This window comes from Micromonospora sp. NPDC049044, assembly GCF_040649215.1.
Lineage (GTDB): Bacteria > Actinomycetota > Actinomycetes > Mycobacteriales > Micromonosporaceae > Micromonospora.
Genome location: NZ_JBEZFA010000001.1, coordinates 302,358 through 358,710 on the forward strand (window position 1 = coordinate 302,358; position 56,353 = coordinate 358,710).

The following is a 56,353-nucleotide window of genomic DNA, read 5'->3' on the forward strand; positions in this document are numbered from 1 at the left end:
GAACGCGATCCGCTACCTCGCCGACATGCCCGACGTGCACCGGGTCACGGTGGTCACCGACCACACCATGACCAAGCTGGGGTACGTGGACCGTGTGCTGTCCGTGCTGCACCGCCGGCGTGAGCAGGTGGCTCTGCAGATCATCGACGACGTCGAACCGGAGCCCAGCGTACGCACCGTCGACCGGGGCGCCGAGGTCATGCGTTCGTTCCGCCCGGACACCATCATCGCGCTCGGCGGAGGTTCGGCGATGGACGCCGCCAAGGTCATGTGGCTGCGCTACGAGCACCCGGAGGTGGTCTTCGCCGATCTGCGGGAGAAGTTCTTCGACATCCGCAAACGCGCCTTCAAGTTCCCCACCCTCGGTGCCCTGGCCCAACTCGTGTGCATCCCGACCACCTCCGGCACCGGGGCCGAGGTCACCCCGTTCGCCGTCATCACCGATACCGCGTCCGGAAAGAAGTACCCGCTCGCCGACTACGCCCTCACGCCGAGCGTGGCGATCGTCGACCCGGTCCTGGCCGCCGACCTGCCGGCGGTGGTCACGGCGGACAGCGGCTTCGACGCGCTCACCCACGCGATCGAGTCGTACGTGTCCGTCTACGCCAGCGACTTCACCGACGGTCTGGCTCTGCACGCCATCCGGCTCATCTTCGGCAACCTCGCGCGGGCCGTACATCAGGGTGCCGCGGACCCGGTGGCCCGCGAGAAGATGCACAACGCCGGGACGATCGCCGGCATGGCGTTCGGCAGCGCCTTCCTCGGCATCGTGCACGCCATGTCGCACACCCTGGGGGCGACCTTCCACGTCGCACACGGGCGCACCAACGCGATCCTGCTCCCGCACGTGATCCGCTACAACGGCACCGTGCCGAGCAAGCTCACCGGCTGGCCGAAGTACGAGGCCTACCGGGCGCCGCAACGCTTCGCCGACATCGCCCGCACCCTCGGGCTGCCCGCGGCGACCGACGCCGAAGCGGTCGAAGCTCTGGCGACGGCGATCGAGCGCCTGCGCGACGAGGTCGGCATCGAACCGTCGTTCGCGGCCATCGGCGTGGACGAGCGGGCCTTCCTCGCGGCGCTGCCGCAGCAGGCACTGAACGCCTACGAGGACCAGTGCGCGCCGGCCAATCCCCGGATGCCGATGCTCGACGACATGCAGCAACTGATGCGCGCCGCGTACTTCGGACCGGCGACCGCCGGCTGACCCGGCCGGGAGGGCCACTTCGCTCAGGAAGGAGAAGGCCATGAAGGGAACAGTGCTCCACCGGTCGCTCACGTGGGGAGCCACCGCAGCCGAGGTGCGGGCCACGCTGCCCGGCGACGAGTTCCTCCCCGAGCCGGACATCGTCTCCACCCGGGCAGTCACCATCGACGCGCCACCCGAGGCGGTCTGGCCCTGGCTCGTGCAGATGGGCAGCGGTCGCGGTGGCGCCTACACCTACGACTGGATCGAGAACCTGTTCGGGCTCGACATGCACAGCGCCGACGAGATTCTCCCGCAGTTCCAGCACCTCGCCGGCGGCGACGAACTACCGCTCGGCAGGAACGGGCCGGCCATGCGGGTCGAGGTCCTCGACCCGGAGCGGACGCTGGTGTTCCGGTCCGTCGACGGCACCTGGGTGTGGGGTTTCCACCTGCGGCCAGACGGGGCGGGCACCCGGCTGATCAGCCGTAACCGGATCGCCCTGGCGCTCCGCGCGGGGCCAGGTCGGACCGCGTACCGCCTGGTGATGGAACCGGGCAGTCTGATCATGGAGCGTCGGATGCTGTTGGGTGTCAAGCAGCGCGCGGAAGGCGCGTCATGAACGTGCTCGCCCGGTGCGTGGCGGCGGCAACGCTCGCGCCTTCGCTGCACAACAGCCAGCCCTGGCGCTTCCGGGTCACCGGCCGGGACGTGCGGGTGTACGCGGACCGCAGCCGCCAACTCGACGCACTGGACGCGTCCGGGCGCGAACTCCTGATCAGTGTCGGTGCGGCCCTGTTCACCCTGCGGCTGGCTCTGCGGGCGCAGGGATGGCGGACGACGTACGTCGTCTTCCCGGAACCGGACTCGCCCGACCTGGTGGCCCGGGTGCTGCTCGACCGTGAGGAACCGCCGCCGGAAACCGTGACGACGCTGGCCGAAGCGATCGCACGGCGGCACACCAACCGCTGGCCGTTCGCGGACTCGGTGGTGTCCGCCGACGCGATCGAGGAGCTGAGACTGGCCGCCGCGGACCAGGGCGCGGCACTCACGATCGCCGGCCCGGTCACCCGCGGCGCAATCCTCGGGCTCGGGCAACAGGCCGAGCGCCAGCAGCGCGAGAGGGGCCGCTACCGGGCCGAGCTGAGCCGTTGGACGAGGCCCACGCCGGGCCGCCACGATGGCGTCCCACCGGCCGCCATCGGGCCGTGGGACGCCCTCGAACGGATGCCGATCCGGGACTTCGGCCTCGTCCACCCGCAACCCTGGCGGACGAATGAGCTCTTCGAGGCGCACCCGACAATCGCCGTGCTCGCGACGCTCGGTGACGACCCGGATGACTGGGTCCGCGCTGGCCAGGCGTTGCAGCACGTCCTGCTGGTGGCCACCCGGCTGCGGTTGGCCACCACACCCATCAGCCAACCGGTCGAGGTTCCGGCAATCCGCGAACTGCTCACCGACACCGCCGCCGGCCGTTGGGCACAGATGATCATCCGGATCGGATACGGACCGCAGGCCGCTGTCACACCACGCCGCCCACTGTCCGAGGTCCTGAAGGAGGGCCAGCAATGATCAACCCACGATCCTGGCGGACCCGGATGTACCGGGACGGTCGGCCCGGCCGCCTGGCCCGGGTGCTCAACCGGATCGCCGCGGCCCTGCACAGCAGCGGATTCCTGGCCCCGTCGGCCTGGGTGACTCTGGAGGTGGTGGGCCGCAGGAGCGGACGGACGGTGGCCCTCCCGTTGGTGCTGGCCACTCATGACGGGCGGCGCTACCTGGTCTCGATGCTCGGACGCCGAGCCAACTGGGTGGCCAATGTCCGGGCCGCCGACGGTGCGGCCACCCTGCGGCACGGCCGGCGGGAGGCGGTCCGGCTGGTCGAGGTCGACGTGGCGGAACGTGCGCCCATCCTGCGCGGATATCTCGCCAAGGCACCGGGTGCCCGGGCGCACTTCCCGATCGATCGGCATTCCTCACTCGATCAGTTCGCGGCGATAGCGCCGCAGTACCCGGTATTCCTGATCACACCGGCAGCGCCCTGAGGTCCCGGCTCCGCGGGTCGAAGGTCCTCCGGCTTGCGGCTTGCGGCCCCGGGTGGCCGACCTCGGCTGCACCTAACGTGGGTCCTGACAACGACGAGATCTGTGAAAGGACAATCGTGACCGCGGTCGTATCCGAACTCCGTACGCTCGCCGAGCTCGACGACACCGAACTCGCTCGTCTGGACGCGTGGTGGCGGGCGAACAACTACCTGACCATCGGACAGATCTATCTGCAGGGCAACCCGCTGCTGCGCGAACCCCTGTCGGCTGAGCACATCAAGCCGCGCCTGCTCGGTCACTGGGGCACCAGCCCGGGCCTGTCGCTGATCTACGCGCACGTCTCCCGGTTGATCCGGCACACCGGTCAGCAGGCGATCTACCTGGCCGGTCCGGGTCACGGCGGTCCGGCGCTGGTGGCCGCCGGCTACCTGGAAGGCACCTACAGCGAGGTCTACCCGGACGTCAGCCAGGACGAGGCCGGGATGCTACGGCTGTTCCGGCAGTTCTCCAGCCCGGGCGGTATCCCGTCGCACGTGTCGGTGACCACCCCCGGCTCCATCCACGAGGGCGGCGAGCTGGGCTACGTCCTGGTCCACGCGTTCGGCGCGGTCATGGACAACCCGGACCTTCTGGCCATCGCGGTCGTCGGCGACGGTGAGGCCGAGACCGGGCCCCTCGAGGGCTCCTGGAAGGGCGTGTCCTTCCTCAACCCCGAACGCGACGGCGCGGTCCTGCCGATCCTGCACCTCAACGACGCGAAGATCTCCGGTCCCACCGTGCTGGGGCGCAAGGACCCCGAGGAGGTACGCGCCCTGCTGCGCGGCCACGGTTACGACGTCATCGAGGTCGAGGGCTCCGACCTGCCCGGCATGCACCACCGCTTCGCCGCCGCCCTCGCCACCGCCTGGACGAGGATCCGCGACATCCAGACCGCCGCCCGTGAAGGCTCCTGGGACGGCGCCCGCCCGACCTGGCCGCTGATCGTCCTGCGCTCGCCGAAGGGCTGGACCGGGCCGGACTCCGTCGACGGGATCACCGTCACCGGCACGTGGCGGTCCCACCAGGTGCCGCTGTCCGGCGTCAAGGACAACCCGGAACATCTCGCGCTGCTCGAGCGCTGGCTCAAGTCGTACCGTCCGGAAGAGCTGTTCGATTCCGCCGGCGCGCCCGTGGCGGCCGTGCGGGACCAGGCTCCTGACGGCGACCTGCGGATGAGTGCCAGCCCGCACGCCAACGGCGGGGTGCTGACCCGGGATCTGGACCTGCCGGACTTCCGGGCCTACGCGATCGACGTGCCCCGGCCCGCGCAGCAGCGGGCCGAGTCGACGCGCAAGCTGGGCGAGATGATGCGCGACATCTACACCCGCAACGCCGACCGGTTCCGGTTGTTCTGCCCGGACGAGACCAACAGCAACCGGCTCGGCGGCGTCTTCGAGGTCTCCGACCGCGCCTTCATGGAGCGGGTGACGCCGGACGACGTCGCGATCAGCCGCGACGGCCGGGTCATGGAGGTGCTCAGCGAGCACAACTGCCACGGTTGGCTGGAGGGTTACAACCTGACCGGCCGGCACGGCATGTTCGCCACCTACGAGGCGTTCGCCATGGTCAGCGCCTCGCAGACAGTGCAGCACGGCAAGTGGTTGCAGGAGGCCAAGAACCTGCCGTGGCGCGAGAAGGTGCCCAGCCTCAACGTGCTGCTCACCTCGACGGCGTGGCGCAACGACCACAACGGCTTCTCCCACCAGGGGCCGGGCCTGATCCAGGTGGTGCTCACCCAGCGCGGCGACGTCGCCCGGGTCTACCTGCCGCCGGACGCCAACACTCTGCTGTCCGTGGCCGACCACTGCTTCCGGTCGCGGTCGTACATCAACCTGATCGTGATCGACAAGCAGCCGCAGCTGCAGTACCTCTCCATGGACGAGGCGATCGAGCACTGCGCCCGCGGCGCGGGCGTCTGGGACTGGGCCGGCACCGACGACGGCACCAGCGACCCCGACATCGTCCTCGCCTGCGCCGGCGACGTGGTCACCATGGAGACGGTCGCGGCGGCGCAGATCCTGCGCGACCGGCTGCCCGGCCTCAAGGTCCGCGTGGTCAACGTGGTCGACCTGATGGCCCTGGTTCGGCCCAAGGACCACCCGCACGGCATGAGCGAGACCCTGTTCACCGAGCTGTTCACCGACGACGTCGACGTGGTGTTCTCCTTCCACGGCTACCCCGGCGCGATCCACCAGCTCGTCCACGGCCGCCCGGACGCCGACCGGTTCCGCGTCCGCGGCTTCATCGAGCAGGGCACGACCACCACCCCGTTCGACATGACAGTGCGCAACAAGGCATCGCGGTACCACCTCGTGATGGACGCCATCAACAACGCCAAGCGCCTCCCGCGCGGCGCCGCGGACCTCAAGGCGTGGTGCCAGAGCCAGCTCGACCGCCACGAGACGTACGTGGTGGAACACCTGGAGGACATGCCCGAGGTCCGCGACTGGGCCCTCGGCGACTGGGCCGCCCGCGGCTGAGATCGACGGCCCTGATGGGCACACCCGCACCTGGAGGTCCCGGACGGTCCCGACCCGTCCGGGACCTCCGGCCCTTAACCGCTGGTTGTCACTCGGCGAGGCTGGGAGGAGATTAAGGAGGGGCCATGGCCACCACATCCCACGAAGCCTGGCGCGGGTTCCGCGGCACCGGCTGGCGCGAGACGATCGACGTCGGCGGGTTCGTCCACGACAACATCGAGCCGTACACCGGCGGGTCGGAGTTCCTGACCGGGCCGACGCCCCGTACCGAGCGGATCTGGCGGCAGCTGCGGCACATGTTCGTCGAGGAGAGTCGTCGCGGGGTCTACGACGTGGACAACCACACCCCGTCCACGATCACCTCACACGAGCCCGGCTACCTCGACCAGGGTCACGAGCTCATCGTGGGTCTGCAGACCAGCGCCCCGCTGCGCCGCGCGATCATGCCGAACGGCGGGCTGCGGATGGTGGAGGCCGGTCTCCAGGCGTACGGCTTCACCCTCGACCCGACCGTGCACACGATCTTCAGCCGGTACCGCAAGACACACAACGACGGTGTCTTCGACGCCTACCCGGCCGACGTGAAGGCCGCCCGCCGCTCACACATCATCACCGGGCTGCCGGACGCGTACGGCCGTGGTCGGATCATCGGCGACTACCGGCGCGTCGCGCTGTACGGGGTCGACCGGCTGATCGCCGAGCGCCGGGCCGTCAAGGCGTCGCTCGACGCCCAACTGTCGTCGGAGGACGTGATCCGCGACCGTGAGGAACTTGCCGAGCAGATCCGGGCACTGGGCGAGCTACGAGTCATGGCCAGCCGGTACGGCTGCGACATCTCCGGTCCGGCGAGCACCGGCCGCGAGGCGATCCAGTGGCTGTACTTCGCCTACCTGGCGGCCACCAAGGAGCAGAACGGCGCGGCCATGTCGCTGGGCCGGACCGCCACCTTCGTCGACGTCTACCTGCAACGCGACATCGCCGAGGGCCGGCTCACCGAGCGGGACGCGCAGGAACTCGTCGACGACTTCGTCATCAAGCTGCGGATCATCCGGTTCCTGCGCACACCGGAGTACGACCAGTTGTTCTCCGGCGACCCGACCTGGGTCACCGAGGCGCTCGGGGGGATCGGCTGCGACGGCCGCCCGCTTGTCACCCGCACGAGCTTCCGCTACCTGCAGACCCTCTACAACCTGGGTCCGGCGCCGGAGCCGAACCTGACAGTGCTGTGGTCGCCGGCGCTGCCCGAGGGGTTCAAGCGGTTCTGCGCCCAGGTCTCGATCGACACGAGCGCCATCCAGTACGAGAACGACGACCTGATCCGGCCCGCGTACAGCGACGACACCGCCATCGCCTGCTGCGTGTCGGCGATGCGGGTGGGCAAGGACATGCAGTTCTTCGGCGCCCGCGCCAACCTCGCCAAGGCCCTGTTGTACGCGATCAACGGCGGCCGCGACGAGATGACCGGCGAGCAGATCTTCGTCGCCGAACCGATCGCCGACGACGTGCTCGACTACGACACGGTCATGACCGCGTACGACCAGACGCTCGACTGGCTGGCCGAGACGTACGTCGAAGCGCTCAACGTCATCCACTACATGCACGACAAGTACGCCTACGAGCGCATCGAGATGGCCCTGCACGACTACCCCGTGCACCGATTCCTCGCCACCGGCGTCGCCGGCCTGTCGGTCGCCGTGGACAGTCTGAGCGCCATCAAGCACGCGCACGTCAAGGTACTGCGCGACGAGAACGGCCTGGCCGTCGACTACACCGTGGACGGCGACTTCCCGGCCTTCGGCAACAACGACGACCGCGCCGACGCGATCGCCGTCGACCTGGTCGAACGATTCATGGCCAAGATCCGGCGGCAGCCCACCTACCGGGGCGCCGAGCCTTCGCTCTCGGTGCTCACCATCACGTCGAACGTGGTCTACGGCAAACACACCGGCAACACGCCGGACGGGCGGCGCGCGGGTGAGCCGTTCGCGCCGGGCGCGAACCCGATGAACGGCCGCGACACGCACGGCATGGTCGCCGCCGCGCTGTCGGTCGCCAAGCTGCCGTACCGCAGCGCACGCGACGGGATCTCGCTGACGATCACCGTCACCCCGGACGGCCTCGGCCACGCCCGCGACGAACGGATCACCAACCTCGCCGGAGTGCTCGACGGCTACACCGACAGCGGCGGCTTCCACATGAACGTCAACGTGCTGAACAGGGCGACTCTCGAGGACGCCATGGCCCACCCGGAGAACTACCCGCAGCTGACCGTCCGGGTCTCCGGGTACGCGGTGAACTTCGTCAAACTCACCGCCGAGCAGCAGCGCGACGTCATCTCCCGAACCTTTCACGGATCGCTGTGATGACAGACGTCGGCACGGCGCCGGTGACCGGCTCGCTCCACTCCTTCGACATCTCCATCGGAGTGGACGGGCCGGGCACCCGGTTCGTCGCGTTCCTGGCCGGCTGCCCGCTGCGCTGCCTCTACTGCCACAGCCCCGACACCCAGTACCGCCGTTACGGCCGGCCCACCTCCGTCGACGACCTCGTCACCGAGATCCGCCGCTACGAACGCTTCCTGAAGGTCGCGCACGGCGGCGTCACAGTCAGCGGCGGCGAGCCGCTGCAACAGCCCGCCTTCACCCGGGAGGTGCTGCGCCGCTGCAAGGAGATGGGGCTGCACACCGCCCTGGACACCAGCGGCCTGCTCGGCGACCGCGCCGACGACACGCTGCTCGACGCCACCGACCTGGTACTTCTCGACATCAAGTCCGGCGACCCGGCCACGTACCGGGCCGTCACCCGCACCGGGCGGCTGACGCCGACAGTGCGGTTCGCGCACCGCCTGGCCGACCGTGGCACGCCGATCTGGGTCCGTTTCGTCCTCGTACCCGGCCTCACCGACGATCCGGGCAACGTCGACGCCGTCGCGTCCATCGCGGCCGACCTGCCCACCGTCGAACGCGTCGAGGTGCTGCCCTTTCACCGGCTCGGCGCGCAGAAGTACGCCGCCCTCGGCCTGCCGTTCCCGCTGGCGGACACGACGCCGCCGGATGAGGCGCTGCTGCGTCGGGTCCGTGACCAGTTCGAGGCGCACGGGCTGACGGTGTACTGACCGCCCACCGCCTCGGGCGACTCGGACGGAAGGCTCGGGCGAGCGTGGGGCGGGCCACTCAGTCGGACGGGCGCGGCAACTAGCGACCCCGGTCCCGGCCGAGGAAACATGACAGCAGTTGCCGGAACTCGTCCGGGTGCTCGATCGCCGGCACGTGCCCGCATCGACCGAACACGTGCAGCCGGACGTCGGCCAGGTGGTCGAGCAGGGGCAGGGCTGCCGTCTCGAGCGGAGTGACGCGGTCCTCGGCGCCGTGCACGAGCAGCACGGGCGCGCGGATCGCGGCCAACGTCTGCGTCGAGAGGGTGAGGTCGTCCACCCATCGTGCCCTGGGTGGCGGGAACAACGACGCGAACGCCTCCGCCCCCGCACGCATCGCGGCGGCCCGGGCCTCGACTGCCGCATCGGTGACGAGCGCCTGGTCGAGCACGAGGCGACTCAGCATGTCCCGTGCCCCGAGCGGGCCGGCGGGGGCGGCCCACAACGCGTCGAGGTCGGCGGAGAGCGGCGCCCCGGGCGCGCCCATCGTCGAGACCGCCACGACCTGGGTGACCTGCTCGGGGCGCGCGGCCGCCAACGCCAGCGCCACGGCACCGCCCATGGAGTGACCCAGCACTGCGTAGCGCCCGATACCGAGCGCATCCATCAGGCCCGCGGCCTGCTCCGTCCACAGTCGAAGCCCACCCCTGGCACCCGGCGGGACCGGTGTGCGGCCGAACCCGGCCTGGTCCGGAGCCACCAGGTGCCAGGACGCGCCAAGCGCCTGCGCCGTCGGTGCCCAGGCGCCGGACCCGGTGGTGCCGGGTCCGGAGCCGTGCAGCATCAGCACCGCTGGCCCGGTGCCGCTCGCCAGGACGTGAACGGGTGAGCCGTCGACAGTGACGGTCCGAAGTGGGGTCACCGGGGCAGCTCGGTAGTGCTCATGCCGAGGCGGAGTCGACGGACTTCGAGAAGAGCTCCATCATCGCCCTGCCGAACTGCGGCATGTCGGGCCACCCCCGGCAGGAGACGAGGTTGCCGTCGACCACGTCGGGGGCGTCGATGACCGTCGCGCCCGCGTTCTCCATGTCACCGGTGATGGGCGGGAAGCACGCCGTCTTTCGACCCTTCAGCAACCCGTACACCGCCGGTACCTGGGCGCCGTGGCAGACAAGCGCGATGGGGAGGTTACGCGCGAAGAAGTGCTCGGTGATGCGCCGGACGTCGGCGTCGACCCGGATCCACTCGGGGGCGCGTCCACCGGGGATGATGAGGGCGTCGTAGCGCTCGACGTCGACCTCGGCCCAGGGCACGTCGACCGGCAACTTCCGGCCGTTCTTCTCCACGTAGGCGTCGGAGTTGGGGTCGAACTCGTGGATGACCAGTTGCACGTCACGCGTCGTCCGTGACGAGACGTCGACGTCCCAGCCGCCCTCCTGCACGCGGTAGTAGGGATACATGGTGTCGAGTTCCTCGGCGGCGTCGCCGGTCAGGAGCAGCGCTCTAGGCACCTGCTTCTCCTCGCATCTGGTGGCGGGTGAGGTGGATCCAATCGGATCCGATCCGGTCGAGTTAGCATTCCTCGGCCCAACCCGCCCGTCAAGCCTCTACCGCCACCGCGTCCGCGCTCTCGAACTCGTCGAACAACCGGCGAAAACGCTCGCCGGACCGCAGGATGTGCCGACGCATCGCGTAGGCGGCGGCGTCGGGGTCACGCGCGGCGATCGCCGCCACCACCTCCTCGTGTTCGGCCATCGCCAGGTGGGTGACCTGGGTGTCGTGGTGCAGCCGGAAGAGGTGTACGTGGCTGTGCAGGCGAGCGAGCGCCTCACGGATGACCTGGTTCTCCGCGCTCAGGGCGACGAGATCGTGGAACGCGGCGTCGCGGAGCCCGAAGGCGCCGTACGCCGTCAGCCCGTCGCCCCCCTGCAACTCCGCCATCTCCTCAAGCATTCGGCGCAGCCCGGCCACCTGCTCGACGGACGCGCGTTCGGCGGACCTGCGCGCCGCCGCCGGCTCCAGGAGCAGGCGGACCTCGAGCATGTCCTCGAAGCGGTGCCTGGTGATCTGGGGCGGAATGCGGTAGCCGGCATGGGGCACCCGCACGACCAGCCCCTCGGCCTCCATCCGGTTCAGAGCGTCTCGGATCGGCGTCTGGGAGACCCCCAGCTCTCGCGCCAGGACGTCGATCGTGACGCGGGAGCCAGGCTCGATCCGCAGCGACATCAGCTGTCCGAGCAGCGTGTCGTACACCTCGTCGGCGAGCCGGCCGCGAGATCTCCCCGGCGCCAATCCGCCAGTCATGGCCCTACGGCCCCGCACGATCATCGCTTCGTCGTCCATTGTGACCTGAGGTCCTCTCTTGCGCCTTCGCGAACCTGTTGACATCAGTCACAACGCTGCGGCATGCTGACGCCCCAACTCGATCGTATAGGAAAAGTGGCGGATGATCTTCATCCGCCACCGCCGCGGAGCCGCCCACCAACTCCGCGTCGATCACCTGGAGGGCGTCTCGACGGCACGGCGACCCGGTACGTCGCGGCGCACTCCGGACGCCGGTCCACGGGTCGGCCCCCCGGCGACGGTCCGGCAACACGCCTGGACAACCCAGCAACTGCTCGGCGAAGCACATAGCGAGGCTCTAGAAGTCCCCATCCAGAAAGCAGGCAGGAATATGCGGTATCCGAAGCGAATAGGACGAACGTCCACTCCCGGGCGGAAGGTGCGGCTGGCGACGGCGGCCATGCTGCTGGTGGCCACGACCGTGACGGCCTGCGGCGACGGCAAGGACGACGCGAAGACGAGCGCCCCGAAGGCACCGGCGACCATCCCGGAGCTCACCACGGACCCGCTGACCCTCAGCTTCATCTGGTTCGACTGGCCCCCCGCGAAGGCACTTGAGGACTTCGCGAACACCGAGTACAAGAAGGTACGGCCGAACGCGACCATCAAGGTCAACACCGTACCGAACGCGAACTGGCACGACGCGATGTTCACCCAGTTCGCCGCGCACAAGACCGACTTCGACATCGCGATCCTGGACTCGCAACACATCGGCGAGGCGGTGACGAACGGCAACATCCTCGACCTCACCGACTACGTCAAGGCGAACATCGACGTCACGGCCTACGACCCGTACCTCCTGGCGGCCTACGGTCAGTTCCCCCAGGCGGAGACCGGCAAGCGCGACGAGAACGCCAGCCTGTACGGCCTGCCGCTGCTCGGCGACACCTGGACGATGATCTACCGCAAGGACCTGATCGGCGACAAGCCACCGCAGACCTGGGACCAGATGATCGCAGCCGCCGAGAAGTGCCAGGCGGACAACCCAGGCGTCAGCGGGCTGGCTTTCCACCAGGCCAACGGCTCGGACGCCGCGGCCGTCACGTACAACACGGTGAACGGCGTCTACGGCGGCAACCTCTGGGACGCGAAGGCGCGCAAGATCGACGGTGTCCTCAACGACGCCGCCGGCCAGGAGGCGATGGACGTCCTGGTCAACAAGATGAAGCCACTGACCGCCAAGGGCTCCGGCAACTGGTTCATCGACGAGGTGAACGCCGCCGTCGCCCAGGGCAAGGCCTGCATCGCGTTCAACTGGATCGCCGCGAGCGGCGGCCTGCTCGACCCGAAGCAGTCGACGCTCGGCACCAGTCGGGAGCAGATTCTCGACAAGCTGGGCTTCGCCACCCTGCCGACCCAGAAGACGAACCTGGTCCCGCTCGGCGGCATGGGGATGCACGTGTCGGCCTACTCCGCCAAGGCGAACCAGGCCGAGGCCCTGAACTTCATGAAGTGGTTCGAGCAGGCTGACGTCCAGAAGAAGTGGGCCGCGGCCGGTGGCGTGCCATCGCGTACGGACGCCATCCAGTCACCCGAGTTCCTCAACGCCGGGCCGTTCAACAAGGTGTACGCCGACTCGGTGCCGCGGATGCGGGACATGTGGAACGTGCCCGAGTACGCGCGTCTCGTCGACATCGAGAACACGAACGTCAACGCGGCCCTCAACGGCGCGAAGAAGCCGAAGGACGCGCTCGACGACATCGCCAAGGAGCAGCAGAGCGTGCTCGACTCCAGCAACCGCAAGGGCGGCGGCGGACTGTGAGTGGCCCCACCCCTGTGAAAACCGACAACCCCGGGCAGGTGGCGTCCGCGACGCCACCTGCACCGGGGCGGTCCCGGCGGCTGAGCGACCGCTGGCTCGCCGTCACGTTCATCTCCCCCGCGATGCTGCTGTTGCTCGCCATGTCGGTGTTCCCGTTGCTGTGGTCGTTGTACCTGTCCTTCACCGACTACTCGGCCACCCGCGGCGGCCCGGCCAATTTCATCGGGTTCGGCAACTACACGGCCATCCTGACCTCGGCGCAGGTCCACACCAGGGCGCTGACGACGTTGATCTACGTGGTCGGCGCGGTCGGCCTGCAGACAGTGCTCGGCTTCGGCATCGCCTACCTGATCTCCCGGCGCACGCACGGGCGAGGAGTGCTGACCACGCTGTTCCTGGTGCCGATGATGCTGTCGCCGGTCGTGGTCGGGCTGTTCTGGCGGTTCATGCTCGACGCGCAGTTCGGCGTGGTCAACAGCATGCTCGGCTCGGTCGGCCTGGGGCAGGTGGAATGGCTCACCCGGCAGCGGACGGCACTGATCTCCCTGATCGTTGTCGACACCTGGCAGTGGACGCCGTTCATCATGCTCATCGCGCTCGCGGGCCTCAGCGCGGTGCCCAAGTACCTGTACGAGGCCGCCTCGATCGACCGGGCGTCCGAGTGGTTCCGGTTCCGCACCATCACTCTTCCGCTTGTGTGGCCACTCCTTCTCATCGCCGTGATGTTCCGGGCCATCGAGGCCTTCCGGCTGTTCGACCTCGTCTACATCCTCACCAACGGAGGCCCCGGCGTCTCCACCGAGACGTTGTCGTTCCACATCTACAAGGTCGCGTTCCTGGGCTTCAACACGGGGACCGCCTCGGCGTACGGGATCCTCATGGTCCTCGTCGTCATCGTCCTCACGCAGCTCTACCTGCGCTACCTGAACAAGCTCAAGGAGGACTGATGGCCGTCTCCGTCGACGAGGCCGTCTCCACAGGTCCGGGCCGGGATCACACTCCCCCCGCGCGCCGCCTTGGCGGCCGGGGCCGCTCCCTGCTGGAGGTCGTGCTGCTGACCGTGCTGGCCGTGGTGATGCTCTTTCCCGTGCTGTGGATGCTCGAGACGTCGATCAAGGAGAACCGGGACGTCTACGCCATCCCGGCGAAGTTCTTCACCTTCGACGTCACCATGGATCACTTCAAGGACGTGTTCGTCGCCCCCGACGGCGGGCGCACCGCCCTGTCCGTCTCGTTCTTCAACTCGGTGGTGGTCGCCGGAGTCTCCACGCTGCTGGCCACCGTGCTGGGGGTCCCGGCGGCCTGGGCCTACTCACGCTTCGCGGTGAGAGCCAAGAAGGACCAGCTGTTCTTCATCCTGTCCACCCGCTTCATGCCGCCCGTGGTGGTCGTGATCCCGATCTTCCTCATGTACCGCGAGTTCGGACTCATCGACAACAAGCTCGGCCTGATCTTCATCTACGCCGCCTTCAACGTCCCGTTCACGATCTGGATGATGAAGGGATTCGTCGACGAGGTGCCCGCGGAGTACGAGGATGCCGCCATGCTCGACGGCTACACCCGTCTGCAGGCGTTCCGGAAGTACACCCTTCCCCTGCTCCTGCCCGGCATCGCCGCGACGGCGGTCTTCGCCCTCATCTTCTCCTGGAACGAGTTCGTGTTCGCCACCTTCCTCACCTCCAGCGACAGCGTGCGCACGGCCCCACCGGCCATCGCCGGCCTGATCGGCGGCACCACCACGGACTGGGGTCTGGTTGCCGCCTCCTCTGTGGTATTCGCCCTACCGGTGCTCGTCTTCGCGTACCTGGTGCGCAAGCACCTCATCGCCGGTGTGACGCTCGGGGCGGTGCGACGCTGATGGCGGGCATCGAGGTGACGGCGCTACACAAGCGCTACCCGGACGGGACGGTAGCGGTCGAGCACGTCGACCTGTCCATCGGCGACGGTGAACTGTTCGTGATGCTCGGTCCCTCGGGCTGCGGCAAGACGACCACACTGCGCGCCATCGCCGGCCTGGAGAGGCAGACGACCGGCGACATCCGCATCGGCGACACGCTCGTCAACGACCTGCCGCCCGCCGAGCGCGACATCGCCATGGTGTTCCAGTTCTACGCCCTCTACCCGCATCTGAGAATCCGCGACAACCTGGCGTTTCCACTGCGCGCCGAGGGGCTGCCCAAACCTGAGGTGCACGCGCGGGTCGACGAGGCCGCCCGGCTGATGCGGCTCGGTCCGCTCCTGGACCGGCGACCGCGCCAACTGTCCGGCGGGGAGCAGCAGCGTGTCGCGCTCGCTCGCGCCCTGGTGCGCCGACCGCGCGCCTTCCTCATGGACGAACCGCTCACCAACCTGGACGCGGAGCTGCGGGCGGACATGCGCACGGAGATCAAGCACCTGCAGGGGGAACTGGGCGCGACGATGGTCTACGTCACCCACGACCAGGTCGAGGCGATGTCGCTCGGTCATCGGATCGCCATCCTCAACAAGGGCCGGGTGGAGCAGATCGGCACACCGCTGGAGGTCTACGACCGCCCGGCGAGCCTCTTCTGCGCCGCGTTCATCGGCTCTCCACCGATGAACCTGATCGAGGTGGAGGTGGCCGACGGGGAGCTGCGCGGCCAGGGCGGACTGGTTCTTCCGCCGCCGTCCGGCCTGCCACGCGACAGCGCCCTGGTCGCCGGCGTCCGGCCGGAGGCGCTGGAAGTCACAGCACCCGAGGCGGACGGCTCCATCCCGGCCCGGGTGGTCTCGGTGGAGTGGTTGGGCGACGAGATCATCTACGTGGTCGACCACGGCGGCCAACGTGACGTCCGGGTCCGGATGCCACCGACTGTCCGTTTCGCCGCTGAAGCAAAGGTCGGCCTGCGGCACACCGGCGGAACCCCGGCGGTCTACGACGTGCGCACGGAAGAACTGGTGGCCTGATGGGAACCGTTGCAGCAGACGGGCTACGCAAATCCTTCGGCAAGGTCCAGGCGCTGGACGGGGTGACGCTCGACGTGCCGGACGGCTCGTTCTTCGTCGTGCTCGGGCCCTCCGGGGCAGGCAAGACGACGACCCTGCGAGCAATCGCCGGCCTGGACAAGCTCGACGCCGGGTCGGTGCACCTGGACGGCCGGGACGCGACCCGCGACGCCCCGGCCGATCGCGACCTGGCCATGGTCTTCCAGAGCTACGCCCTCTACCCGCGGCACACGGTGTACGAGAACATCGCCTCGCCGCTGCGGGCCCGCCGTCGTTCCTCGAGCGAGATCGCCACTGCCATCGAGCAGATGTCGAGCCTGCTGCACATCGAACGGCTGCTGCAGCGTCGTCCCGCGCAGTTGTCGGGCGGTGAGATGCAGCGGGTCGCCCTGGCCCGGGCGCTGGTCCGTCGTCCGCGCGCGTTTCTCATGGACGAGCCGCTCACCAACCTCGACCTCAAGCTCCGCGTCGAGATGCGCACCGAGCTCACCCGCATCCACCGCAGCCTCGGAGCGACATTCATCTACGTGACGAACGACCAGGTCGAGGCCCTGTCCATGGCCGACCAGGTCGCGGTCCTCAAGGAGGGGAAGGTGCAACAGGTCGGCACGCCGACCGAGGTGTACGAGCGTCCCGCCAACCAGTGGGTCGCCGGATTCGTCGGGAGCCCACCGATCAGTCTGCTCGCCTGCCGTGCCGAGGGAGATCGTCTGGTCGGTGCGGCAGGCTGGACGCTGCCCCGGCCGCACTGGACCACGGCTGAGGACGGTCGTGCGCTGCTGCTGGGTCTGCGCTCGGAGGACCTGTCGGTCGAGCAACGTGGGGACGCGTCGTTGTCGGGCGAGCTCTACGGGCTCGAGCCCCTCGGTGACCGGACGGTGGTCGACGTCCGCGTGGGGACCGAGATGCTCAAGGTCAAGGCACGACCCACTGTCACCGGTACGCCGGGCGAGCAGCTGCACGTCACTGTCGACCTGGACCGTGCGCACCTGTTCGATGCGAGCACCGGGCTGTCGCTGTCCGAGGCGGGCCGGTAACCGAGCCGGGCGGCGACGACACCATGCGCCGGCGGGTGGCAACCGAGCCTCGGCGGACCGTCACCGGTCAGCACGGCCTGCCGAGGGCCGTGGCCCGCGAGGGTGACCGGTGGCGGCGCCGCCCCGCGGATCGGGCCGGAGCCACCTTCGACCCGCTCGGCAACCTCGACCCGAAGAGGGCGGGTGACCCGTCCGGCTACGCCCACCGCGCGATCGCCGCGGCACGCCGGACAGCACCAACAAGATCACAGGAGGTGACGCTATGAGTGACCCGACGGACGTCCTGGCCCCCGAGCACCGGCGGCTCCGGATCGGCGACGCCTGGCGCGACGCCGCGAGCGGAGCCACCTTTGCCGTCGAGGACCCGGCCACCGGCAAGACCATCGCCGAGGTGGCGGACGCCGACGTCGTCGACGGGCTCGCCGCTCTGGACGCGGCGAGCAAGGCGATGGCGGGGTGGGCGGCGACCCCGCCGCGGAAGCGGTCGGAGTTGTTGACCGCGACGTACCGGGCACTGACCGAGCGATCCGAGGAGGTCGCCCGGCTGATAACGCTCGAGATGGGCAAGCCGCTCGCCGAGGCTCGGGCCGAGGTGGCCTACGGCGCCGAGTTCTTCCGCTGGTTCGCCGAGGAGGCGGTGCGCGTCGAGGGCCGCTACAGCACCGCTCCGCTAGGTGGCTATCGCATCCTCACCGTGCCGAAGCCGGTCGGACCATGCGTCTTCGTGACGCCCTGGAACTTCCCGTTGGCCATGGGGGCCCGCAAGATAGCTCCCGCGCTGGCTGCGGGCTGCACAACGATCACCAAGCCGGCCGGTCAGACGCCACTCACCATGCTGTTCCTGGCCCGCATCATGGAGCAGGTCGGCGTTCCGCCGGGCGTCGTCAACGTGGTGACCACCAAGCGTTCCGGCGACGTGGTCTCCGCGCTGCTGGCCGACGGTCGGACCCGCAAGCTCTCGTTCACCGGCTCGACCGAGGTCGGGCGCGTGCTGCTCCGGCAGGCTGCGGACAACGTGCTGCGCACCTCCATGGAGCTGGGTGGCAACGCCGCCTTGATCGTGTGTGCCGACGCTGACCTGGACGTCGCGATCGACGGTGCCATGGTGGCCAAGATGCGCAACATCGGGGAATCCTGCATCGCGGCCAACCGGATCTACGTCGAGGAGTCGGTGCGCGAGGAGTTCACCGCCCGCTTCGCCGAACGGATGGGCGCGCTGTCGGTGGGCCATGGTCTCGACGACGGGGTGGACGTCGGGGCGTTGATCGACGAGCCCTCGGTCACCAAGATCGACGAGCTCGTCGCCGACGCGGTCGAACGCGGCGCCCGGGTCCTGGTGGGCGGTGAACGTCCGGATGGGCCCGGCCACTTCTACCCGCCCACGGTCCTCGTCGACGTGCCCGACGATGCGCGGATGCTGGCGACGGAGATCTTCGGCCCGGTGGCGCCGATCATCTCGTTCACCTCCGACGACGAGGTGCTGACGAAGGCGAACGACACCGAGTACGGCCTGGTCGCATACGTCTTCACCAGTGACCTCCAGCGGGCGCTGCGGTTCGCCGAAGGGTTGGACACGGGAATGCTCGGCATCAACCGTGGCCTGATATCGGACCCGTCAGCGCCGTTCGGTGGCGTGAAGCAGTCCGGGATCGGCAAGGAGGGGTCGCACGAGGGCATCCTCGAGTACCTCGACCTCACCTACGCGGCGATCGACCTGCCGTGACCGACCGGCTGCGCCGGGCGCCGGCGCAGCCCGCCCGCGCCACCCGGGCGGCCAACCCTGCCGACGGCGCCCCGGTCGCGCAGGTGACCTGGACGCCCGCCCAGCACATCGCCGCCGACCTTCCGGAGAGGCACTGACATGCTTGAGACCGTCCGTGGACCACGCCAGCTGATAGTGGGTGAAGGGGTCGCGCAGAACATCCCACGAGTGGTGGCCGAAAGTGGCTCGCGAGTGCTCATCGTGACCGACCGGGTGCTTCTGGGGCAGCCGGGCGTGGCCGAGATCGTGGCCGCCGTGCGGGAGAAGGTCGCGGCCGTCGAGGTGTTCGCCGACGCGACTCCCGACGTGCCACTGACCGATGTCGCCCTGGCCGTCGCGGTCGCCGCCAAGGTGGACGCCGACGTGATCCTCGCCATCGGCGGTGGCACGGTGATCGACCTCGCCAAAATCGTCGGCGTCATCCGGCGCCACGGTGGGACGCCGCACGACTTCTACGGCGAGTCGAAGGTGCCGGGGCCGACGATTCCGCTCGTCGCGGTCCCGACGACGTCAGGCACCGGCTCCGAACTGACCCCCGTCTCGGTGTTGACCGACCCGGACCGGGCACTGAAGGTGGGGGTCTCCAGCGTCCACATCGTGCCCGACTTCGCCATCGTCGACCCCGAACTCACCTACACCTGCCCGGCGACAGTCACCGCCCACTCCGGCATCGACGCGTTCTGCCACGCGGTGGAGAGCTACACCGCACGACCCCGGGCCCACGGACCGCGCGACCCGGTGGAGCAGGTCTTCCTCGGCCGCAACCCGGTCACCGACCACTACGCGCTGCTGGCCGCGGAGCGGATCGCCCGCAGCCTGCGTCGTGCGGTCCGGGACGGCGGCGACACGGAAGCGCGCGCGGACATGTCCTACGGGTCCATGCTTGCCGGGCTCGCGTTCTCCCACGCGGGCAACGCCGCCCCGCACGCTCTCCAGTACCCCATCGGCGCGGCCACGCACACGCCGCACGGCCTGGGCGTCGGGCTGCTCCTGCCCTACGCGCTGGACGCGGCAAGGGATGCCATCGGTGACCGGTTGGCCATCCTCGCCGGGGTGTGCGGGCTCGACGTGACAGACGCCTCGGAGACCGAGGCCGCTGATACGTTCCTCAGCTGGCTCGACGAACTCCTTGCCGACATCGGCATCCCTTCCACCCTGGCGGACATCGGCGTGGCACGCGCCGACCTCCCGCGCTTCGCGGAGATGGCAAGTGGCGTCACCCGCTTGATCCAGAACCATCCAGGGCCGACCGACACCGCGAGCCTGACCGCGATCCTCGAAGCGGCCTGGACCGGGGACCGGGCCCGACACGTCCTGACACCGAGCAGAGATGGTGACCGGCCCACCGGCTGACGACGAGACACCCGGGGCCATCGCACCCGTGCGGCCGGGCACCGACCATCGGCTTGCCGAGCACGGCCCGTTGCCGCGCGGGGCGTCGGCGCGACAAACGGTGAACCCGGTGGCGATGGCGATCATCGCCACCACGTTTACCGCTGGTGGGGAGCCGGCGGACGAGCCGCTGCACGCCCGCCGCGCTACCGGGCCCGCGCGTGCGCTTTCAGGGCCGAGTGCACCCACGTGGAGATCGGCGGGTCACCAGGTAGGTCCCTGAGGTCGACGGCTGCCCACCGGGCCTCGGCGATCTCCCCATTCGGAGAGACCTCGCCCGAGATCGCGTGTAGGCGGACGATCTTCAGGTGGCCCTGTTTGCCCCCGCTGGTGGTCAGGTGCTCCTCCAGGACGAGCGCGACCGGTTCCACCTCAAGGCCCAGTTCCTCGATGCACTCACGCCGAGCCGCTTGCTCCGGGGTCTCCCGGGTTGGCTGGTATCCGCCTCCAGGCAGGCTCCACAGGGACCGGTCGCCGTAGCTGTGCCGGACGAGGAGCACTCGGTCGGAGTCGGCCGGGTGAATGATCAGCGCTTTCACGCCGTGGGTGGTCGGCTTCGCGATCCGCCAGTACGCCTTACGGATGCGGTAGAGCAGTCTGAACGCAAGCGGCGAGATCCTCATCGGGAGGCTCTGGGGGTCACTCGGTCGCACGGGGTCAGGAACATGCGCGCTCCACCGCGTCGGCGAGGGCCTCGTCGTCGGCGGATCCGACGCAGCGCAGGTCGAGCAGGAGGTATCCGTCGCGGACGCGGCCCACCACGCAGGGGTGTGACTGGCGCAGTACCCCGGCGAGCCCCGCCGGCAGCCGGACGGCCCAGCCCGGCAGTCGCAGACCCGGCGCCGATCCACCGCCGACGACTCCGTCGCTGGGGACGACGGTCGCGGCGATGCCCTGTCGAGCGAGCCGGGCGGCCAGCTTGGTGGCGCGTTCGCGCAGTTCCCACCCGTCGGCGTGCAGCGCGGCGACGGTGGGGTTGGTCGGCCGGCGCAGAGTGGCCTCCAACGCGGCAAGCGTCAGCTTGTCGACCCGCAGGGCCCGCGCGATCGGGTGGTGGCGCAGCCGCTCGATCACGTCATGGGCGCCGAGCAGAAGCCCGGCCTGCGGCCCGCCGAGCAGCTTGTCACCGCTGGCGGTGACGACAGTGGCACCCTCGCGCAGCCAGGTGGCAGCGTCCGGCTCGCCGGGGATCAGGGGTTCCGGACGCAGCAGCCCGGACCCGATGTCGGCGACCACCGGGGTGGGCAGGCCGGCCAGGGCGGCGACGCCCACGCTTGAGGTGAAGCCCTCGATCCGGAAGTTTGACGGGTGGACCTTGAGGATGAACCCGGTGTCCGGCGTGACCGCATCGGCGTAGTCGCGCAGGTGCACGCGGTTGGTGGCGCCGACTTCGCGCACCACCGCACCGGTGGCGGCCAGCAGCTCGTGCAGCCGGAAGCCGTCGCCGATCTCCACCATCTCCGACCGAGCCACGATGATCTCCCGGCCGGCCGCGAGCGCCGTGGCGACCAGCACGAGGGCGGCCGCGCCGTTGTTGACGACGTGCACGTCGCCAGCCCCGGGGACGGCCGCCCGCAGGGCCTCCATGGTGCTGCGGCCACGGCGGGCCCGGGCGCCTGTGGTCACGTCGTACTCGATGTCGACGTATCCGGCGGCCTCGGTGATCGCCTCGACGGCCGCCTCGGACAGCGGCGCTCGGCCGAGGTTGGTATGCAGCACCACGCCTGTCGCGTTGATCACCCGGCGCAGCCGGGTGGGCGCCTGCGGCAGCGCGGCGAGCGCCGCCGGCAGGACGTCGGCCGGTTCGATCCGGCCGGCCCTGGCCAGCTGCTGCGCGTCCCGAACCGCCCGCTTCACCATGTCGGCGCCGAACAACCGGGACGCCTCGGACAACCGGGAGTCGGCGAGCAGAGTGTCGGTACGAGGGATACGCCGGCGCGGGTCGCCGGTCACCTGACCCCCACTGTGTGCTCGCCGTCGACTCGAACCGGCTCGCCGGTCAGCCGTATCGATTCAATGATCAGGTCCATCGACGATCCCCCGTTGATCTCTGCACAGGTGGACAGGAATCGATGAAGCCTAGTTCGGTGGCCGGCCGGCGGGGAACCGCTCGCGGCGGACATCGAGACGTTCGCGCAAATCGCGGATCACCCTTGCATTCGGTACCGACCTACAGGCTTACCGTCAGATCGACGGACGTGCCCGCAGGGAGGCCGGCAGTGATGTTCGTGGTTGCCACGGCAGGGCACGTCGACCACGGCAAGTCGACGCTCGTTCGCGCGCTGACCGGCACCGAGCCCGACCGCCTGGCCGAGGAACGTCGGCGCGGCATGACAATCGACCTCGGGTACGCGTGGACCACCCTGCCGTCCGGCGCGCACCTGGCGTTCGTCGACGTACCGGGGCACGAGCGGTTCGCCACCAACATGCTCGCCGGCGTCGGTCCGGTCCCCGCCGTCCTGTTCGTGGTCGCCGCCGACGAAGGCTGGCGCACCCAGTCCAGTGAGCACCTGGCCGCGCTCGACCTGCTCGGCGTCCGGCACGGGGTGCTCGCGGTGACCCGGGCCGATCTGGCCGACCCCGGCCCGGCGATGGCACAGGCCCGGGAACGCCTGGCCGCTTCCCGCGTCGGGGAGGTCGAGGCGGTTGCCGTGGACAGCGTCCACGGCACCGGCCTGCCCGAACTGCGCGCCGCGCTGGACCGGCTCACCGCGCGGCTACCGGCGCCGGACCGGGCCGCCGACGTACGGCTCTGGATCGACAGGGTGTTCACGATCGCCGGGGCCGGCACCGTGGTGACCGGGACACTGCCCGCCGGCACGCTGCGCGTCGGCGACGACATGCGGCTCGTGCCGACCGGTGGCCGGGTGCAGATCCGTGGGATCGAGGTGATGAAGCGGGGGTGCGACGAGATCGGCGGGGTGGCCCGCGTCGCGGTGAATCTGCGGCGGATCGGCCGGGACGCCGTCCGTCGCGGTCACGCCCTGGTCACCCCGGACCGGTGGCCGGCGGCCCGGGTGATCGACGGCCGGGTCAGCGGCGGGTTCGCCGCCAACGAGTTTCCACGGGAACTGATCCTGCACGTCGGCACGGCGGCCGTGCCGGTGCGGGTCCGCCCGTTCGACGACGACCACGTACGCCTGCAACTGGCCCTTCCACTGCCGCTGCGGATCGGCGACGTCGCGCTGCTACGCGACCCCGGCCAGAAGCTGCTGGTGGCCCGGTTCCTCGTGCTGGACGTGCTCCCGCCGCAGCTCGGGCGACGGCGGGGCGCTGCGGACCGAGCCGCCGAACTGGTCCACTACCGTGGTGTGCCGGACGCGGCCGAGGAGGTGGGGCGCCGGCACCTGGTGCGCCGTACCACGCTTCGCGCCATGGGGGTCACCGCGCTGCCGGAGCCCACAGTGGCCGACTGGGTGGCCGACCCGCAGTGGTGGGCGCAGGCGGGGCAGCGGCTGCGGGCCGCCGTGGAACGCCACGCCGACGAGCATCCGGCCGACCCCGGGATGCCGCTGGAGACGGCCCGCCAGGCGATCGGCCTGCCCGCCCGCGAGCTGGTACGGGCGCTGGTCGCGCCGCCGCTCCGGCAGCACGCCGGCAAGCTGTACGGCAGCCGGGTGGCGCCCACCCTGCCGGAACCGTTGCGCGACGCGGTTCGGCACATTCACGAGGACCTCGGCCGGGATCCGTTCCACGCACCGGACGCCGACCGGATCAGTGCGCTCGGCGTCGACAGGGGGCAGCTCGACGTGGCGGCCGGCGCGGGGCAACTACTGCGCGTCTGTGAGGGGATCTTCCTGCTGCCCGGGGCCGACCGGGAGGCCGTACGCCGCCTGGCGAGTCTGCCGCAGCCGTTCACCGCAAGCGCCGCCCGCGTCGCCCTCGGCACCACTCGCCGGGTCCTCGTGCCGCTGCTGGAGTTGCTGGAACACCGCGGCTTGACCGAGCGCGTCACCGCCACCGAACATCGGGTCCGCCCGGGCAGGGAGAGCACATGACCGACCCGACAGTCGTGGTGACCGGCGTGGGCGCGGTCACCCCGCTCGGCCCCGACGCCGCCACCTGCTGGCAGCGACTCGGCGCCGGGCACTCAGGTGTCGTGGCGCTTGCGGACGACTGGGCCCGGGAGCTGCCCAGCCGGCTCGCCGCACCGGCCGACGTGGACCTGGCGGAGCATTTCGATCCGGTGGCCCGGCGCCGGCTGAGCCGGGTCGTCGAGCTTGCTGTGGTGGCCGCCCGCGAGGCCTGGCGGTCGGCCGGGTCGCCCGACGTCGACCCGGAACGGCTGGTCGTGGTCATCGGCACCGGGATGGGCGGGCTGCGGGCCACCGTCGAGCAGCACCACGTGCAGAAGGAGCGGGGTGCCCGGCGGGTGTCGCCGCACACCATCCCGATGCTCATGCCGAACAGCGCCGCCGCCCGGGTGTCCCTGGAGTTGGGGGCGAGCGGTGGCGCCATGGCACCGATGAGCGCCGGGGCCTCCGGCGCCGAGGCGCTGGCGCTCGGACGTGACCTGCTCCGGGCCGGGCGCGCCGACGTGGTGATCTGCGGCGGCACCGAGGCCGCCGTCCACCCGGTCATGTTGGCCGGGTTCGCCCAGCTGGGCGTGCTGTCACTGCGCAACGACGAACCGCGGCGCGCCTGCCGACCGTACGACACCGACCGGGACGGTTTCGTCCTGGCCGAGGGCGCCGGAATGCTCGTGTTGCAGCGCGCCGCGGACGCGACGACGCCGCTCGCCGTCCTGGCGGGTGCGGCGACCACCTCCGACGGGTACGACATCACCGAGGGCGACCCGGTCGGTAGGGGTGCCGCCCGCGCGATGCTGGCGGCGTTGCGCGACGCCGGTCTGGGCCCGGCCGACCTGGCTCACCTGAACGCGCACGCCACCGGCACGTCCGGCGGTGACCTCGCCGAGGCACGGGCGGTCCGGGCGGCCCTCGGCCCGGGCGCCGACCGGGTGGCGGTCTCGGCCACCAAGAGCCAGACCGGTCACCTGCTCGGGGCGGCCGGAGCCGTCGAGGCCGTCTTCACGGTGCTCGCCCTGCGGCAGCGCAGCGCCCCGCCGATCGTCAACCTCGCACATCCGGACGAGGCGGTCGACCTCGACCTGGTACGCGGTGCGGCGCGCGAGTTGCCGGCGTCGGCGTCGGCCATGTCGAACGCCTTCGGCTACGGCGGGCACAACGTGAGCCTGGTCTTTCAGACGGTCTGATCGGCCGGCATGCGGGGGCGTACGCGTACCTGGGCACCGTGACGCGGCACGAGGGTGATGTGGAACAGCCGCGGGTCGTCGGGCTTCGCGCGCACCGCGGTGACCTCCATGGTGCGCAGCAGCCGTTCCAGGACGATGGTCAGCTCCATCGTCGCCAGGTGCATCCCGAGGCAACGACGCGCGCCCGCGGCGAACGGAACGTACCCGAAGCGCGGCGGACGCTCGCCGAGGAATCGCTCCGGCCGGAACTCGTCGGGTGCCGGGTAGAGGCCCGGCTGGCGGTGCACCAGCAGGATGGCCACCATGACTGTGGTGCCTGCGCTCAGTTCGTATCCGCCGACTGTCATCGGGCGGCTGATCCGCCGGGCCACGTGGAACAGCGGCGGCCGCAGGCGCAGCGTCTCGTCGATCACCGCGGACAGGTAGTCGCGATCGTCGCGTGCCCTGGCCATGGCGTCGGGGTGGTGGGCCATCAGGTCGATCGCCCAGGCCATGCCCAGCGCGGTGGTCTCCTGCCCGGCGAACAGCATGCTCATCAACTGGTCGCGGATCTCGTCGTCGGTGAGCGCCGCACCGTCGGAGTGCCGGGCCCGCACCATGGTGGCCAGGAAGTCGTCGCGCTCGGGGTCGGGCTCCGCGCGGAAGGCCGCGATCTCGGAGTAGATGATCTCGTCGACCGCGGCGCGTCGACGCCGGTAGACCGACCACGGGCTGAGTGGGCCGAGCTCGCGCCGCAGCGCCGGCATCATGATCACCGCGTGCATGGGCTTGCGGAGCGCGACGAGCCGGTCGCGGATGGCGGCGACACGCACGTCGTCCCTGATCCCGAAGATGATCCGAATGATCACTTCCATGGCGATGTCCTGGGCGCGCGAGCGCATGTCGAGCGGCTCGTTCTTCGGCCAGCTCGCGATGTGCCGCTCGGCGACCCGGTCGATCTCCTGCGCGTACCGCCGCACGGCCTGGCGGTGGAACGGCGGCAGCATGATCCGCCGCTTGCGGGTGTGCTCCTCCTCGTCGGACAGGAAGATCGAGTGTGGGCCGACGGCCGGTTCGATCATCTCCTGGCCGGCACCGCCCTGAACGACATCCTCCGGACCGGTGAAAACCTGTTCCATCATCTCCGGCGTGGTGATCACCACGACGTCGCCGACGGCCATCACCTTTATCGAGAAAATCTCACCGAATTGCTTCATCGCACTACCGAGAAAGCCCAGGGGATCCGACTGCATACGCAGCGTCTGCACCATCGCGGGAATACGGGGGCCGGGCGGCATCACCATGTCAACGTCCTCTGTTCGTCGATTTCAATCGTGGTACCGTTCGTCGCATGGCAGCCGAAAACCTCCACTTCGTCCCCATCACCAGCAGCGGCGCGTCGTGCTCGCTCGAGGCCGAGGGCAAAGCGGAACGGTTCCGAATGTTGCGGTCATTCGCCGGTGATCTCGTCTCCCACGAAACGGGACCGGGTCGACTGGAATTGACGTACGCGATCGGTGGCACGCGTCTCGAACAGTTCCGTGAACTGATCGAGGGTGAGCGCCGGTGCTGCTCGTTCGCCACGTTCGCCATCACCGCCGACGCCGACCGGGCAACGCTGCTCATCACCGGTCCAGAAGCTGACGAGTTCTTCCGCTTCCTGTGGGACGCCGATCCCGCCATCGGGTGAAATAGATCAGCGGCACGATCAGGGCCAGTGCCACCACCGCGGTCGCGATCACGCGGAAACCCCACTGCGGCGCGCCCAGCAGGAGCAGGATCACGTTCACCACGGTCAGGCCGCCGGCCAACGCCGTCATCGGCCAGGCGGATCTGGACCCGCGCAGCAACCGGCGGTCGCGGCGGCTCAGGATCAGAAACGAGACCGGCAGCAGCACGAACACCAGCACGTAGCCGACGTTCGCCGAGGCCACGACGTCGACCACGTCACCCCGGAAGACCAGCAGCAACCCACTGATCACCAAGAAATCCCAGGTCATCGAGCCGATCGGGACGCCATACCGGTTGACCTTGCCGAACACCGGCGGCAGATAGCCGTCCCGGGACATCTGGTAGATGGTCCGCGACGAGCCGACGACGAACGCCTGCGCGCCCAGCAGCAGCGCGGCCACCAGCATCACCGCCACCACCCGGGCGCCGGGCTCGCCGAAGAGGCTGCGGGCGGGTTGCAGCAGGACCACCGCCGGGTCCGCGGTCAGGCTTTCCGTGCCACCCAGCGCCAACAGCAGAATCGGCACACCGGTGAACGCGACAACGCCGGTGATCGCGGCGGTTGCCATCGCCCGGCCGGTACGCGAGGCGGCGTCGCGCATCTCGGCCACGATGGTCGAGGCGATCTCCGCGCCGTAGGACGACCACGCCGCGACGAACGCCCACTTCACGATCAGCAACAGCGTGGCGCCGGAGAACGCCTCGCCGCCGGGCACCGAGAGCGGCACCAGGCCGTCGGCGCTGAGCAGTTCGGGCTGCAGCAGCGCGCCCACCACGATCACCAGTAGCGGCAGCGTGGCCACCACGCCGACGACCGCGTACACCCGGGTGGTGACCGACAGCGAGAAGTAGTTGGCCACGTAGATCGCCGCGATGAAGCCGAACGCCAGGGGCACCTCGAACCTTTCCAGCTGGAAGGCGTCGCCCAGATAACCGGCCGCCAGCACCAGGTTGACAGCGATCCCCGGCGTCCAGGCGAACCAGTACGCCCAACTGGACAGCCCGCCCAGCAGCGGCGAGACGCGGCCCAGCGCCAGGTGTGCGTACGTCGCGGTGCCGCCCGCCCGGTCGTGGTAGCAGTGCGCCAGCCTGGTGATCAGCACGCACTGGAGTGCGCCGATGACCGCTGTACCGGCCCAGACCAGCACCGACATGTTTCCCAGTTGCACGGCCATCGGGCCGAGCGAGACGGTGACCAGCAGTGCGGTGCCGACCGCGAGCAGGGCCGCCGACCGCCACGTCACCGTCCGCCTCAGTCCTGCGCCGCTTTCCTCCGTTCGGGTGCTGTCGAGAAGAGCGGACACCGAATCCCCCGTTTCATCGGTTGTGACGGCTCAACAGCCACGCCGCCGCCGCGTACAGGACGAGCAACATGGCGGCCACCGACACCAGCCCGGGCCAGGTGCTCGACCAGGTGGCGCCGTGCAGGAACGGCGCGCGTGCCGCCTCCAACAGGCGGCTGACCGGGTTGACCGCCGCGATCGGCTGCAACCAGCCAGCCAGAAGCTCGCGCGGCGCGTACGCCGGCCCCAGCACCAGCAGGAGGATGATCGGCGCCTGCATGATGGGAGCCGCCGCGGACGTCCCGGTCCGCAACGCCACGAAGAGGCCCCACCCGGCGGCCACCGCGCCGAACGCGACAGCCAGCCCGACCGACAGCAGCAGGTTGCCCGGGCCGGTCGGCCGGGCGCCGAGCGCGAGGCCGAGCAGCAGCAGGAACACCACAGCGATGGCCGCGCGCACAGTGGCGGCGATGCCGGCCGAGATCAGCAGGGCCGCGCGGCGTACCGGCATGAGCAGCAACCTGTCGAACAGCCCGGTGCGGATGTCCTGGCCGAAGTTCACTCCGGCACCGGAGCCGACCAACCCGGCCGCCTGCACCATGCCGAACGGCACGACGAACGAGGTGAAGTCGTTGGTGCTGAAGTTGTTGAGATCGGCGAGCCGGCCGAAGATGCCGAGCGCGGCCAGGAACAGGAAGGTCGGCGCGATCAGGTCGGGAATGACGCCGGCCGGCGAGGTACGCAGGTCCGCCATGCCGCGGCGGGTGAGGGCGAGCACCGACATGGCCGTCACCCCTCGACCCGGTGCCGCAGGGAACCGGCACAGAGCCCCGCACCGATCAGGCCGAGGACGGCCAGCGCGACGAGCGCCTTCACCGTGGTGGCGGTTGTCACGCCGCCGATCCACGGTTCGTGCAGGGCGTCACTCACGTAGGTGAGCGGGTTGAACCGGGCGATCGTGTCGAGCGGGTCGTCGAGCAGGCGGCGCGGCACGAACGCCGACGAGAACATCACGAGCACGATGCTGAGCGGCAGCAGCGTCTGCACTGTGCTCGGTTTCCCGGTCCGCAACGCCACCCCGGTGGTGATCGAGCCCCACGCCACGGCGGTCAGCGCCTGCAATAGGAACAGGATCAGCAGGTCGGTGACGCGCGCCGGCCGGGCGCCGAAGACGAACGCGATCACGCTGAACACCACGCCACCGAGCAGGCCGAGCAGGCCGATGCCGGCCAGCCGGCCGAGCAGCAACTGACCGCGTGGCACCGGGCTGAGCAGCAGCCGGTCGATGAACCTGACCTGGATGTCGACGATCTGCGCGATGCCCCCGATCACGCCCGCCATCACCGCGGACAACAGCATGTCGCCGCCGATCTGGTAGTCGAACATGCCGTAGCCGGCCGGGAAACCGGGCAGGTGCCGCAGGCTGGCCGCGCCGCCGGAGTAGGCCACCAGGAAGATCGTCGGCAGCAGCAGCACCGGGGCCAGGAACTGCGGCCGGCTGAGCGTCTGCCGCGCCGAGCGGCGGGCCAGGGCGGGCAGCGCGTCCAGGTCAGCCACGCGTCACCGCCTTCATGGCGGCCGGCTGGTGCGTGCCCTCCAACTGCCGGCCGGTGTGCGCCAGGAAGACGTCCTCCAGGCTGGGCCGGTGCACCTGCATGCCGCGTACGGTGACGCCGGCCTGTTCGAAGACCCGGATGATCGCCGCGATGTCGGCCTCGTCCTTGTCGAGCTCCACTGTGGCAGTGCCGTCGCCGGTGGACCGCAGCAGGGCGAGCGACTCCAGCGACTGGCCCAGGGTCGCCGGCAGCGGGCCCTCGGTGACCAGTTCCAGCCGGCTGTTGCCGGCGGTGGCCTTGAGCCGCTCGGGCGACCCCTCCACGACGATCTCGCCACTGTCGATGATGCTCACCCGGTCAGCGAGTTGGTCGGCCTCCTCGATGTACTGGGTGGTGAGGAAGACCGCCGCGCCTTCGGCCCGCAACTGCCGTACCCGCTGCCAGATCGCCTGCCGGCTCGCCGGGTCCAGACCCGTGGTGGGTTCGTCGAGGAACAGCACCTGGGGTCGGTGCACGAGCGCGAGGGCCAGGTCGAGGCGGCGGCGCATGCCGATCGAATAGGCGAGCACCGGCTTCTTGACGACAGTGCCGAGGCCGAACTCGTCGAGCAGTTCCGCGCCCCGTGCCGCGGCGGCCCGGTCCCTGGTCAGGCCGTGCAGGGCCAGGTGCAGGCGGAGCAGGTCGGCAGCGGTCATGGTCGGGTCGAGCGACAGCTCCTGCAGCGTGACACCGATCCGCCGGCGTACCTGGTCGGCCTGCTTGACCACGTCGAAGCCGGCCACCGAGGCGCTGCCGCCGGTGGGCCGCAACAGGGTGACGAGCATCCGGACGGTGGTGGTCTTGCCGGCCCCGTTCGGCCCGAGGAAGGCGAAGATCTCCCCGCCGTCCACACTGAGGTCGACCCCGGCCACGGCCTGCGTGTCGCCGTAGGCGCGGGCCAGCTTCTCCGCACGGATCATCGCAGCACCGTGGCCAGTTCGTCGACGGCCGCGACGAAGCGGTCCACCTCGTCCAGGGTGTTGTAGAGGTAGAAGCCGGCGCGCACGTTGCCCTTGGTGCCCTCGCTCAGCGAGACACCGCGGAAGTACGAGAGGGCACAGTGGCTCCCGGCCCGGACGGCGACCTTGTAGCGGCCGTTCAACAGCCGCCCGACCTCCTCCGGCGGCACCCCCTGGATGTTGAAGGAGAGGATGCTTGACGTGTCCTCGACGCGGTGCGAGCCGAAGACCTTGACGCCCTTGATAGAGGTCAGGCCCGCCAGCGCCCGCCCGACAAGCGCCCGGTCGTGCGCCTCGACGGCGGGGAAGCCGATCTTCCCCAGGTAGTCCATGGCAGCGGCCAGCCCGATGGCCTCGGCGATCGGCGGTGTGCCCGCCTGCCACTTGTCCGGTAGCGGGCTGAACCGGGAGTCGTCGATCACGCAGCTTTCGAGCGTCTCGCAGGTGCACTCGGCGGAGGTGTCCACGGTGCCGCCGCCGAGGATCGGTGGCATCAGCCGCTCGGCGTGCTCCTTCTTCATGTACAGCACGCCCACCCCGGTGGGCCCGAGCATCTTGTGCCCGGAGAACGCGAGGAAGTCGCAGTCCACGGCGCGGACGTCCACTGCCAGGTGGGGTACGGCCTGGGCGGCGTCGACGACGTAGAGGATGCCCCGCTCGCGGCACAGCCGGGACACCTCGTGCACCGGGACGACAGTGCCCAGGACGTTGGAGACCCAGGTCAGGGCCACCACCCGGGTGCGTTCGTTGAGCAGCGTGGCGAACTCGTCGAGGTCGAAGACGCCCTCGGCCCCGGGGTTGTACCAGCGCAGGCGGACGCCGTTGAGCTGGGCGAGCCGGTACCACGGTCCCATGTTCGAGGTGTGCTCCAGGGTGGAGAGCACTATCTCGTCGCCGGGGTTCAACTGCAGCGCCAACGCGACCATGTTCAGCGACATGGTGGTGTTGGTGGTGAAGATGATCTCCTCGTACGAGGCGTTGATGAAGGCTGCCACCGTACGCAGCGCGGCTTCGTACTGCTCGGAGGCCCGCAGCGAGGCGTCGTAGTTGCCACGGTGCACGTTCGCGCGATACCGGAAGTAGTAGTCGTTCATCGCCTCGACGACAGGTATCGGGGTCAGCGACGAGGCCACGCTGTCCAGGTAGATCTCGTCGTCGGCGAGGGTGGGGAAATCCTGCCGGATCTTCTCGACGGGCAGCGTCGTCATCAGTTTCCCCGTTCCAGTACGGCAAGCCGGCTGTTGATGATGTCCAGCGATTCCAGCCAGTCCGGCAGCGAACCCTGAGCCACCATGTCGCCGTCGATGGCCAGGATCGGCACGGTGTTGGCGCCCTGCTCCCGCAGCCGGCCCGCCAGTGGCAGCGGCACCTGCTCGGGGCCGAACGGCTGGTCGGGGTCGTAGAAGTGCACCTGCGCGCGGTCGCCGACCTTGCGCCGGAGGAACTCGACGAACTGGCGACTGGCGGCGCTGTCGTCGGGCCCGCAGCAGTCGAGCACTGCGATGTCAAGCATGTCGATCAGATCTCCTTGGAAGCCGCGCCGATGGCGCGATCGATGTCGCCGGCGATGGACCGCGAGCGAACGCCGTACCGGGTGGCCAGCTCGGACATCCGGCGGGCGTAGTCGGCGGTGGGCCGGCCCACCGAGTTTTCGAACAGTCCTTCGCGCGCCATCAGGTAGGTCTCCGCCAGGCAGGCGAACGTGTCCTCAGCCGCGGGCAGGTCGAAGTCGTGGACGCAACGGAAGCCGGGAATGTGGGCGAGGCCGCCCTTGACGACCGCGATGCCCGCCTGCGCGAACTCGGGACGGCGGCTCGGCGCGATGTTGTACGGTGCCGCCACGTCGATCACCACGGTGTCCGGCGTGAGTCGTTCCGGGGTGAGTTCGGCGGTGCGGTCGTGCGTCAGTGTCACCACGACGTCCGCGGTCTTCACCACGTCCAGGTCGGCGGTGAGGGTGGCCCGACCCTCCAGGTCACCCAGCAGGTGCCGGACCCGCTGCTCGGTGCGGCCCAGCAGGACCAGGTCGATGTCCTCCTCGGCGAGCAGCCGGGAGGCCGCGCCGCCGACCGAACCGGTGCTGCCCACCACCGCCACCCGCGGCCGGCCGCCGAGCCCCAGATAGTCGATCGCTTCGCGGACGTTGTCCCGCGTGACCGCCGCCGTGTAGCCGTTGCCGTTTGTCACCTTGACCTGTGCCGGGAGGTGGCGCAGCAGCCGGGTGCCGCCGCCCATCGCCGGAGCGGTGAGCGCACCCAGCCCGATCAGGGCGGTGCCCCGCTGCACGGCGAGCAGTGCCGATTCCACTACCGCTGTCATGCCCTCGGCGAGCATCATCTGCTCGGGCATCCGCACCGCGCAGACCACCTCGCCGAGCACCTGCTCCCCCCGGACCCGCACGTCGCCAAGGACGAGCGGCGGCAGGGTGCAGGCCTTGGCCACGTACTCCTGCTCGGTGTCGCTGTAGCGCCGCAGTAGGGATGCCGCCCGGATCGTGTCGAGATCGCGGATGTCGCGGGGGTGCACCAGGAAGCTGAACCATGGCCGCGCGGTGCTCAGGTACATGCGGGCGTCCTTCGTTCGGCGCGCGGTGAGAAGAATGCCGGGCCCGAACGGCCCGGCATCCATCGCAGGACACGCAAGATCATTTAGTGCCCATCATGGGGATGAGAACCATGGATCCGCGCAGCGTGATGTGACTGTGGCCGCCACCCAGATGGGCCGGCCAATTGATCAGGAAGGTGCTCTCGTAGAGGCTGTTGACAGGACGGCCCTCACGAAGGCCGGTGAGCTGGTCCCCCAGACTGGAGGCGATGCGGCCGTCTCAACCGCCGCTGGCGCCGGCCCATAAGGAGCCGGGCAGGAAGTCGAGCTTGCCGAGCGCGCGCCAGCCGGAGTAGTCCGGCAGCACCTCGCAGTCGTCAGTGGCGACGGCGCGTACGGGTGAGAGCAGGCCGGGGTCGTGCCGCCCCTCGGTGATCAGGTTGTAGAGCTCCGGGAACACCATCTGCACGCCGTAGCGCACGCGCAGGTAGTGGCGCTCGTAGTCCATGACGCCGAGGTTGGCCTCCGGGCCGCTGTCCGGGTCCAGCATGATGCAGACCTGACCGGATTTGATGGACTCGGCGCTGTTGAGCGGCATCTGCATGCCGTCGACGTCTGAGACGCCCCACAACCCGGCCAGGCGGAACATCACCTGCCGGTCGGGTTCGGGCAGAGCGCGTCGATCCGCGATGTCGTCCGGGCTGACCAGTAACTCGCCGTCCATCGTGCGGTCGACGGTCATGGCATCCCTCCAATCTCTTCTGGCAGTTCGCCAAGCCGTGTCGACCGTAACCCCGTACCCAGGTACCGCTTGCAACCCGCGATCCATCGACACACCCCATTGTGCGACGACGCCGTTACACTTCGCCTCCATAGCGGCGCGTACGACCGTGCAGGCCCGGTCGACGACCGAACGGGGGACGGACAGATGCGAGAGTCACTTCGGACCGGGGAACTGGCGAGGCTGGCCGGCGTCAACATCCAGACGCTGCGCTACTACGAGCGGCGCGGGCTGCTGACCCCGCCGGCGCGCAGTCATGGCGGCCACCGGCTCTATCCACGCGACGCTGTCGACCGGGTCCGCAAGATCAAACTGGCCCAGCGACTCGGCTTCAAGCTTGACGAGATTCCGATGCTGATCGACGTACCGCGCCGTACGCTGCCGCGCGGGCTGACCGAGCAGTTCGAAGGCAAGCTGGCCGAAATTGATCAACGGATCCACCACCTGCAGGAGATCCGCTCGCAACTGCTCGAGGTGGTGCGGGCGGGCTGCAGCAGCGTGACCGACTGCCGATGCGGCCTGGGGGATCTCCTGCACACCGCGGGTCACCACGCGGGCGCCGCGAGCTAGTACGCTGCCCGGCGGAGGTGTTCAGGTACCTGGTGGGCCTCCCCGCCTTCAAAGCGGGTGGGACGGGTAGTGCCCGTCCGGCGGGTTCGATTCCCGTCCACCTCCGCCAATCGACCAAACGACATGGTTCGATCGAGTCCGCTTGAGTTATGCTCGGTCGCGTCCGACTTGCGGCACACCGGGGGGACGCATGACGGGATTCCATGACGCACTGCAGACCGTTCTGGATAACGTCATTCGGCCGCAGGCGGCCACTGTGGACAGGGATGGGGCCTATCCTCGCGCCGGCATCACCGCGCTCGGCGAGGCGGGCCTGCTCGGGTTGACCAGCGCGCCGGAGGTCGGCGGCGCCGGCCTCGGCCTGGACGCGGCGGCCGAGGTGGTGGAGACCATCGCCGGGGTGTGCGGATCGACAGCGATGGTCGTCCTGATGCACTACGCCGCGACCGCCACCATCGAACGGCACGGGCCGCCGGACGTCCGCCGGGAGATCGCCGCCGGACGGCACCTCACCACGCTGGCGTTCTCGGAGCACGGCTCGCGGAGCCACTTCTGGGCGCCCCTTTCCACAGCCACCGCCACCGGCGACAAGGTCACCCTCAACGCCCGCAAGAGCTGGGTCACCTCGGCCGGCGAGGCCGACAGCTACGTCTGGTCCAGCCTGCCGTTGACCGGCGACGGCATGACGCTGTGGCTGGTGCCGGCACGGACCGCCGGCCTCGTGGTGGCCGGCCCGTTCGACGGCGTCGGCCTGCGCGGCAACGCCTCCCGCCCGATCACCGCGACGGACGCCCTCATCCCGGTCGACGCCGGGCTCGGCGCGGACGGCGCCGGGCTCGACCTGGCCCTGAGTGAAGTGCTGCCGGTGTTCACAGTGCTGAGCGCCGCGTTCTCGCTGGGGATCATGGAAACCCTGACAGGGCTGGCCACCGACCACCTCACCCACGCCCGACTCGAACACCTCGGGCAGACGCTTGCCGAGCAACCGGTGCCGAGGGCGTCCCTCGCCCAGGTGCGCACCCAGGTCGACGTGACCCGGGCGTTCCTGACCGCCACCCTCGCCGAGCTCGCGTCCGGCGGCCCCGCCGCCCCGCTGCGCGCGCTGCAGGTCAAGGCGGTCGCCGGCGAGACGGCGGTGTCGGTCGCGGGCGAGGTGATGCGGCTCGCCGGCGGTTCGGCCTTCCGCAAGGAGCTCGGCATCGAACGCCACTTCCGAGACGCGCTGGCGGCCCGGGTGATGGCGCCCACCACCGACGCCCTGTACGACTTCGTCGGCCGCGCCTCCCTCGGCCTGCCCCTGTTCGCCGAGGCCGCGTCATGACGACCGTCCTGATGGGCGCCGTCGCGTACGACCCCAAGGTCGTCTCGATCTGGAACGGGTTCCGCGCCTGGTTCGTGTCCGCCGGCCTGTCGTTCGACTACGTGCTCTACTCGAACTACGAGCGCCAGGTCGAGGACCTGATCGCCGGTCGGATCGACGCCGCATGGAACTCTCCGCTCGCCTGGGTCAGGGCCAGCCGGCTGGCCCGGTCCCAGGGCCGGTCGGTGACGGCGCTCGTCATGCGCGACACCGACCGCGACCTGGCCAGCGCCGTGGTCGTCCGGGCCGACGCCGGCATCACCTCGGTCGCCGACCTGCGCGGCCGCACTGTCGCCACCGGTGCCGTCGACTCGCCGCAGGCCACCCTGCTGCCGTTGGAACACCTGCGCCGTCAGGGCCTGTCGGCCGGCACCGACTTCACGGTCCGCCGCTTCGACATCGGCGTCGGCCTGCACGGCGACCACGTGGGTGGCGAACGCGACGCCGCCCGCGCCCTGATGGCCGGCGAGGTCGACGCCGCCTGCGTGCTCGACGCCAACCACCTGCTGTTCACCAAAGAGGGCGTGCTGCCGCCCGGCAGCACCCGGCTGCTCACCACCACCGACCTGTTCGACCACTGCAACATGACGGTGACCGGTGACGCGGAGCGGTTCGCGACGCTGCTGCGGGCGATGTCGTACGACGACCCGGCCGTTCGGCCGCTGCTCGACATGGAGGGCCTCACCTCCTGGGAAGACGGCCGCACCAGCGGGTACGCGCTGCTGGAGTCCGCCGTGACCGAGTCCGGTTTCTACGACGCCGAGGGACGGGTGACCGCAGCGGAATACCGGCCGTGAGACTCGACCTGGCCGGCCTACCGTTCGACACCGGTGGGCGCCTGCTGCTGCAGAAGGCCCTGGCCGGTCTCCCCCCGGGAAGTCGGGTGACAGTCACCGGCCGTGACCCGTTCCTGGCACTGCACCTGCGTGCCTGGTGCCGTTCGGCCGGGCACGGCACCACCCCGGCCGCCGCCGGTGCCGTCGAGGTCACGAAGGGGCGGCAGGACGCGGACCGCTGGGCGCGGGCCGAGCGGGCCGGTGAGCCGGGCGCTGTGGTCCGCCGGCCCCCGGCCCATTGGGGGCTTGCCGCACGCGGCGCGCGGCTCGAAGCCGGCGGTCCCGAGCCGGTGTACGACCTGGCCGACCGCGACATCGTCTGGGCCGACCTGGCCCCGCGCCTCTACGCGCACGCCGCCGCCGCGCAATGGGACCCGGCGACGGCGGTCCCCTGGGACACCGCGTTCACACTGCCCGCGGACGTCGAGGCGGCCGTCGTCCAGGTGATGACCTACCTGGTCGAGAACGAGCAGGCCGCCCTGGTCATCCCGGCCCGCCTGCTGACCCGGATCCATCCGCACTTCCGCGAGGTGGTCGGCCTGCTCGCCGTGCAGGCTGCGGACGAGGCCCGCCACGTGGAGGTCTTCACCCGCCGGGCGCTGCACAGCGGCGGCCAGATGGGCACCTCGTCGGCCGGCGGCCGGGCCTCCCTGGCGTCGCTGCTGGCCGAGCCCGACTTCACACTGGCCTCGTTCCTGCTCTCCGTCCTTGGTGAGGGCAGCTTCCTGAGCCTGCTCGCCTTTCTCGACCGTCACGCCCCCGACCCACTTACCCGCTCGGTGACCAGGCTGGCCCGGGTGGACGAGGCGCGGCACGTCGCGTTCGGCGTGGCGCACCTGGAACACCAGTCGGCGACGGACCGCACGATGCTGGGCCGGCTGCGCGATGCCATCGAACGGCGCCACGACGTACTCCTCGACACCGCCGGACTGAACCAGGACGTCTTCGATGCTCTGCTGCTGCTGGCCGCCGGCGACTGGTCCCCGGAGGCGCTGACCCGCGGGCACCGGGCCGTGCTGAAGCTGCAGGCCGACATGGACGAAACCCGCCGCCGGCACCTGACCCGCCTGGGTTTCCCCGACGACGAGGCGGCCGAACTCTCCGCCCTGCACACCCGCAACTTCATGTGAGACAGGCCCGCGCCCGCGCCGGCGGCGAGGTGGTCACCCACTCCCCCCGCTGACGGCCGCCATCATGATCAGGGTGCGTCGCCGCCGCCGACTCATGAGCGCGAAACAGGCGGTGAGCACCACCAACTCCAACTCCGCCCAGTCACCGGTGACCTCGACGCGGATCGGCCCGCCGAGTCGGCGGGGAAGGCGCACCGCGAGGCGGTGCCCGTCGCGTACCAGCTCACCACCGCTACGGCCGGGCATCCAGCGGGCCACCCCGCCGGGCCCCGGCACGTGCGACCGGCCCGGGTCGAGCCGGACCGGCACGCCGTACTCGCCCCGGGCGGTGAACCCGATCCGTCGGCGGCCGGTCGGTTCGACGGTCCAGCGGCCGGTGCCGGTGTGGATCTCACCGCACCGCCAGGTCCAGCCGGTACGCAGCGCAGCACGCGCCACGGTGTCGAGGACGAAGGCCCCGTCCTGTTTGCGTACGGTCAGTGCGGTCATCGGTTCGCCCCCGCCGGACGCGATCGGGGCAGGCCGAGGATGAGGATGACGCCGACGCTCAGGTGCAGCAGCGCGAGGGTCGCCTTCGCTCCCCCGCCCACACCACTGGGTGGCCCGACCACGAGCGACAACGCCAGGACCGCTACCGCGATCGAGGTCCACCAGACGCGGGAGCGGTCGGTGCCGCGTTCCAGCGCCGCGAGCAGCGCCCAGCCGCCCAGCGCCGCCACCGCCGCGGCCACGATGACCGCCGCCACCGTGATCTGCCGGGTCGAGTTCGCTGAGCTGACCGCCACATCGACGCCGGCCGCCGAGTGCAGGAGCGCGAACTCGGCCACCGCCACCACGATCGCGCCGGCCGCCACCGCGGCTCGGCCCAGGAGAAGTTTGTTGGTCATGGTCCGAGTGTGTGGACCGGGTCGGGCCCGACGCGTCGGCCCGGACGCCGTCGCGGCTACGTCTCCCGGCGGCGGGGCGTACTCCCAAAGAAGGTGGTCCGGCCCGCCGCGAGCCCAGTAGCCTGCGCGATATGGATGCGGCGACGTGCGAGGTCGAGCCGCCGCGGACGTGGCGTCACGTCCCGGTGGCAGTGACGACCGTGGCGATCGGCGCCCTCGTCGCGACAATGCTGTGGTCCGCCAGCCGGTCCAGCTCCGTCGACCTGGTCGGCGTCGACGTCGCGCTGGCGGTGGTCGCCCTGGCCCTCGTTCCGGTCGTCCTGCGCCGCCCGCAGATCGGCGGCGTGCTGGCCGGCCTGCTCGTCGCGCTCTCCCCGGTGGCCACGCCGGTGGCCAGCTTCGCGGTGCTGATCGTCGCCCGCAACCTGCCGTTTCGGCGGGCGGCGGCGGTGGCCGCGGTCGGCGTGGCGGGCGAGGCGGCGCAGGCGATCTGGCGACCGGTGCCCAGCCTGCCGTACGGGTGGCGGCTGCTGCTGATGACGATCGCGTACGCGGCCCTGCTCGGTTGGGGCACCTGGGCGCGGGCCCGCAACGCCCTGCTGGCGGCGCTGCGGGACCGAGCGCGGCGGGCCGAGCAGGAGCAGGAACGACGCGTCGGCGAGGCGCGGGCGGCGGAGCGCAACCGGATCGCGCGGGAGATGCACGACGTGCTGGCCCACCGGTTGTCGCTGCTGGCGGCGGCGGCCGGCGCGATGGAGTACCGACCGGACGCGCCGCCCGAGCGGCTCAGCGCCGCCGCCGGGGTGATCCGGGCCAGCGCACATCACGCCCTCGACGAGTTGCGCGAGGTCATCACCCTGCTGCGCAACGACGACGCCGAGTCACCGACCGACGCACCACCCGGACAGACCCTCGCCGACCTGCCGCGCCTGGTCGACGAGGCGCGGGCGGCCGGGCAACAGATCGAGGTCGACGACCCGTTCGGCCAGCCGGTCGAGGTCCCCCCGACGGTCGGCCGCACCGGGTACCGGATCGTGCAGGAGGCACTTACCAACGCCCGCAAGCACGCCGCCGGCCAGCCGGTCCGGCTGGTGCTCGGCGGCGGGCCCGGCTCCGGCCTGAGCATCGCGGTGAGCAACCCGACCACACCCGACGGCGGCGCCACCGCCGGCACCGGCACCGGCCTGATCGGCCTCGCCGAACGGGCCGCGCTCGCCGGCGGTCGGGTCGCCCACCAGGTCGACGCCACGGGTCGGTTCCACCTCACCGCGTGGCTGCCGTGGCCGAGGTGACCGCGCCGATCCGGGTCGTCATCGTCGACGACGATCCTCTCGTACGGGGAATGCTCACGCTGATGCTCGACGGCGCCGACGGGATCGCCGTCGTGGGCGAGGCCGCCGACGGCGCCACGGCGATCACGGCGGTGGACCGGCACCAGCCCGACGTGGTGCTGATGGACATCAGGATGCCCGGCGTCAACGGCATCACCGCCACCGAGCGCCTGCGGCGCCGCCACCGGCCACCCGAGATCATCGTGCTCACCACGTTCGACACGGACGAGCACGTGCTGCGAGCCCTCCGCGCCGGAGCGAGCGGCTTCCTGCTCAAGGACACCCCGCCCGAGCAGATCAGTCAGGCGGTCCGCGCGGTAGCCGCCGGGAACCCGATGCTGTCTCCGGGCGTGACGCGCCGCCTCATGCAGCGGGTCGCCTCCGGGGCCGAGTCCTACGAGCAGGCGCACGAACGGTTGGCCCTGCTCACACCCCGGGAACGCGACGTCGTGCTGGCCATCGCACAGGGGCGCGCCAATGCCGAGATCGCCAGCGACCTGCTGATGAGCGTGACGACGGTGAAGGCCCACGTCTCGCACATCCTGACCAAGCTGGACCTCGACAACCGTACCCAGATCGCCCTGCTCGCCCACGACGGCCGGCTCCTCTGACCCGCCTCGCCGGCTCGCCGGACCAGCGGCGTCGGCCGGACCAGCACGGCGAAACGGACCACCACCCCCGGCAGGGCGCGCCACGGCGTGATCCGCATCGATGGTCAGACCTGTGGGCCGGCGCCTCGCGCGACGGCTGGTCCCGCAAAAATCGGCATGGCGACCGCAGGGCATGCAGTGCATAAGATCCCTACATGCCCGGATACCGCGACTTCCAGTCAGACCTGAGGTTTCTGCCGACGCTGGTCATCGCTCCCGATGGGGACTCGATCGCCTACGTCGATGACGCCAACGGTCAGTTCAACCTCGTCACACAGGCACTGTCGACAGGCGCCACGCGTCGCCTGACCGCCGGCACCGACTCGACGGTCCGGCGGGTGGCCTGGCATCCCGGCGGTGAGTGGCTGTTGTTCCTCGCCGACGACAACGGGGACGAGAACACGCAGTTGCACCGGATCGACTCCGCCGGCGGAACCCCGGTGCAGCTGACCGACACGCCGGAGGTGCAGTATTCGGCCGCCCTCGGCGAGCCGTTCTCGCCCGACGGCCGGTTCGTCGCCTACTGCGGCAACGACCGGAACCCCGCCGACCAGGACGTGCTGGTGCTCGACGTGTCGACCGACGAGGTGCGCCGGATCTACACCGGCGGCGGGAGGGCCTACCCCGGGTACTGGTCTCCCGACGGATCCCGACTCACCGTCGCCGAATGGCGGACCACAAATGGTGACCACCTCGTACATGTCGTCTCCCTCGATGGCTCCGAGCCGCGCTCGTTGACACCGCACAGCGGGGTCGCGACCTACTGGTTGGGCCCGTGGTTGAAGGACGGCGACGGCTTCCTGGTCATGTCGAATGTCGACAGGGAGTTCACCGGGCTCGCGGTGATGGACGCGACGACCGGAGCCCTCACCTGGCTGGACACTCCTGAGTGGGACGTGGAGGAGGTCGCTCTCTCCGGCGACGGCCGGGTGCTGGTGTGGAACGTCAATGTCGACGGTTTCTCCCAACTGCGCGGACGCGATCTCATCACCGGGGCCGACATCCGGATGCCGGAGCTGCCCGCCGGCGCGGCTACCGGGCTGACCGTGTCCGAAGACGGGCGTTTCGTCGTGCTGCGGCTCTCCACGGCAACCCGTCCGTGGAACATCCTCCTGATTGATCTCAAGGACGAAGAGTTCAGGTGGCTGAGCGACGCTCGGCCGGTCGCCGCCGACCCCGCCACCTTCCGCCAGCCGACGTTGGTCCGCTATCCGGCGCAGGACGGCCGCCAGATCCCGGGATACCTCTACCGCCCCGAACGCCCCGGGAAGGCCGGAGTCCTGATCTCGATTCACGGCGGGCCTGCCTGGCAGGAGTTGCCGGTCTACATGCACGACGGCTTCTACCAGTATCTCCTGGCCCACGGCCTCGGTGTCTTCGCGCCCAACGTCCGGGGCTCCCTCGGCTACGGTCGCACCTACTCGGACCTGGTCAACCGTGACTGGGGCGGGGGCGATCTGACCGACCTCGCCGACGCCGTCGCCTACCTGCGTACCCAGGAATGGGTCGACCCCGACCGCATCGGCGTCATGGGTGCGTCCTACGGCGGCTTCGCGGTGTTGTCGTGTCTCAGCCGCCTGCCGGAGCTCAACTGGGCTGCCGGGGTCGACCTCTATGGACCGAGCAACCTGGTCACGCTGGCGAAGGCGTCGCCTCCGACGTGGCGTTCGTTGGTGGCCGCGGTGATCGGTGACCCGGAGACCGACGCGGATCGGTTGCTGGCACGCTCACCGGTGACCCACGCCGACCGGATCGAGGCACCCCTGATGGTCATCCAGGGTGCCAACGATCCTCGCGTTCCACGGCACGAGAGCGACCAGATCGTCGACCGACTGCGGTCGCGTGGCGTGGAGGTGCGCTACGAGGTCTTCCCGGACGAAGGCCACGGCCTGCTCCGCCGTGACAACCAGGCCAAGGCCTTCGCGGATGCCGGTGAGTTTCTCATCAAGCACCTCGGCGGCTGAGGCCGACCGAGCAGGAGCGGCCGCGCCACGCGAGCGGGACGCGGCCGCTGGCCGGATGGGAGTTTCTCGCCCACCCGCCCCGAACTCCCTGTCAGGCGATCCGGAAGGGGTTCTTGGTGCTGCCGCTCAGTGCCCCGGCGCGCACCAGTCACAGGCCTTGGCGACGACCGGCGCGGGCTGCGAGCCCGCCGACGACGGTGCGGCCAACTGGGGAACGCCGGCAGCGAGTGCCACGGCCAGAGTAGCTACCACGATGGTGATGCGCTTTCTCAACGGTCAACCTCCTAGGCTGGTATTCCCACGAACAGGGATGCTAGCCCCTTTCCCATTCACTGTGGGGCAGCAGCCTTCGGCGCGGTCACCCCGAGTCGCCGAAGAGTTCGGCAATGGTCCGCCGGATGAACGCTTCCACGATCGACGGCCTTGGCTGCTGCACCAGCCGAAGCGCCTCATCGAGCGCAGCTCGCGCCTGCGCCATGTCGCCCGTCCGGTGGTGACAGATGCCCAGTCCGCGTAGTGCCTGAGCCTGCCCGTTCCGATCCTTGAGCAGCGTGGTGATCGTCAGAACCTGGTCGAACAGCGGGGCTCCCTGCTCGTGCCGGCCTGACCTCAGCAGGAGCATGCCCTGCCAGAACAGGGCCTGCCCACGGCCCATCGGCGGGCAGCCGAGCGTCTCGTAGATCTCAAGGGACTCGGTCAGGTACGCCGTGGCCTGCTCCTCGTCGCCGAGATCCATGCAGGCTTGGCTCATGCCGCGCAGAACGAAGGCGACGCCGCCCGGGTCATCGGCCTCGCGCAGACCCGCCAGCGCCAACGAGTAGCGGTCCAGGGCCGCGTCGGGACGGCTCTGAAAACGCATCACCATGGCGAGGTAGGCGTCCACCGACGCAGCGCCGTGGGTGTCCTCCACAGCCTCGAAGAGCCCTCTCGCTCGGTGGAGGTATTCATCGGCCCTGTCGAACTCCTGGCGGTCGAGAGCCAGCATCCCCATTCGATAGGAAACAGCTGCCTGGCCTCGAGCGTCATTTCCCTTTTGCGCGCTCTCCCCGGCCATGTCCAGTACGCGTTGCCAGTCGTCGTACTGGCCGCGGAGCGGGAAGAGCGGCGAGGCGGCGCAGGCGAGATCCCAGGCGGTCTCGCTCAATCCCTCTCGCGCCACTCGATCGACAACCGACACGATCGTCGACCGCTCGACGTCGAACCACTCGAGCAGCTCGGTCGTTGACGTTCCGACGAGGGTCTCGTCGACCTTCCACCGTTGGGTAGCACCCCGCACCGTGAGGCTGAGCCCGCCGTACAGCGCGTGGATGAGTCGCTCGATGACGTCCAGGGTGGCGCCGTAGGCGCGGGCGCGCGCCGCCGACAACTCCTCGGGGCGGGCCTCCAGCGAGGCCCGCTCCCTGGCGAAGAGACGTACCAGGTCGTGCAGCCGGTAACGCGGTTGACCAGACGCCGAGCGACCGGCGAAGTCCATCAGTTGGGCATCTATCAGCTGCTCAAGCAACTCGTCGGTCCGCTCGGCAGTGGTGGCGAGCAGCGCGGTGGCGAGCCAGACACTGACCTCGGGAAGGTCGATGTCACCCAGTCGGCACAGCAGCGTCCGCGCCGCCGGGCTCAGCCCCTGGTAGCTCAGGGCGATGCTCGCGCGGACGTCGAGGTGCCCGTGGGAGAGCTGATCCAGTCGGATGCGTTCGTCGTCGAGCATCCGGACAAGCTTGTCGACGGTCCAGTGGGGCTTCGCTGCGAGTTTGGCACCAACGATCCGGATCGCCAACGGCAGGTACGCGCAGCGGCGGATCAGGGAGGCGGTGGACATCTCGTCGAGCACGGCACGTGGGCCGGCGAGCCGGGACAGCAGCGCTACAGCGTCCTGGGCTTCCATCACCTCGAGAGCCAGGCCGCGGGCACCGAGGGTGGGGCCCAGCCGGGCCCGGCTGGTGACGATCACCCCGCACGAAGCGCCGCCGGGAATGAGGGGCAGCAGCTGGTCGTCGTCGGCGGCGTTGTCGAGCAGGAGCAGTATCCGCCGGTCGGCGAGCAGCCCCCGGTAGAGGTCCACCCGCTCGTCGAGGTCGGCGGGTAGGTGCAGCCCGTCGACGCCGAGTGTGCGAAGGAACCGGCCGAGGACCTCGAATGAATCCAGTGGCCTGCTGCTGTCCATCCCGTGGAGGTTGACGTAGAGCTGTCCGTCCGGAAAGGAGCCGACAAGTCGGTGGGCGACGTGGATGGAGAGCGCGGTCTTGCCGACCCCGGCGGGCCCGGAGATCACGGCGATGCGCGCTCCGTCGCCGGGACCCAGCACGACCTGCTCGACAGCGGCCACCTCCGACTCTCGCCCGGAGAAGTCGGCGATGTCCGCGGGAAGGTTCCGCGGCGTGCTGAGTTGGAACCCGGCCGACGAACTCGGCGGATCACCGCCAGCGTGAGGTGGCGGCTGCGCGGTGGCGACCGCCGCACGGCTGTCGCCCTCCGCGACCTGGTTGTCAGCGCCCCGCAGAACCGCCAGGTGGATGGCCTGGATCTCGCTGGAGGGGTCGGTGCCCAGTTCATCCCGCAGCCATCGCCGCCAGCGGTCGAAGGACTGCAGTGCCTCGGGACCTCGCCCGGCCGCGGCGAGGGCACGCATCATCTGACCAATCAACCGCTCCCGGGTCGGGTGCTGGCTGACCAGCTCGACAACCTCGTCGACGACCTGCCGATGGTTACCGAGCCGTAGCTCGATGTCGAACAGGTCTTCTGTAGCGGTCAGGCGCATCGCTTCGAGGCCCTGACTCAGGATGGCCTGGGTGTCCGGCGGTAACCAGCCACCAAGTACCGGCCCGCGCCAGAGCGCCAACGCCGACCGAAGCAACATCCGTGACTCCACCTCGGAGCCGCAGTCCCGCCAGCCGCTGAACATGTCCCGGAAGCGCCGTGCGTCGACCTGCTCGGGTGCAGTCCGCAGGACATAACCACCGCTGACCGTCTCCAATGACGCGGGCGGATCGGGACGCTCAGCGAGGTCGAGGATCGCACGGACCTCGGACAACCGGGTCTGGACGACTGCCCGTGCTCGCGCGGGCGGACGTTCTCCCCACAGCAGGTCGATCAGCCGATCGCCGGTAACCAGCTGGTTTGCCTCCAGCGCGAGGATCCCCAGGAGCACCCGCTGCTGACGTCGAGCGAAGTGCAGCTGGCTCCCACCACTCCACACCTCGACCGGACCCAGCACCCGGAATTCCACCACGTCCTTCCCAGTGCCCAGCGCTGTCGAATGTGACGTGTCCCAGCGTTGGGAAGAATACGGGAAGGATACGGAAAGTGCTCTCGATGATCCTCCTTGGGACCGCTGCGGAGGGGCCTCGGTACCAGTGCCGTGCGAAAGACGACGACGATGTCGACCATCCTGCGTCGGCTGTCGGATGACGGGGGCGCACGGCGCGCAGACACCCGATGGCCCCCTCCGCACCGGTCAGTGTGCTGGCGACGCTCAGGGCGGCCGTGGGATCGGCCCGGTCATTGCCGTCCGCCGGCTCGGTGCACAGCGCCAACCGTTCGAAGGGCAGCCCTGCCGAGCGGAACGGGCCGGGCGAGGCAGCGCCCCACCACCGTCCGACTCGATCAGATGCTCGCTCGGCAAGACCGCCTCCTCAGAACCGCGCCGATGGAACAGGGTGCCTCAGTGCTTGACGACGCGCAGACACGAGGAAGCGACCCAGTAGGACGCGCCAGTCGGGTCGTCCCACAGTTGGACCTGGTCGCTGCCGGCGGCGAAGGCCAACACGTCGGCCCAGGTACCGACCGGCACCGTACGCACCGGCTGGGTCAGGGCCGAGTCGGCGTACACGGTCGTGGTCGGGCTGCAGATCGTGGTGTACGGGTACCTGTACGCGGCCTGGGCGGGGCCGGCGACGGCGACCGCCGCCACCATGCCGGCGGTCAGGCCGGCGGTCAGGCCGATGGTCGTGATCCTGCGCATGAGACACCTCGTTCGGTCGGGGATGGTCAGCTCTCGATTCTGGTCAGCCAGAGACGCCGGCACATGTCGCGCAAACATGTCGCGCAAACCAGTGACCGGTGCCCGACGAAGGTTGCACCTCTGCTGCCCTGCCCACCGCGCGCGATCCGACCGGGCGGATCGCCACGACCGCGACGGAAGGGCCACACCGGCGACACCGGGTGCCGTGCGGCGGCGGCACCCGGCGACCGGGTGCACCGCGAGCGCCAGCGCGAACGAGCGGCAGCCTGCCGGCACGCTGTCCGCCCTACCGCGGCCGTCGCGGTTTTCGGGATGGCGAGAGACCCTTCGGGTGAACGATGATGGCTGGTCCGCGGAGATTGATGAAGCTGTCGCCATCGTCGTCCCGCGTTGGCCGCGCTGGGCCCGGTCGCAGGTAGGCCCACACGAGACCGGGTCAGATCTCCCCGACCGCAGAGTGGCAGGTCACCGCCGGACGGACCGTCCCTGAACGGATCGGAGAGTTCATGAGAGCCGCATGGGACCGGATCGCGGCACGGAACCGGTTGCTCCGGCTACTGGTACGCGGCGGCGCCCGGCCGGCGGGAGCCCTGTTCGCGCTTCAGGCACTCGGGGCGGTTCTGCCGGCCCTGCACGCTCTGGCGGTCGGATACCTCGTGGCGCGGCCGAGCCCGGCCAGGGCCTGCATCGTCGCCGGCCTGCTCTTTCTCGACCAGACCGGCTGGTTGCTCCGCACGGCGCTCGGCACGCTTGTCGCCCGGCGGATCGATGGCAGCCTACGCGCGACCGTCCGTTCCCTCGCGGCCTCGGCGCCCGGTCTCGGCGAGTTGGAGAGCGCCGAGTTCCAGGACCGCGCCGAGCGGGTGATCGACGGAGGCGTCAGCATGAGCCGCCGCCGCTCGGCCGGCGCCGCGGCGGTCGGCCAGCTGACCCTGTGGTTCCGGATGGTCGGCGCGGCCGCCGCGACCCTCCTGCTCGCCCGGTTCTCACCAGTCCTGGCGGTGTCGTTGCTCGTGGTCTCGCTGGGTGTACGGACGATGCTGCGCCGGCAGTGGATCGGGCTGATCGACGTGCTCGACGCCGACCCGGTCAGTCAACGCAAGCTGCTCTACCTCTCCGAACTGGCGGTCACCGCGGCGTCACACGACGTCCGAATGTACGGCTTGACGGACTGGCTCGGCATGCGCTTCCGGGCGATGGGCATGATCGCGTACGGGAAGGTATGGCGTGGCCTGTGGAGCGTGCTGCGCCGGCAGTGGTTGACCTTCGTCCTGATCACCGCGATGGCCGCCGCAGCACTCGCCGTGCCCGCGATGGCGACCGCCGACGGCAGGCTGCGACCCGACGAGCTGATCACCTACGTGCTGGCGGCCTGGGGGATCTTCGCCATCTCCGGCATGGGCTTCGAGGCTTACGACATCGAGTACGGCCTGCGCGGCATGCAGGCAACTGAGGAACTGACCGCCCGGTACGCGGGCACCGCCCCAGGCGTCGAAGGGCCAACGGCGACGGGCGGGCCACCGACGGTCTGCCTCGAGGACGTCGTGTTCACCTACCCCGGCCGACAGCGACCAACGCTGGACGGGCTGTCGTTGACGCTTCATCCCGGTGAGAAACTCGCCGTGGTCGGTGCGAACGGCGTCGGCAAGACCACCTTCGTGAAGCTGCTCTGCGGGTTGTACCGCCCCGACAGCGGCCGGATCACCGTCGACGGACGAGAGCCTTCCCTCCCGGAGTGGCGCCGCCGGACGACGGTGCTCTTCCAGGACTTCGTTCGCTACCCCGCCAGCCTGCGCGACAACGTGGCGCTCGGCGCGCCTGAACTGCCCGTGAACGACGACGCCGTACGGAAGGCACTCGACCTGGCCGGCGCGGGTGCGCTGGTGGACGCCCTGCCCGACGGGCTGGACACCTCGATGTGGCGCGAGGGCGACGACGGCACCGACGTCTCCGGTGGCCAGTGGCAACGCATCGCTCTCGCCCGTGCCCTCTACGCCGTGCACGCCGGCCGCCGACTGATCGTGCTCGACGAGCCGACGGCACACCTCGACGCGCGGGCCGAAGCGGAGTTCCACGAGCAGGTCGTCAGCCGGGTGCCCGACGTGACGACCGTGTTGATCTCCCACCGTCTGTCCACCGTACGTCCCGCGGACCGCATCGTGCTCTTGCGCGACGGGCGGGTGGCGGAGAGCGGAAGTCACAGTGAGCTGCTCGCCGCCGGCGGTGACTACGCCCGGTTCTTCGCCTTGCAGGCCGGAGCATTCCACTACCGAGCGGAGTCGCGATGAGAAACTGGCTGCGTCTCCTGCGGCGCATCGTCCGGTTGGCTCTGCGCGTCGACCGCCGCAACTCGATCCTGATGCCGTTCCTCATCCTCAGCCAGGGTGGCGTCGTCGCCGCGACCGCGCTCAGCCAGCGCCTGCTCGTCGACGCAGCCACCGCCCGGCTGGCCCTCGGGATCGCCGGTGCCGTGCTGCTGGGTGCCGCGGCGCAGGGCATCGGCGGTGCGCTGGGCCGCGTGCAGGGCAACGTCCTGCTGTACCTCAACGGTCGCGTGCAGCTGGCGCTCAGCGAGGAGATCCAACGGACGGTGTCCGGCATCCCCACGGTGGCCCACGTCGAGCAGAGCGCGCATCTCGACCGGCTGAACCGGTTACGGATGAGCACCGGGTCGCTGGCGGCGCTGCCCTGGTCGGTGCTCGGCGCCACAGCCACCACAGCCAGCCTCCTGCTCAGCCTCGCCCTGCTCGCCTCGGTGAGTCCGGGGCTGTGCCTGCTCGGCCTGCTGGGCGTGCCGCTCATCCTGGCCGCCCGCCGGGCCGACCGGCGGCTGCGCGAGGTCCGGGACGCCACTGCACAACTCGTCCGACACGAACAGCGACTTCACCAGATGTGTGTCACTCCCGAGCCGGTCAAGGAACTGATCATCGCCGGGAGCGCCGGCGAGTTGGGCCGGCGGGCCGGAGCGTTCTGGGACGCGGCGACGGACCGGGAGGCGTCCGAACAACTTCGTGGGGTGGCCGTGCAGTCGCTCGCGTGGCTCGGATATGCCGCGGGTCTGCTGATCACACTCCTGGTCGTCGGAAACCTGGCGCGTGAGGGCCGGGCCAGCGCGGGTGACGTGGTTCTCGTGGTCGCCCTCGCGACCCAACTACTGATGCAGCTCCGGGCCGCACTCGACGGCTTCAGCACGGTGGCCGAGGCGAGCCAGGTCGTCCGCCACTACTGGTGGCTGCGCGACTATGCGCAGCGGTACGCGCGGCCCGGAGTCGCCGCGCCAGCCACGCTCACCTCCGGAATCACGCTGACCGGCGTCAGTTTCCGATACCCGGGTGCGCCAGCCGACGTCCTACACGACATCGACCTGGACCTGCCGGCGGGCCAGACCGTGGCGCTGGTGGGTGAGAACGGCGCCGGTAAGTCGACGCTGGTGAAGCTCCTCGCCGGCATCTACGATCCGACCGCGGGGCAGATCAGCGTGGACGGCATACCGATGAGTCGGATCGACCGGACCGGCTGGCAGAACCGCACCTCCGGGGTCTTCCAGGACTTCTCCCGGTTCTATCTGCTCGTCCGAGAGTCCATCGGTGTGGGGAACATTCGCCGGATCCGGGACAGGGCGGCTGTCGCCGAGGCCGCGGAGCGCGCCGACGCGGCACCCGTCGTGGCCGGGCTGCCCCACGGCCTGGAAACCCCACTCGGCTTCGGCGGCAGCGAACTGTCCGCCGGCCAGTGGCAGAAGGTGGCACTCAGCCGCTCGCTGCTGAAGAACGACGGGACAACGCTCTGCGTGATCCTCGACGAGCCGTCCGCGGCGCTGGATCCGCTGTCCGAGCACAATCTGTTCCTGCGCTATCTCGAGCAGGTGCGCTCCGCCACACTGCGCGGCGCCGTCGTCGTGCTGGTGTCACACCGGTTCACCACCGTACGGATGGCGGACCGGATCGTGGTGCTGCGCGACGGCCGCATCGCCGAGACGGGCAGCCACGCCGAACTGATGGCCACCGGCGGTGTCTACGCCGAGTTGTACGGGCTCCAGGAACGGGCATACCTCGGCGACCCGGGCTAGGGGTCCTGCATCCATTCCGCTGGATGCGGTTCGCTTATCGTTCTTCCCGTTTCCGCTCCCGCCGAGGAGCCGGTGGGCGCGTGATGGTGATGGCGGTCGCCTGCGGCCCGCTGGCCGCATCGGTCAGCGAGTGGCGCGCGACACAGGTCGAGGGACACCGCCGGCAGCAGGTGGTCGAGGCGGTACGGCGCCCGGCGCCCGGTACGATGGGTTCCGGTGCGCCGGGAAGTCTGGTCGGCAGATGGATCCGACCTGTCTTCCGAAAGTTGGCCCGCTTGTGACGTCGAACCCCCAGTCGCCCCCTCGTGTCCTCGGTCGTGGTTCCTGGGCTGAGGCACGGCGCATCGCCGCTGTGCTGCGCAAGGAGACGATCGGTGGCGCGCTGCTGCTGATCGGTGCGGTCCTGGCGCTGATCTGGGCCAACTCGCCATGGGCGCACAGCTACCAGGCGATGACGGCGCTCACCGTCGGGCCGCACGCGCTGCACCTCGACCTTTCGCTGGCGACGTGGGCGGCCGACGGGTTGCTGGCGATCTTCTTCTTCGTCGCTGGTCTCGAACTCAAGCGCGAGTTCGTCGCCGGTGATCTGCGTGATCCCCGCCGGGCCGCGGTCCCGGTAGCCGCCGCGGTCGGCGGCGTACTCGTGCCGGCCCTGCTGTACCTGGTGGTGAACTGGGATGGCGCGAGAAGGGGATGGGCGATTCCGACCGCCACCGACATAGCGTTCGCCCTCGCCGTACTGGCGGTGATCGGCCGGCATCTGCCGACTGCGCTGCGGACCTTCCTGCTGACCCTGGCAGTGGTGGACGACCTGCTGGCGATCGTCATCATCGCGGTCTTCTACACCGCGCACCTGTCGGTGCTGCCGCTGCTGGCCGCGGCGGTGCCGCTGGGCTTGTTCGCGGTGCTGGTGCAGCGTCGGGTGCGCTCGTGGTGGCTGCTCCTGCCGCTGGCGTTCGCCACCTGGGCGCTCGTGCACGCCTCCGGCGTGCACGCCACCGTCGCCGGGGTGCTGCTCGCCTTCGCCGTCCCGGTGCTGCGCTCCACTGGCGCCGGCCCGGGGCCGGGCCTGGCCGAGCACTTCGAGCACCGCTTCCGGCCGATCTCCGCCGGCGTCGCGGTGCCGGTGTTCGCGCTGATGTCCGCCGGAGTGGCAGTCGGCGGGCTCGACGGCTTGGCGGAGGCGCTCACCGACCCTGTCGCAGTAGGCATCATGCTCGGTCTGGTCGTGGGCAAGCCGATCGGTATCCTGCTCGCGACCTGGCTCGTCGCCCGGTTCACCCGGGCCCGGCTGGACGCAGGGTTGGCATGGATCGACGTGGCCGGGCTGGCCGTGTTGGCCGGCATCGGTTTCACCGTCTCGCTGCTGATCGGCGAACTCGCCTTCGGTATCGGCAGCGACGCGGACGGCCGGGTCAAGATCGCGGTGCTGGCAGGCTCCCTGATCGCGGCCGCGCTCGCCATGATCATCTTGCGGGTTCGCAATCGCGTGTACCGGCAGATCTACGAGGCCGAGCAGGTCGACAGTGACCGCGACGACGTTCCCGACGTCTACCAGAGATAGGTCCACCGCGGGTGGGGGCGCCCGGCGGCATCCGCGCGGTCAACGCGGTGTCCCGGGCGTATCGTCGGTGCATGCGCGCGAGCGATGTGGCAATCTCGATGGAAACCGTTACCGAGGACATGCCGGCCCGGGAGGCCGCACGGATCCTGGCGGCGCAGGACCTACCCGGTCTGATCGTGGTGGACACCATGGGCCATCCATCGACGGTGCTGGCCGGCACGCAGGTGCTGCGGATGGCGCTGCCGTCCTACTGCCAGGACGATCCGGCGCTGGCCCGGGTGCTCGACGAGGCCGCTGCCGACGTGATCCTGGACGGCATCGGTAGCCGCACCGTCGCGGACCTGCTGCCCCGCAACCGTCCGGACCTGCCGGCGGTCAGCGCCGACGCCACCCTGCTCGAGGTCGCCTCGGTGATGGCTCGGTCGAACGTGCCACTTGTCGCTGTCGTCGACAGCGACCGGGTAATGACCGGTGCGATCACCCTGGACGGACTGCTCGACCGGATGCTCGGCACCTGAGCGTCAGAAGAACCGCAGCCACAGGTACGGCACGGCCATCGCCACCGAGATCACGGTGACGATGAGACCGTACTTCGTGAACCCCCAGAACGTGATCTTGTGCCCGGCCCGCTCGGCGATACCGAGGACCACCACGTTCGCCGAGGCGCCGACGGCGGTGGCGTTGCCGCCGAAGTCGGCCCCGATGGCGAGCGCCCACCACAGCACCTGAGCCTTGCCGAGCCCACCTTCGGCGTTCACCAACTCGCTCACGATCGGGCTCATCGTCGCCACGTAGGGGATGTTGTCCACGATCGCCGACAACCCGGCCGACGCCCACAGCAGGAGCATGGTGGCCGGCCACAGCTTGCCCTCGACGGCCTCGGTCGCCGACCGGGCGATGCTGTCGATCACCCCGGTCGCGACCAGGGCCCCGACCATGATGAACAGGCCGGCGAAGAACACCAACGTCGGCCACTCGACGTCCTTGGCCACGTCTTCGGCGTTCAGCCGCGACAATGCCAGCAGCAGCAGGCCGCCGAGTATGGCCACCACCGATGGCTCCAGGTGCAGCACGGTGTGCAGGCTGAACGCGAGCAGCACCGCGCCGAGGACCACCAGGCTGATCACGACGAGGCGGCGGTCGCGGATCACGTCCGCCTCCCGCAGCGCCATCACCCGCGCGGCACGCTCGGCGTCGTAGCGGAATGCCTTGCGGAACATGATCCGGCAAAGGCCGATGAACACGACGAGCACGATCAGCACCAACGGGGCCATGACGTTCAGGAAGTCGGTGAAACTCAGCCCCGACCGGCTGGCGATGATGATGTTCGGTGGGTCGCCGACCAGGGTGGCCGCACCACCGATGTTGGACGCCATGACCTCGGCGATCAAAAACGGAATCGGCGGCACGTCGAGCCGCTCGCAGACCAGTAGCGTCACCGGCGCCACCAGCAGCACCGTGGTGACGTTGTCCAGCGCCGCCGACACCACGGCGGTCACCACGACCAGGATGACCATGATCGGGAACGGGCGGCCCCGGGCCTTCTTGGCGCTCCAGATCGCCAGGTACTCGAACAGGCCGGTGCGTTTCAGCACGCCGACGATCAGCATCATCCCCAGCAGCAGGAAGATGACGTTCCAGTCGATGCCCGCCTCTTCGGAGAAGAACGCGTGCTCGGCGTCGGTCGCCCCGATCGCCAGCATGATCGATGCACCACCCAGGGCCACCGCCACCCGGTTGATCTTCTCGGTGGCGATCAGGACGTAGGCGGCGGCGAACACGGCCACCGCGACCCAGGCCAGGGTGCTCATTCGGCGATTCTCCTGTTCTGGTCAGCCGCCATCGCAACGCCGACCAGGCTTCCCGGCACACCTGAGATCAACCTATCAGCCTGGGCGGTCGGCAACGGGCGTGCAGGCCCTCGGCGGAAAGGCGCAACCCGAGCGGGCGGCCGGTGTGGCGGAGGGCCCCCCGACCTCCACCAGCTGAGGCCGCTGGGTTGAGTTGGGATCAACCAGAGGCGATCAGTGGGAGGTAGTCGGCGCGTACCAGGGGCCGGTCGGACAGCGAGCCGTCGGCGCGGGGTACGGCCAATGGCCTGCCGTCGCGCAGGAACATCACGGAGGTGATGTCGTCGCGGCTGGTGAGGGTGCACACGATCTGCCCGAAGGCGAGGACCTCGTCGCTGCGGCCGGCGTCGTCGCCGGGTTCGTCGACAGCGACCTGGGCCTGCGCGCCAGTCACTGTCACACCTGCGGCGTTCACCGCTCCCGGCAGCGCGCTGGTGAGGTCGTTGTCGCGTTCCGCCGCCGTGGGTCCGCCGAGCAGGTCCCGTAGCTGGCCTTCGATCCTGGCTGGGCGGTCGACGCGTCGGGCCACCGGGATGATCCGATTGTCGCGGACCAGGCAGAGCGTCTCGGTGGCGGGGCCGGCCGGCGCGATCGCATCGGCTGGTGCCGACCGCTGGAACGGGCCCGGCGGGGGCTGCACGGCACGGGGTGCGTCGTCGGTGGGAATCCCACAACCAGTCAGCGCCGCGACGAACGCCACTGCGACGAGATACCGAGGGTTCATGTCAGACAGTCCATCAGGGTGACGCGGAAGCGGGCGCCGCCGCCGGGGCGGTCGGAGACGGTGATGTGACCGCCGTGCGCGGCAGTGTGCTGGCCGACCAGGGCAAGGCCGAGCCCGGTGCCGTCACCGGCACCGCGGGTGTGGGCGGCTCGACCGCGAACGAAGCGTTCAAAGATCACCTCGCGGTCCTCGACGGGCACACCCGGGCCGTCGTCGTCGACCTCGATCACACCAGCGCTGCCGTCGCTACCGAGCCGGATGGACGTCGGGCCGCCGCCGTAGGTCACGGCGTTGTCGAGCAGATTCGCCAGGACCTGCGCGACACGTCGCCTGTCGATCCGCCAGGTCGCGGGCGTGGCCGGCGCGAGGTGGACGATCGAGCCCGGCAGGTCGAGAGCGTCGCAGGCGTCGCGGGCCAGCGCCGTCACGTCCACCAGGGTGCGATCGGCGGGCTGGTCGCTGCGGGCCAGGTCGATCAGGTCGTTGACGAGCCGCTGGAAACGATCGATCTCGTCGGCGACGAGCCCGGCCGCGAGGGCGGTTCGCTCGTCCTGGTGTTCGCGGCGGCGGGCCAGGACGCTCGCCGCCGCGGCCAGGGTCTGCAACGGGGAGCGCAGTTCGTGGCTCACGTCGGCGGCGAAGCGGCGGTCGCGTTCGATGCGCTGGGCGAGCCGGTCGACCATCTGGTTGAACGAGGACGACAACCGGGTCAGGTCGGGGTCCACGGCCGGGTCGAGGCGGGCGGTGAAGTCCCCGGCGGCGATCTTCTCGGCGGCGTCGGCGACCGCCGTCAACGGCCGCAGGCCGTGCCGGGTGGCGTACCACCCGAGGGCGGCGCCGGACCCGGCCACCATGATCGCAACGGTGGTCAGCGCGAGAGCCAGCACCTGGAACGTCTGCTCCAACTCGATCAACGAGTTGACCTCGAAGTACGTTGCCGTCGCGGACAGGGGCACCCCGACCACCAGGGCGGTCTGGCCGTTGACGCGGACCCGCTGCACCGCCGGCCTGCCAGCCGCGACGACCCGCCGCAGGTCGTCCGGGATGGCGGTGGTGGTGCCCGGGTCGGCGGTGCGGGCGTACCACTCGCCGTCCAGGTGCAGCACGGGCCGCCGGCTGCCGCCGGTATCCAGCGACCGGAGCACCTCCACCACGTCGGGGGTGTCGGTGTCCAGGCCGGCGCGGACGACAGCGGCGTCGAAGTAGGCGGCCCGCAGTGCCGTGCGTTCCCGCTCGTCGATCAGGGACCGGCGGGTCAACCCGTAGGAG

At 70.2% G+C, this 56,353-nt stretch carries 51 protein-coding genes and 1 tRNA gene (2 of these 52 only partly in view); 30 read left to right on the forward strand and 22 right to left on the reverse strand.

Annotation, left to right across the window (positions count from 1 at the left end):
• The 7 genes from adhE to pflA all read left to right on the forward strand — a co-directional run.
• A protein-coding gene (adhE, locus tag AB0B85_RS01320; protein WP_357402254.1) for a bifunctional acetaldehyde-CoA/alcohol dehydrogenase crosses the window boundary here: on the forward strand, positions 1 to 1,207 show its final stretch. Its footprint begins 1,358 nt before the window's first position; 1,207 of the gene's 2,565 nt are visible here — the last part of the coding sequence; its start codon lies off the left edge, out of view; the stop codon is at positions 1,205 to 1,207.
• 40 nt (positions 1,208 to 1,247) lie between these two features.
• Positions 1,248 to 1,808 carry an SRPBCC family protein gene (locus AB0B85_RS01325; RefSeq protein ID WP_357402256.1) on the forward strand — a complete coding sequence of 187 codons (561 nt, stop codon included), beginning with the start codon at positions 1,248 to 1,250 and terminating at the stop codon, positions 1,806 to 1,808.
• Positions 1,805 to 2,758, forward strand: a complete 954-nt coding sequence (locus tag AB0B85_RS01330) for a nitroreductase family protein (RefSeq protein ID WP_357402258.1) — start codon at positions 1,805 to 1,807, stop codon at positions 2,756 to 2,758. Before AB0B85_RS01325 ends, AB0B85_RS01330 begins: the two co-directional genes overlap by 4 nt.
• Complete coding sequence (locus AB0B85_RS01335; RefSeq protein ID WP_357402260.1) at positions 2,755 to 3,231, forward strand: nitroreductase/quinone reductase family protein; 477 nt, start codon at positions 2,755 to 2,757, stop codon at positions 3,229 to 3,231. The genes AB0B85_RS01330 and AB0B85_RS01335 overlap by 4 nt, the downstream gene beginning before the upstream one ends.
• Positions 3,232 to 3,347: 116 nt before the next feature.
• Positions 3,348 to 5,750 (forward strand): phosphoketolase family protein, encoded by a 2,403-nt coding sequence (locus AB0B85_RS01340; protein WP_357402262.1) that lies wholly within the window; start codon positions 3,348 to 3,350, stop codon positions 5,748 to 5,750.
• A 125-nt stretch (positions 5,751 to 5,875) separates the two neighbouring features.
• On the forward strand, positions 5,876 to 8,113 hold the full coding sequence (pflB, locus tag AB0B85_RS01345; RefSeq protein ID WP_357402264.1) for a formate C-acetyltransferase: 2,238 nt from the start codon (positions 5,876 to 5,878) through the stop codon (positions 8,111 to 8,113).
• Complete coding sequence (gene pflA / locus AB0B85_RS01350) at positions 8,113 to 8,865, forward strand: pyruvate formate-lyase-activating protein (RefSeq protein ID WP_357402266.1); 753 nt, start codon at positions 8,113 to 8,115, stop codon at positions 8,863 to 8,865. Before pflB ends, pflA begins: the two co-directional genes overlap by 1 nt.
• Before the next feature lie 79 nt (positions 8,866 to 8,944).
• On the opposite strand, the gene AB0B85_RS01355 is transcribed toward pflA, so the two are convergent.
• The 3 genes from AB0B85_RS01355 to AB0B85_RS01365 form a co-directional block, all read right to left on the reverse strand.
• Complete coding sequence (locus tag AB0B85_RS01355) at positions 8,945 to 9,766, reverse strand: alpha/beta hydrolase (protein ID WP_357402268.1); 822 nt, start codon at positions 9,764 to 9,766, stop codon at positions 8,945 to 8,947.
• A gap of 19 nt (positions 9,767 to 9,785) precedes the next feature.
• Positions 9,786 to 10,355, reverse strand: coding sequence for a DJ-1/PfpI family protein (locus AB0B85_RS01360; protein ID WP_357402270.1), 570 nt, complete (start codon positions 10,353 to 10,355; stop codon positions 9,786 to 9,788).
• 88 nt (positions 10,356 to 10,443) lie between these two features.
• Entirely contained in the window at positions 10,444 to 11,148 is a 705-nt protein-coding gene (locus tag AB0B85_RS01365) for a GntR family transcriptional regulator (RefSeq protein WP_357402273.1), read from the reverse strand.
• 418 nt (positions 11,149 to 11,566) lie between these two features.
• On the opposite strand from AB0B85_RS01365, the gene AB0B85_RS01370 reads away from it, so the two are divergent.
• The 8 genes from AB0B85_RS01370 to AB0B85_RS01405 all read left to right on the forward strand — a co-directional run bounded on the left by AB0B85_RS01370 (position 11,567) and on the right by AB0B85_RS01405 (position 20,065).
• Positions 11,567 to 12,949 carry an extracellular solute-binding protein gene (locus AB0B85_RS01370; protein ID WP_357402275.1) on the forward strand — a complete coding sequence of 461 codons (1,383 nt, stop codon included), beginning with the start codon at positions 11,567 to 11,569 and terminating at the stop codon, positions 12,947 to 12,949.
• Positions 12,950 to 12,963: 14 nt separating this feature from the next.
• Positions 12,964 to 13,896 (forward strand): sugar ABC transporter permease, encoded by a 933-nt coding sequence (locus AB0B85_RS01375; protein ID WP_357402277.1) that lies wholly within the window; start codon positions 12,964 to 12,966, stop codon positions 13,894 to 13,896.
• Positions 13,896 to 14,807, forward strand: a complete 912-nt coding sequence (locus AB0B85_RS01380) for a carbohydrate ABC transporter permease (RefSeq protein ID WP_357402279.1) — start codon at positions 13,896 to 13,898, stop codon at positions 14,805 to 14,807. Before AB0B85_RS01375 ends, AB0B85_RS01380 begins: the two co-directional genes overlap by 1 nt.
• The gene (locus tag AB0B85_RS01385; protein WP_357402281.1) at positions 14,807 to 15,874 is read left to right on the forward strand and encodes an ATP-binding cassette domain-containing protein; all 1,068 of its coding nucleotides are present in this window, start codon (positions 14,807 to 14,809) and stop codon (positions 15,872 to 15,874) included. The genes AB0B85_RS01380 and AB0B85_RS01385 overlap by 1 nt, the downstream gene beginning before the upstream one ends.
• Complete coding sequence (locus AB0B85_RS01390) at positions 15,874 to 16,950, forward strand: ABC transporter ATP-binding protein (RefSeq protein WP_357402283.1); 1,077 nt, start codon at positions 15,874 to 15,876, stop codon at positions 16,948 to 16,950. The genes AB0B85_RS01385 and AB0B85_RS01390 overlap by 1 nt, the downstream gene beginning before the upstream one ends.
• Before the next feature lie 262 nt (positions 16,951 to 17,212).
• Positions 17,213 to 18,673 carry an NAD-dependent succinate-semialdehyde dehydrogenase gene (locus tag AB0B85_RS01395; RefSeq protein WP_357402285.1) on the forward strand — a complete coding sequence of 487 codons (1,461 nt, stop codon included), beginning with the start codon at positions 17,213 to 17,215 and terminating at the stop codon, positions 18,671 to 18,673.
• Positions 18,670 to 18,810 carry a hypothetical protein gene (locus AB0B85_RS01400; protein ID WP_357402287.1) on the forward strand — a complete coding sequence of 47 codons (141 nt, stop codon included), beginning with the start codon at positions 18,670 to 18,672 and terminating at the stop codon, positions 18,808 to 18,810. Before AB0B85_RS01395 ends, AB0B85_RS01400 begins: the two co-directional genes overlap by 4 nt.
• A 1-nt stretch (position 18,811) precedes the next feature.
• A complete protein-coding gene (locus tag AB0B85_RS01405) occupies positions 18,812 to 20,065 on the forward strand; it encodes an iron-containing alcohol dehydrogenase (RefSeq protein WP_357402289.1) in 1,254 nt (417 codons plus the stop codon).
• A 185-nt stretch (positions 20,066 to 20,250) separates the two neighbouring features.
• Here AB0B85_RS01405 and AB0B85_RS01410 read toward each other — a convergent pair whose 3' ends face one another.
• A complete protein-coding gene (locus tag AB0B85_RS01410; RefSeq protein ID WP_357402291.1) occupies positions 20,251 to 20,727 on the reverse strand; it encodes an NUDIX domain-containing protein in 477 nt (158 codons plus the stop codon).
• Between the two features lie 34 nt (positions 20,728 to 20,761).
• Positions 20,762 to 22,057 carry an L-seryl-tRNA(Sec) selenium transferase gene (gene selA, locus AB0B85_RS01415; protein ID WP_357402293.1) on the reverse strand — a complete coding sequence of 432 codons (1,296 nt, stop codon included), beginning with the start codon at positions 22,055 to 22,057 and terminating at the stop codon, positions 20,762 to 20,764.
• A gap of 269 nt (positions 22,058 to 22,326) precedes the next feature.
• On the opposite strand from selA, the gene selB reads away from it, so the two are divergent.
• Together selB and AB0B85_RS01425 are read left to right on the forward strand one after the other, a co-directional pair.
• On the forward strand, positions 22,327 to 24,102 hold the full coding sequence (selB, locus tag AB0B85_RS01420; RefSeq protein WP_357402413.1) for a selenocysteine-specific translation elongation factor: 1,776 nt from the start codon (positions 22,327 to 22,329) through the stop codon (positions 24,100 to 24,102).
• The gene (locus tag AB0B85_RS01425; RefSeq protein WP_357402295.1) at positions 24,099 to 25,319 is read left to right on the forward strand and encodes a beta-ketoacyl-[acyl-carrier-protein] synthase family protein; all 1,221 of its coding nucleotides are present in this window, start codon (positions 24,099 to 24,101) and stop codon (positions 25,317 to 25,319) included. Before selB ends, AB0B85_RS01425 begins: the two co-directional genes overlap by 4 nt.
• Here AB0B85_RS01425 and AB0B85_RS01430 read toward each other — a convergent pair.
• Complete coding sequence (locus AB0B85_RS01430; RefSeq protein ID WP_357402297.1) at positions 25,307 to 26,602, reverse strand: cytochrome P450; 1,296 nt, start codon at positions 26,600 to 26,602, stop codon at positions 25,307 to 25,309. The genes AB0B85_RS01425 and AB0B85_RS01430 overlap by 13 nt on opposite strands.
• 47 nt (positions 26,603 to 26,649) lie before the next feature.
• On the opposite strand from AB0B85_RS01430, the gene AB0B85_RS01435 reads away from it, so the two are divergent.
• A complete protein-coding gene (locus AB0B85_RS01435; protein ID WP_357402299.1) occupies positions 26,650 to 26,988 on the forward strand; it encodes a hypothetical protein in 339 nt (112 codons plus the stop codon).
• Here AB0B85_RS01435 and AB0B85_RS01440 read toward each other — a convergent pair.
• From AB0B85_RS01440 to AB0B85_RS01475, 8 genes are all read right to left on the reverse strand, one after another.
• A complete protein-coding gene (locus AB0B85_RS01440; protein ID WP_357402301.1) occupies positions 26,924 to 28,273 on the reverse strand; it encodes an APC family permease in 1,350 nt (449 codons plus the stop codon). The two genes, AB0B85_RS01435 and AB0B85_RS01440, sit on opposite strands and share 65 nt — an antisense overlap.
• A gap of 73 nt (positions 28,274 to 28,346) precedes the next feature.
• Positions 28,347 to 29,096, reverse strand: a complete 750-nt coding sequence (locus AB0B85_RS01445; protein WP_357402303.1) for an ABC transporter permease — start codon at positions 29,094 to 29,096, stop codon at positions 28,347 to 28,349.
• A gap of 5 nt (positions 29,097 to 29,101) precedes the next feature.
• Positions 29,102 to 29,869: an ABC transporter permease gene (locus AB0B85_RS01450; protein WP_357402305.1), complete on the reverse strand. Its 768-nt coding sequence runs from the start codon at positions 29,867 to 29,869 to the stop codon at positions 29,102 to 29,104.
• Positions 29,862 to 30,827: an ATP-binding cassette domain-containing protein gene (locus AB0B85_RS01455; RefSeq protein WP_357402307.1), complete on the reverse strand. Its 966-nt coding sequence runs from the start codon at positions 30,825 to 30,827 to the stop codon at positions 29,862 to 29,864. The genes AB0B85_RS01450 and AB0B85_RS01455 overlap by 8 nt, the downstream gene beginning before the upstream one ends.
• Positions 30,824 to 32,074, reverse strand: coding sequence for a cysteine desulfurase (locus tag AB0B85_RS01460; RefSeq protein ID WP_357402309.1), 1,251 nt, complete (start codon positions 32,072 to 32,074; stop codon positions 30,824 to 30,826). Before AB0B85_RS01460 ends, AB0B85_RS01455 begins: the two co-directional genes overlap by 4 nt.
• On the reverse strand, positions 32,074 to 32,379 hold the full coding sequence (locus tag AB0B85_RS01465) for a hypothetical protein (protein ID WP_357402311.1): 306 nt from the start codon (positions 32,377 to 32,379) through the stop codon (positions 32,074 to 32,076). Before AB0B85_RS01465 ends, AB0B85_RS01460 begins: the two co-directional genes overlap by 1 nt.
• A gap of 5 nt (positions 32,380 to 32,384) precedes the next feature.
• Positions 32,385 to 33,431 (reverse strand): NAD(P)-binding domain-containing protein, encoded by a 1,047-nt coding sequence (locus AB0B85_RS01470; protein ID WP_357402312.1) that lies wholly within the window; start codon positions 33,429 to 33,431, stop codon positions 32,385 to 32,387.
• A 259-nt stretch (positions 33,432 to 33,690) separates the two neighbouring features.
• Positions 33,691 to 34,152 carry a hypothetical protein gene (locus AB0B85_RS01475; protein ID WP_357402314.1) on the reverse strand — a complete coding sequence of 154 codons (462 nt, stop codon included), beginning with the start codon at positions 34,150 to 34,152 and terminating at the stop codon, positions 33,691 to 33,693.
• Between the two features lie 186 nt (positions 34,153 to 34,338).
• Here AB0B85_RS01475 and AB0B85_RS01480 point away from each other — a divergent pair, with 186 nt between their 5' ends.
• The 5 genes from AB0B85_RS01480 (at position 34,339) to AB0B85_RS01500 (ending at position 38,087) form a co-directional block, all read left to right on the forward strand.
• A complete protein-coding gene (locus AB0B85_RS01480) occupies positions 34,339 to 34,761 on the forward strand; it encodes a MerR family transcriptional regulator (protein ID WP_357402316.1) in 423 nt (140 codons plus the stop codon).
• 13 nt (positions 34,762 to 34,774) lie between these two features.
• A tRNA-Sec gene (locus AB0B85_RS01485) sits at positions 34,775 to 34,870 on the forward strand.
• An 81-nt stretch (positions 34,871 to 34,951) separates the two neighbouring features.
• Positions 34,952 to 36,082: an acyl-CoA dehydrogenase family protein gene (locus AB0B85_RS01490; protein ID WP_357402318.1), complete on the forward strand. Its 1,131-nt coding sequence runs from the start codon at positions 34,952 to 34,954 to the stop codon at positions 36,080 to 36,082.
• Positions 36,079 to 36,918, forward strand: coding sequence for a PhnD/SsuA/transferrin family substrate-binding protein (locus AB0B85_RS01495; protein ID WP_357402320.1), 840 nt, complete (start codon positions 36,079 to 36,081; stop codon positions 36,916 to 36,918). Before AB0B85_RS01490 ends, AB0B85_RS01495 begins: the two co-directional genes overlap by 4 nt.
• Positions 36,915 to 38,087 (forward strand): ferritin-like domain-containing protein, encoded by a 1,173-nt coding sequence (locus AB0B85_RS01500; protein WP_357402322.1) that lies wholly within the window; start codon positions 36,915 to 36,917, stop codon positions 38,085 to 38,087. The genes AB0B85_RS01495 and AB0B85_RS01500 overlap by 4 nt, the downstream gene beginning before the upstream one ends.
• A 33-nt stretch (positions 38,088 to 38,120) precedes the next feature.
• On the opposite strand, the gene AB0B85_RS01505 is transcribed toward AB0B85_RS01500, so the two are convergent.
• Positions 38,121 to 38,576: a hypothetical protein gene (locus tag AB0B85_RS01505; protein WP_357402324.1), complete on the reverse strand. Its 456-nt coding sequence runs from the start codon at positions 38,574 to 38,576 to the stop codon at positions 38,121 to 38,123.
• Positions 38,573 to 38,974: a DUF6069 family protein gene (locus AB0B85_RS01510; RefSeq protein ID WP_357402326.1), complete on the reverse strand. Its 402-nt coding sequence runs from the start codon at positions 38,972 to 38,974 to the stop codon at positions 38,573 to 38,575. Before AB0B85_RS01510 ends, AB0B85_RS01505 begins: the two co-directional genes overlap by 4 nt.
• A gap of 131 nt (positions 38,975 to 39,105) precedes the next feature.
• Between AB0B85_RS01510 and AB0B85_RS01515 the strand changes: the two genes are divergently transcribed.
• From AB0B85_RS01515 to AB0B85_RS01525, 3 genes are all read left to right on the forward strand, one after another.
• Positions 39,106 to 40,266 carry a histidine kinase gene (locus AB0B85_RS01515; protein WP_357402328.1) on the forward strand — a complete coding sequence of 387 codons (1,161 nt, stop codon included), beginning with the start codon at positions 39,106 to 39,108 and terminating at the stop codon, positions 40,264 to 40,266.
• Positions 40,254 to 40,916, forward strand: coding sequence for a response regulator transcription factor (locus AB0B85_RS01520; protein ID WP_357402415.1), 663 nt, complete (start codon positions 40,254 to 40,256; stop codon positions 40,914 to 40,916). The genes AB0B85_RS01515 and AB0B85_RS01520 overlap by 13 nt, the downstream gene beginning before the upstream one ends.
• Before the next feature lie 194 nt (positions 40,917 to 41,110).
• Positions 41,111 to 42,919, forward strand: a complete 1,809-nt coding sequence (locus AB0B85_RS01525) for a S9 family peptidase (RefSeq protein ID WP_357402330.1) — start codon at positions 41,111 to 41,113, stop codon at positions 42,917 to 42,919.
• A 126-nt stretch (positions 42,920 to 43,045) separates the two neighbouring features.
• Here AB0B85_RS01525 and AB0B85_RS01530 read toward each other — a convergent pair whose 3' ends face one another.
• From AB0B85_RS01530 to AB0B85_RS01540, 3 genes are all read right to left on the reverse strand, one after another.
• On the reverse strand, positions 43,046 to 43,192 hold the full coding sequence (locus AB0B85_RS01530; RefSeq protein ID WP_357402332.1) for a hypothetical protein: 147 nt from the start codon (positions 43,190 to 43,192) through the stop codon (positions 43,046 to 43,048).
• A gap of 85 nt (positions 43,193 to 43,277) precedes the next feature.
• Complete coding sequence (locus tag AB0B85_RS01535; RefSeq protein WP_357402334.1) at positions 43,278 to 46,142, reverse strand: BTAD domain-containing putative transcriptional regulator; 2,865 nt, start codon at positions 46,140 to 46,142, stop codon at positions 43,278 to 43,280.
• A gap of 435 nt (positions 46,143 to 46,577) precedes the next feature.
• On the reverse strand, positions 46,578 to 46,877 hold the full coding sequence (locus AB0B85_RS01540) for a hypothetical protein (RefSeq protein ID WP_357402336.1): 300 nt from the start codon (positions 46,875 to 46,877) through the stop codon (positions 46,578 to 46,580).
• Positions 46,878 to 47,383: 506 nt separating this feature from the next.
• Between AB0B85_RS01540 and AB0B85_RS01545 the strand changes: the two genes are divergently transcribed.
• From AB0B85_RS01545 to AB0B85_RS01560, 4 genes are all read left to right on the forward strand, one after another.
• Positions 47,384 to 49,165: an ABC transporter ATP-binding protein gene (locus AB0B85_RS01545; protein ID WP_357402338.1), complete on the forward strand. Its 1,782-nt coding sequence runs from the start codon at positions 47,384 to 47,386 to the stop codon at positions 49,163 to 49,165.
• On the forward strand, positions 49,162 to 50,946 hold the full coding sequence (locus AB0B85_RS01550; protein ID WP_357402340.1) for an ABC transporter ATP-binding protein: 1,785 nt from the start codon (positions 49,162 to 49,164) through the stop codon (positions 50,944 to 50,946). The genes AB0B85_RS01545 and AB0B85_RS01550 overlap by 4 nt, the downstream gene beginning before the upstream one ends.
• Positions 50,947 to 51,187: 241 nt before the next feature.
• Entirely contained in the window at positions 51,188 to 52,510 is a 1,323-nt protein-coding gene (nhaA, locus tag AB0B85_RS01555; protein WP_357402342.1) for a Na+/H+ antiporter NhaA, read from the forward strand.
• Between the two features lie 71 nt (positions 52,511 to 52,581).
• Positions 52,582 to 53,028 (forward strand): CBS domain-containing protein, encoded by a 447-nt coding sequence (locus AB0B85_RS01560; RefSeq protein WP_357402344.1) that lies wholly within the window; start codon positions 52,582 to 52,584, stop codon positions 53,026 to 53,028.
• Between the two features lie 3 nt (positions 53,029 to 53,031).
• On the opposite strand, the gene AB0B85_RS01565 is transcribed toward AB0B85_RS01560, so the two are convergent.
• The 3 genes from AB0B85_RS01565 to AB0B85_RS01575 all read right to left on the reverse strand — a co-directional run.
• Entirely contained in the window at positions 53,032 to 54,321 is a 1,290-nt protein-coding gene (locus AB0B85_RS01565; protein WP_357402346.1) for an ArsB/NhaD family transporter, read from the reverse strand.
• A gap of 199 nt (positions 54,322 to 54,520) precedes the next feature.
• On the reverse strand, positions 54,521 to 55,084 hold the full coding sequence (locus AB0B85_RS01570) for a GerMN domain-containing protein (RefSeq protein WP_357402349.1): 564 nt from the start codon (positions 55,082 to 55,084) through the stop codon (positions 54,521 to 54,523).
• A protein-coding gene (locus tag AB0B85_RS01575) for a HAMP domain-containing sensor histidine kinase (RefSeq protein ID WP_357402351.1) crosses the window boundary here: on the reverse strand, positions 55,081 to 56,353 show its 3' portion. 83 nt of this gene lie beyond the right edge of the window; only the last 1,273 of its 1,356 coding nucleotides appear in the window; its start codon lies beyond the right edge, outside the window — the gene reads right to left on this strand; its stop codon occupies positions 55,081 to 55,083. The genes AB0B85_RS01570 and AB0B85_RS01575 overlap by 4 nt, the downstream gene beginning before the upstream one ends.

Excerpts from the sequence above, each read along its gene's own strand:
- AB0B85_RS01330 (WP_357402258.1), top strand. The coding sequence starts at position 1,805 with ATGAACGTGCTCGCCCGGTGCGTGGCGGCGGCAACGCTCGCGCCTTCG.
- AB0B85_RS01425 (WP_357402295.1), top strand. The coding sequence starts at position 24,099 with ATGACCGACCCGACAGTCGTGGTGACCGGCGTGGGCGCGGTCACCCCG.
- AB0B85_RS01460 (WP_357402309.1), bottom strand. The coding sequence starts at position 32,074 with ATGACGACGCTGCCCGTCGAGAAGATCCGGCAGGATTTCCCCACCCTC.
- AB0B85_RS01385 (WP_357402281.1), top strand. The coding sequence starts at position 14,807 with ATGGCGGGCATCGAGGTGACGGCGCTACACAAGCGCTACCCGGACGGG.
- AB0B85_RS01445 (WP_357402303.1), bottom strand. The coding sequence starts at position 29,096 with ATGTCGGTGCTCGCCCTCACCCGCCGCGGCATGGCGGACCTGCGTACC.
- AB0B85_RS01325 (WP_357402256.1), top strand. The coding sequence starts at position 1,248 with ATGAAGGGAACAGTGCTCCACCGGTCGCTCACGTGGGGAGCCACCGCA.
- AB0B85_RS01405 (WP_357402289.1), top strand. The coding sequence starts at position 18,812 with ATGCTTGAGACCGTCCGTGGACCACGCCAGCTGATAGTGGGTGAAGGG.
- AB0B85_RS01540 (WP_357402336.1), bottom strand. The coding sequence starts at position 46,877 with ATGCGCAGGATCACGACCATCGGCCTGACCGCCGGCCTGACCGCCGGC.
- AB0B85_RS01560 (WP_357402344.1), top strand. The coding sequence starts at position 52,582 with ATGCGCGCGAGCGATGTGGCAATCTCGATGGAAACCGTTACCGAGGAC.
- nhaA (WP_357402342.1), top strand. The coding sequence starts at position 51,188 with ATGGATCCGACCTGTCTTCCGAAAGTTGGCCCGCTTGTGACGTCGAAC.
- AB0B85_RS01550 (WP_357402340.1), top strand. The coding sequence starts at position 49,162 with ATGAGAAACTGGCTGCGTCTCCTGCGGCGCATCGTCCGGTTGGCTCTG.
- AB0B85_RS01435 (WP_357402299.1), top strand. The coding sequence starts at position 26,650 with ATGGCAGCCGAAAACCTCCACTTCGTCCCCATCACCAGCAGCGGCGCG.
- AB0B85_RS01410 (WP_357402291.1), bottom strand. The coding sequence starts at position 20,727 with ATGAGGATCTCGCCGCTTGCGTTCAGACTGCTCTACCGCATCCGTAAG.
- AB0B85_RS01475 (WP_357402314.1), bottom strand. The coding sequence starts at position 34,152 with ATGACCGTCGACCGCACGATGGACGGCGAGTTACTGGTCAGCCCGGAC.
- AB0B85_RS01390 (WP_357402283.1), top strand. The coding sequence starts at position 15,874 with ATGGGAACCGTTGCAGCAGACGGGCTACGCAAATCCTTCGGCAAGGTC.
- pflB (WP_357402264.1), top strand. The coding sequence starts at position 5,876 with ATGGCCACCACATCCCACGAAGCCTGGCGCGGGTTCCGCGGCACCGGC.
- AB0B85_RS01515 (WP_357402328.1), top strand. The coding sequence starts at position 39,106 with ATGGATGCGGCGACGTGCGAGGTCGAGCCGCCGCGGACGTGGCGTCAC.
- AB0B85_RS01525 (WP_357402330.1), top strand. The coding sequence starts at position 41,111 with ATGCCCGGATACCGCGACTTCCAGTCAGACCTGAGGTTTCTGCCGACG.
- AB0B85_RS01505 (WP_357402324.1), bottom strand. The coding sequence starts at position 38,576 with ATGACCGCACTGACCGTACGCAAACAGGACGGGGCCTTCGTCCTCGAC.
- selB (WP_357402413.1), top strand. The coding sequence starts at position 22,327 with ATGTTCGTGGTTGCCACGGCAGGGCACGTCGACCACGGCAAGTCGACG.
- AB0B85_RS01380 (WP_357402279.1), top strand. The coding sequence starts at position 13,896 with ATGGCCGTCTCCGTCGACGAGGCCGTCTCCACAGGTCCGGGCCGGGAT.
- AB0B85_RS01480 (WP_357402316.1), top strand. The coding sequence starts at position 34,339 with ATGCGAGAGTCACTTCGGACCGGGGAACTGGCGAGGCTGGCCGGCGTC.
- AB0B85_RS01545 (WP_357402338.1), top strand. The coding sequence starts at position 47,384 with ATGAGAGCCGCATGGGACCGGATCGCGGCACGGAACCGGTTGCTCCGG.
- AB0B85_RS01490 (WP_357402318.1), top strand. The coding sequence starts at position 34,952 with ATGACGGGATTCCATGACGCACTGCAGACCGTTCTGGATAACGTCATT.
- AB0B85_RS01430 (WP_357402297.1), bottom strand. The coding sequence starts at position 26,602 with ATGGTGATGCCGCCCGGCCCCCGTATTCCCGCGATGGTGCAGACGCTG.
- AB0B85_RS01465 (WP_357402311.1), bottom strand. The coding sequence starts at position 32,379 with ATGCTTGACATCGCAGTGCTCGACTGCTGCGGGCCCGACGACAGCGCC.
- AB0B85_RS01495 (WP_357402320.1), top strand. The coding sequence starts at position 36,079 with ATGACGACCGTCCTGATGGGCGCCGTCGCGTACGACCCCAAGGTCGTC.
- AB0B85_RS01365 (WP_357402273.1), bottom strand. The coding sequence starts at position 11,148 with ATGACTGGCGGATTGGCGCCGGGGAGATCTCGCGGCCGGCTCGCCGAC.
- AB0B85_RS01470 (WP_357402312.1), bottom strand. The coding sequence starts at position 33,431 with ATGTACCTGAGCACCGCGCGGCCATGGTTCAGCTTCCTGGTGCACCCC.
- AB0B85_RS01565 (WP_357402346.1), bottom strand. The coding sequence starts at position 54,321 with ATGAGCACCCTGGCCTGGGTCGCGGTGGCCGTGTTCGCCGCCGCCTAC.
- AB0B85_RS01395 (WP_357402285.1), top strand. The coding sequence starts at position 17,213 with ATGAGTGACCCGACGGACGTCCTGGCCCCCGAGCACCGGCGGCTCCGG.
- AB0B85_RS01570 (WP_357402349.1), bottom strand. The coding sequence starts at position 55,084 with ATGAACCCTCGGTATCTCGTCGCAGTGGCGTTCGTCGCGGCGCTGACT.
- AB0B85_RS01510 (WP_357402326.1), bottom strand. The coding sequence starts at position 38,974 with ATGACCAACAAACTTCTCCTGGGCCGAGCCGCGGTGGCGGCCGGCGCG.
- AB0B85_RS01335 (WP_357402260.1), top strand. The coding sequence starts at position 2,755 with ATGATCAACCCACGATCCTGGCGGACCCGGATGTACCGGGACGGTCGG.
- pflA (WP_357402266.1), top strand. The coding sequence starts at position 8,113 with ATGACAGACGTCGGCACGGCGCCGGTGACCGGCTCGCTCCACTCCTTC.
- AB0B85_RS01455 (WP_357402307.1), bottom strand. The coding sequence starts at position 30,827 with ATGATCCGTGCGGAGAAGCTGGCCCGCGCCTACGGCGACACGCAGGCC.